The 57671-nt window shown below is 32.9% G+C and carries 51 protein-coding genes (1 of these 51 running past the window's edge); 46 read left to right on the top strand and 5 right to left on the bottom strand.

Going from position 1 to position 57671, the window contains the following annotated elements; translation table 11 throughout:
* The 5 genes in view from Q0U74_RS02230 to ppsA are tightly spaced (at most 54 nt apart) and all read left to right on the top strand, a layout consistent with a single transcriptional unit that may run on beyond the window.
* On the top strand, window positions 1-195 hold the 3' portion of the coding sequence (locus tag Q0U74_RS02230; protein ID WP_297392480.1) for a DNA repair exonuclease. 828 nt of this gene lie to the left of the window's left edge; only the last 195 of its 1023 coding nucleotides appear in the window; its start codon lies beyond the left edge, outside the window; the stop codon is at window positions 193-195.
* On the top strand, window positions 185-2434 hold the full coding sequence (locus tag Q0U74_RS02225; RefSeq protein WP_297392479.1) for an ATP-binding protein: 2250 nt from the start codon (window positions 185-187) through the stop codon (window positions 2432-2434). Before Q0U74_RS02230 ends, Q0U74_RS02225 begins: the two co-directional genes overlap by 11 nt.
* A gap of 7 nt (window positions 2435-2441) precedes the next feature.
* Window positions 2442-3125 carry a metallophosphoesterase gene (locus Q0U74_RS02220; protein WP_297392478.1) on the top strand — a complete coding sequence of 228 codons (684 nt, stop codon included), beginning with the start codon at window positions 2442-2444 and terminating at the stop codon, window positions 3123-3125.
* Window positions 3125-3658 (top strand): class IV adenylate cyclase, encoded by a 534-nt coding sequence (locus Q0U74_RS02215; protein WP_297392477.1) that lies wholly within the window; start codon window positions 3125-3127, stop codon window positions 3656-3658. Before Q0U74_RS02220 ends, Q0U74_RS02215 begins: the two co-directional genes overlap by 1 nt.
* 54 nt (window positions 3659-3712) lie before the next feature.
* On the top strand, window positions 3713-6061 hold the full coding sequence (ppsA, locus tag Q0U74_RS02210) for a phosphoenolpyruvate synthase (RefSeq protein ID WP_297392476.1): 2349 nt from the start codon (window positions 3713-3715) through the stop codon (window positions 6059-6061).
* Window positions 6062-6163: 102 nt separating this feature from the next.
* Here the strand turns inward: ppsA and Q0U74_RS02205 are convergent, their stop codons facing one another.
* The 3 genes from Q0U74_RS02205 to Q0U74_RS02195 are packed head-to-tail and all read right to left on the bottom strand — an operon-like array spanning window position 6164 to window position 7577.
* A complete protein-coding gene (locus tag Q0U74_RS02205; protein ID WP_297392475.1) occupies window positions 6164-6475 on the bottom strand; it encodes a CC/Se motif family (seleno)protein in 312 nt (103 codons plus the stop codon).
* Entirely contained in the window at window positions 6468-6755 is a 288-nt protein-coding gene (locus Q0U74_RS02200) for a DUF1637 domain-containing protein (protein ID WP_297392474.1), read from the bottom strand. The genes Q0U74_RS02205 and Q0U74_RS02200 overlap by 8 nt, the downstream gene beginning before the upstream one ends.
* Before the next feature lie 9 nt (window positions 6756-6764).
* Complete coding sequence (locus tag Q0U74_RS02195) at window positions 6765-7577, bottom strand: bifunctional precorrin-2 dehydrogenase/sirohydrochlorin ferrochelatase (RefSeq protein ID WP_297392473.1); 813 nt, start codon at window positions 7575-7577, stop codon at window positions 6765-6767.
* Between the two features lie 209 nt (window positions 7578-7786).
* Here Q0U74_RS02195 and Q0U74_RS02190 point away from each other — a divergent pair, with 209 nt between their 5' ends.
* The 40 genes from Q0U74_RS02190 to Q0U74_RS01995 all read left to right on the top strand — a co-directional run bounded on the left by Q0U74_RS02190 (window position 7787) and on the right by Q0U74_RS01995 (window position 54761).
* Window positions 7787-9826 carry an S-layer homology domain-containing protein gene (locus tag Q0U74_RS02190; protein WP_297392472.1) on the top strand — a complete coding sequence of 680 codons (2040 nt, stop codon included), beginning with the start codon at window positions 7787-7789 and terminating at the stop codon, window positions 9824-9826.
* A gap of 114 nt (window positions 9827-9940) precedes the next feature.
* Window positions 9941-11002 carry an S-layer homology domain-containing protein gene (locus Q0U74_RS02185; protein ID WP_297392471.1) on the top strand — a complete coding sequence of 354 codons (1062 nt, stop codon included), beginning with the start codon at window positions 9941-9943 and terminating at the stop codon, window positions 11000-11002.
* Between the two features lie 44 nt (window positions 11003-11046).
* A complete protein-coding gene (locus Q0U74_RS02180) occupies window positions 11047-11727 on the top strand; it encodes a tRNA threonylcarbamoyladenosine dehydratase (RefSeq protein WP_297392470.1) in 681 nt (226 codons plus the stop codon).
* 46 nt (window positions 11728-11773) lie between these two features.
* Window positions 11774-13969, top strand: a complete 2196-nt coding sequence (locus tag Q0U74_RS02175; RefSeq protein WP_297392469.1) for an ATP-dependent helicase — start codon at window positions 11774-11776, stop codon at window positions 13967-13969.
* 10 nt (window positions 13970-13979) lie between these two features.
* Complete coding sequence (ligA, locus tag Q0U74_RS02170) at window positions 13980-15977, top strand: NAD-dependent DNA ligase LigA (RefSeq protein ID WP_297392468.1); 1998 nt, start codon at window positions 13980-13982, stop codon at window positions 15975-15977.
* Window positions 15970-16251 carry an Asp-tRNA(Asn)/Glu-tRNA(Gln) amidotransferase subunit GatC gene (gene gatC, locus Q0U74_RS02165; RefSeq protein WP_019124290.1) on the top strand — a complete coding sequence of 94 codons (282 nt, stop codon included), beginning with the start codon at window positions 15970-15972 and terminating at the stop codon, window positions 16249-16251. Before ligA ends, gatC begins: the two co-directional genes overlap by 8 nt.
* Before the next feature lie 9 nt (window positions 16252-16260).
* A complete protein-coding gene (gatA, locus tag Q0U74_RS02160; protein ID WP_297392467.1) occupies window positions 16261-17712 on the top strand; it encodes an Asp-tRNA(Asn)/Glu-tRNA(Gln) amidotransferase subunit GatA in 1452 nt (483 codons plus the stop codon).
* The gene (gene gatB, locus Q0U74_RS02155; protein ID WP_297392466.1) at window positions 17709-19139 is read left to right on the top strand and encodes an Asp-tRNA(Asn)/Glu-tRNA(Gln) amidotransferase subunit GatB; all 1431 of its coding nucleotides are present in this window, start codon (window positions 17709-17711) and stop codon (window positions 19137-19139) included. The genes gatA and gatB overlap by 4 nt, the downstream gene beginning before the upstream one ends.
* Before the next feature lie 197 nt (window positions 19140-19336).
* On the top strand, window positions 19337-20008 hold the full coding sequence (locus tag Q0U74_RS02150) for a response regulator transcription factor (RefSeq protein ID WP_288166412.1): 672 nt from the start codon (window positions 19337-19339) through the stop codon (window positions 20006-20008).
* Entirely contained in the window at window positions 19992-21428 is a 1437-nt protein-coding gene (locus tag Q0U74_RS02145) for a cell wall metabolism sensor histidine kinase WalK (protein ID WP_297392465.1), read from the top strand. The genes Q0U74_RS02150 and Q0U74_RS02145 overlap by 17 nt, the downstream gene beginning before the upstream one ends.
* Before the next feature lie 392 nt (window positions 21429-21820).
* Window positions 21821-22249 (top strand): division/cell wall cluster transcriptional repressor MraZ, encoded by a 429-nt coding sequence (gene mraZ / locus Q0U74_RS02140; RefSeq protein WP_297392464.1) that lies wholly within the window; start codon window positions 21821-21823, stop codon window positions 22247-22249.
* Window positions 22249-23187: a 16S rRNA (cytosine(1402)-N(4))-methyltransferase RsmH gene (rsmH, locus tag Q0U74_RS02135; RefSeq protein WP_297392463.1), complete on the top strand. Its 939-nt coding sequence runs from the start codon at window positions 22249-22251 to the stop codon at window positions 23185-23187. Before mraZ ends, rsmH begins: the two co-directional genes overlap by 1 nt.
* A gap of 1 nt (window position 23188) precedes the next feature.
* Window positions 23189-23596 carry a septum formation initiator family protein gene (locus tag Q0U74_RS02130; protein ID WP_297392462.1) on the top strand — a complete coding sequence of 136 codons (408 nt, stop codon included), beginning with the start codon at window positions 23189-23191 and terminating at the stop codon, window positions 23594-23596.
* A 10-nt stretch (window positions 23597-23606) separates the two neighbouring features.
* Window positions 23607-26069: a penicillin-binding transpeptidase domain-containing protein gene (locus Q0U74_RS02125; RefSeq protein WP_297392461.1), complete on the top strand. Its 2463-nt coding sequence runs from the start codon at window positions 23607-23609 to the stop codon at window positions 26067-26069.
* Between the two features lie 12 nt (window positions 26070-26081).
* On the top strand, window positions 26082-27032 hold the full coding sequence (gene mraY / locus Q0U74_RS02120; protein ID WP_297392460.1) for a phospho-N-acetylmuramoyl-pentapeptide-transferase: 951 nt from the start codon (window positions 26082-26084) through the stop codon (window positions 27030-27032).
* 9 nt (window positions 27033-27041) lie between these two features.
* The gene (gene murD, locus Q0U74_RS02115) at window positions 27042-28361 is read left to right on the top strand and encodes a UDP-N-acetylmuramoyl-L-alanine--D-glutamate ligase (protein WP_297392459.1); all 1320 of its coding nucleotides are present in this window, start codon (window positions 27042-27044) and stop codon (window positions 28359-28361) included.
* On the top strand, window positions 28362-29474 hold the full coding sequence (locus Q0U74_RS02110) for an FtsW/RodA/SpoVE family cell cycle protein (RefSeq protein ID WP_297392458.1): 1113 nt from the start codon (window positions 28362-28364) through the stop codon (window positions 29472-29474).
* Window positions 29471-30550 carry an undecaprenyldiphospho-muramoylpentapeptide beta-N-acetylglucosaminyltransferase gene (gene murG / locus Q0U74_RS02105; RefSeq protein WP_297392457.1) on the top strand — a complete coding sequence of 360 codons (1080 nt, stop codon included), beginning with the start codon at window positions 29471-29473 and terminating at the stop codon, window positions 30548-30550. Before Q0U74_RS02110 ends, murG begins: the two co-directional genes overlap by 4 nt.
* Window positions 30551-30554: 4 nt before the next feature.
* Window positions 30555-31409, top strand: a complete 855-nt coding sequence (locus Q0U74_RS02100; protein ID WP_297392456.1) for a cell division protein FtsQ/DivIB — start codon at window positions 30555-30557, stop codon at window positions 31407-31409.
* Window positions 31410-31526: 117 nt separating this feature from the next.
* Window positions 31527-32618 (top strand): cell division protein FtsZ, encoded by a 1092-nt coding sequence (gene ftsZ, locus Q0U74_RS02095; protein WP_297392455.1) that lies wholly within the window; start codon window positions 31527-31529, stop codon window positions 32616-32618.
* A gap of 350 nt (window positions 32619-32968) precedes the next feature.
* Window positions 32969-34219 carry a sodium/glutamate symporter gene (gene gltS, locus Q0U74_RS02090; RefSeq protein WP_297392454.1) on the top strand — a complete coding sequence of 417 codons (1251 nt, stop codon included), beginning with the start codon at window positions 32969-32971 and terminating at the stop codon, window positions 34217-34219.
* A gap of 138 nt (window positions 34220-34357) precedes the next feature.
* Entirely contained in the window at window positions 34358-34816 is a 459-nt protein-coding gene (gene nrdR / locus Q0U74_RS02085) for a transcriptional regulator NrdR (RefSeq protein WP_297392453.1), read from the top strand.
* Window position 34817: 1 nt separating this feature from the next.
* Complete coding sequence (locus Q0U74_RS02080; protein ID WP_297392452.1) at window positions 34818-36119, top strand: replication-associated recombination protein A; 1302 nt, start codon at window positions 34818-34820, stop codon at window positions 36117-36119.
* Between the two features lie 71 nt (window positions 36120-36190).
* Window positions 36191-37579 carry an asparagine--tRNA ligase gene (asnS, locus tag Q0U74_RS02075; RefSeq protein WP_297392451.1) on the top strand — a complete coding sequence of 463 codons (1389 nt, stop codon included), beginning with the start codon at window positions 36191-36193 and terminating at the stop codon, window positions 37577-37579.
* Window positions 37580-37587: 8 nt separating this feature from the next.
* Entirely contained in the window at window positions 37588-39999 is a 2412-nt protein-coding gene (gene leuS, locus Q0U74_RS02070; RefSeq protein ID WP_297392450.1) for a leucine--tRNA ligase, read from the top strand.
* 47 nt (window positions 40000-40046) lie between these two features.
* Window positions 40047-40922, top strand: coding sequence for a YicC/YloC family endoribonuclease (locus tag Q0U74_RS02065; protein WP_297392449.1), 876 nt, complete (start codon window positions 40047-40049; stop codon window positions 40920-40922).
* Between the two features lie 19 nt (window positions 40923-40941).
* Complete coding sequence (gene gmk / locus Q0U74_RS02060; protein ID WP_297392448.1) at window positions 40942-41562, top strand: guanylate kinase; 621 nt, start codon at window positions 40942-40944, stop codon at window positions 41560-41562.
* The gene (rpoZ, locus tag Q0U74_RS02055; protein ID WP_297392447.1) at window positions 41559-41861 is read left to right on the top strand and encodes a DNA-directed RNA polymerase subunit omega; all 303 of its coding nucleotides are present in this window, start codon (window positions 41559-41561) and stop codon (window positions 41859-41861) included. Before gmk ends, rpoZ begins: the two co-directional genes overlap by 4 nt.
* A 1-nt stretch (window position 41862) precedes the next feature.
* The gene (coaBC, locus tag Q0U74_RS02050; RefSeq protein WP_297392446.1) at window positions 41863-43056 is read left to right on the top strand and encodes a bifunctional phosphopantothenoylcysteine decarboxylase/phosphopantothenate--cysteine ligase CoaBC; all 1194 of its coding nucleotides are present in this window, start codon (window positions 41863-41865) and stop codon (window positions 43054-43056) included.
* A gap of 28 nt (window positions 43057-43084) precedes the next feature.
* The gene (gene priA, locus Q0U74_RS02045; RefSeq protein WP_297392445.1) at window positions 43085-45427 is read left to right on the top strand and encodes a primosomal protein N'; all 2343 of its coding nucleotides are present in this window, start codon (window positions 43085-43087) and stop codon (window positions 45425-45427) included.
* 4 nt (window positions 45428-45431) lie between these two features.
* Entirely contained in the window at window positions 45432-45905 is a 474-nt protein-coding gene (def, locus tag Q0U74_RS02040) for a peptide deformylase (RefSeq protein WP_288167068.1), read from the top strand.
* A gap of 2 nt (window positions 45906-45907) precedes the next feature.
* The gene (gene fmt, locus Q0U74_RS02035; protein WP_297392444.1) at window positions 45908-46834 is read left to right on the top strand and encodes a methionyl-tRNA formyltransferase; all 927 of its coding nucleotides are present in this window, start codon (window positions 45908-45910) and stop codon (window positions 46832-46834) included.
* Window positions 46834-47523: a zinc metallopeptidase gene (locus Q0U74_RS02030; protein ID WP_297392443.1), complete on the top strand. Its 690-nt coding sequence runs from the start codon at window positions 46834-46836 to the stop codon at window positions 47521-47523. Before fmt ends, Q0U74_RS02030 begins: the two co-directional genes overlap by 1 nt.
* Window positions 47523-48815 (top strand): 16S rRNA (cytosine(967)-C(5))-methyltransferase RsmB, encoded by a 1293-nt coding sequence (gene rsmB / locus Q0U74_RS02025; RefSeq protein WP_297392442.1) that lies wholly within the window; start codon window positions 47523-47525, stop codon window positions 48813-48815. The genes Q0U74_RS02030 and rsmB overlap by 1 nt, the downstream gene beginning before the upstream one ends.
* Window positions 48816-48913: 98 nt before the next feature.
* A complete protein-coding gene (rlmN, locus tag Q0U74_RS02020; RefSeq protein WP_297392441.1) occupies window positions 48914-49933 on the top strand; it encodes a 23S rRNA (adenine(2503)-C(2))-methyltransferase RlmN in 1020 nt (339 codons plus the stop codon).
* Window positions 49934-50650: a Stp1/IreP family PP2C-type Ser/Thr phosphatase gene (locus Q0U74_RS02015; protein WP_297392440.1), complete on the top strand. Its 717-nt coding sequence runs from the start codon at window positions 49934-49936 to the stop codon at window positions 50648-50650.
* Window positions 50651-50657: 7 nt separating this feature from the next.
* On the top strand, window positions 50658-52634 hold the full coding sequence (pknB, locus tag Q0U74_RS02010) for a Stk1 family PASTA domain-containing Ser/Thr kinase (protein ID WP_297392439.1): 1977 nt from the start codon (window positions 50658-50660) through the stop codon (window positions 52632-52634).
* On the top strand, window positions 52634-53485 hold the full coding sequence (gene rsgA, locus Q0U74_RS02005) for a ribosome small subunit-dependent GTPase A (protein ID WP_297392438.1): 852 nt from the start codon (window positions 52634-52636) through the stop codon (window positions 53483-53485). The genes pknB and rsgA overlap by 1 nt, the downstream gene beginning before the upstream one ends.
* Window positions 53485-54129 (top strand): ribulose-phosphate 3-epimerase, encoded by a 645-nt coding sequence (gene rpe / locus Q0U74_RS02000; protein WP_297392437.1) that lies wholly within the window; start codon window positions 53485-53487, stop codon window positions 54127-54129. The genes rsgA and rpe overlap by 1 nt, the downstream gene beginning before the upstream one ends.
* A complete protein-coding gene (locus Q0U74_RS01995) occupies window positions 54126-54761 on the top strand; it encodes a thiamine diphosphokinase (RefSeq protein ID WP_297392436.1) in 636 nt (211 codons plus the stop codon). Before rpe ends, Q0U74_RS01995 begins: the two co-directional genes overlap by 4 nt.
* 68 nt (window positions 54762-54829) lie before the next feature.
* On the opposite strand, the gene Q0U74_RS01990 is transcribed toward Q0U74_RS01995, so the two are convergent.
* Both Q0U74_RS01990 and Q0U74_RS01985 read right to left on the bottom strand, forming a co-directional pair.
* Complete coding sequence (locus Q0U74_RS01990; RefSeq protein WP_297392435.1) at window positions 54830-56068, bottom strand: carboxylate--amine ligase; 1239 nt, start codon at window positions 56066-56068, stop codon at window positions 54830-54832.
* Between the two features lie 61 nt (window positions 56069-56129).
* On the bottom strand, window positions 56130-57095 hold the full coding sequence (locus tag Q0U74_RS01985) for a TIGR01212 family radical SAM protein (RefSeq protein ID WP_297392434.1): 966 nt from the start codon (window positions 57093-57095) through the stop codon (window positions 56130-56132).
* A gap of 102 nt (window positions 57096-57197) precedes the next feature.
* Here Q0U74_RS01985 and Q0U74_RS01980 point away from each other — a divergent pair.
* Window positions 57198-57671, top strand: a 474-nt coding sequence (locus tag Q0U74_RS01980; RefSeq protein WP_297392433.1) for a lipopolysaccharide assembly protein LapB, incomplete at its 3' end; no start/stop codon positions are given.

The raw sequence follows: 57671 nt of genomic DNA, 5'->3' as shown, positions 1-57671 counted from the left end.
AGTTTTTTGAGAGAAAATCTTTCAGCCTTTTATTTTGAAATAAATAATGAACTGACACAAGCCCTTGAAGGTGACTTTGAAATTAAAGACAAGTATATTCTAGATCTCCTTGACACTTTTTCTAATGAAGAAATAGAAAGAGATGCCAGGGACCTTTCTAGGGAGTACATTTTGGAGCAATATTATGATATTTAAGGAACTTGGGATTTTAAATTTTGGAAAATTTGAAAATAAAATAATAGAGCTTAATAGAGGTCTTAATTTAATTTCAGGAGAAAATGAGGGCGGCAAGTCCACTATCGTTAATTTTATAGATGGAATTTTTTACGGCTTTAGCAGAGACTCTCTAGCAAGAAAAGTTCGCGACGATATTTTTGAAAAATCAAGGCCATGGTCCTCCAATTTATATAGGGGCTATGTGCTTTTAAGTGACCAGGGCGAAAATTATAGGGTGAGTCGAGATTTTGATGCCGACGAGATTTCTATATTAAATATAGAAAATGGCGAAGATCTTTCCAAGGATGAGAGAAATTATTTAAACTCACGAATTCCACAGCCTGGTCTCATATTTTTTGACATGAGCAGAAAGCTTTACAGGTCTAGTTTTTTTATTTCACAGAGATTTTCTCAAGTGGAAGAAGATGCTGCAGGAGATATAAAAAATAAAATCGACAACTTTTCTGTGTCTCAAGATGAAAATCTTGATCTGACGAAGGTTTTGGACAAGATGAATAAAGATTTAAATGACTTGGGTACTAAGAGGAGAAAGGCCTCTGAAATTGGAAGGACCTATGGAGAGCTAGAAAAAATTACAGCTGAAAAAATAAATTTTGCAAGTATAAGGGAAAATTATGAAAAAACTGCTCAAGCTCATAAGGATGCTGAGGAAAAATTAAAGGCTCTTGAAGATAAGATGAGGGGCAGAAAGCTTTTTGAACTCCAAGAATTAAAGAAGAAGTTGAAGAAAAGCCAAGAAGAAAAGATTAGGCAGGATGAAAATTTTGATTTTTCTGACCTTGAAAGGGCCATTGAAATAAATAGGTCTTCTGGACTTTATTCAAGTAAACTTGACGATTTACTTTCCCAAGAAGGCCATATTTTTGAAATTGACGACGACGCAGACCTTGACTACAAGAGATTTAAGGGAATTAAAGAAGAAATTGCACTTTTAAATGAAAATAATTTTTCAAAAGAAATAGAAATAATTTCTGCAGACATAAAAAACATAGAAAAAGTTACCTTTAAATACTTTTTAAAAATATTTTTATCATGTCTTGCAGGTGGAGCCATAGCCTTTCTTTCAATTTACTTTAAAAAATATTTTCTCATAATTTTTTCTATTTTATTTTTCACTTATTCCTACTTTAGAATTGTAAAATATAGAGAAAACAAGGACCTCTTGCATCGCCTAAAAAACAAACTCATAGATTTTAAGAAAAAGTCCATGGATAAAACTATAAAGAAAAAAGAATTTGACAAGGATTTTGCTGAACTTCTTGAAAAATATCAGGCAAGAGATATAAAAACTCTTTCAGAAATTTTAGATGAAAAAAAGGAAGAAAACTTAAAAAATATTTCTAAAAATGAGTACAATGAGAGCTGGAAGGAAAAAAATCATCTTGAAATAAAAGATACTAAAGAAAAAATAAAAAATCTTGAAGCTGAGCTCCTAAAAATTTTTGAAAAATATGGCGTAAAAAACATTAAAGACTTAAAAAATTTATTTTATGAACTTAAGGACTCCAAGAGGGATAAGACAAGTGAATACGAATATAGAATTGAAGCTCTTGAAAGAGAAAATTTAAGTGGCGAAATTTATAATGAAGAGTCCCTAGAATCAATTTCAGATAAAATTAAAGAAGTCACAAGAGAAATTTCAAACTTAGAGGGAATTTTAAAAACTCAGGAAGAATCCTTGGAAAAAATGAGAAGCTTAGAAGAAAAATCCTTTGAGCTTGAGGATAAATTAAAAATATTAGAATACAGGAGAGACCTTCTAGAGCTTTCTATTGATAAATTTGAGGCATTTATAAAGCTAAGAAGAAGGGATACTCTTCCTATTTTAAAAAATAATATTTCAAATTATTTGGACAAGATGACCTCATCTAAGTACAGCGAAATTTTAATTGATGACAGATTTGACATAAAGGTATATGATAAAAATGTTGGCGATTATGTTGCTTTAGATAGGTTAAGCCTAGGCACCATGGATCAAATTTATCTTGCCTTTAGGCTTTCTATTTCAAAAATAATTACTGACAAGAAAATCCCCCTTGTACTTGACAGTCATTTCGACTCATACGATGATGAAAGGCTAAAAAATACTCTTGAAGTCTTAAAAGACGAAGAGCAAGTTTTAATTTTTTCAAGTTCAAATAGGGAAAGAGAAATTTTAGATAAATACAATTTGACATATAATTTAATTAAACTTTGAGGTGTATATGATATTCGCAATAGGAGATCTTCACTTCGATTATACAGAAGAAAAACCTATGGATATTTTTGGAGATAATTGGGAAAATCACGAAAAAAAAATCATTGAAAACTGGAAAGAAGTGGTCAGTGATGACGATTTAGTTCTTCTGCCAGGAGATATTTCTTGGGCTTTAAAGCTAAATACAGCAGCCCTAGACTTAAAGAGAATTGATGAGCTGCCTGGCACTAAAATAATTTCCAAGGGCAATCATGATTACTGGTGGTCTTCTCTAAACAAGATGAACAATTTAGACTTGAAGACTATTCACTTTTTGCACAACAACTCCTTTGAATACAAAGATTATTCCATTTGTGGTACGAGAGGTTGGGCTTCTCGTGATTCTTTTGAATTTTCGGAAGATGATGAAAAAATATATTTAAGAGAAGTCCAGAGACTTAAAAACTCCCTGGATTCCTGTGTAAACAAAAAAATAATTGCCATGATTCACTATCCCCCCTTTAACCAAGATTTAGGTCCCAATGAATTTTCCGAGACTCTCTCAGATTACAAGGTAGAAAAATGTATCTACGGTCACCTTCATGGCAAGGGTCACAAGTATTCCTATGAGGGAAATTTGTTAGGCGTGGAATATGAATTTGTTGCAAGTGACTACTTAGATTTTAAGTTAAAAAAAATTTTGGAGGACTAATGGAAAGAGAAATTGAAGTCAAACTTCTTGATATTGACATAAAAGAGTTTGAAGAAAAAATAAAAGCCTTGGGTGCTGAATTTGTCAAGGAAGAAGACCAAATTAATATTACAGTTAATTCAACGGCACATAAAATTTATAAGAAGCAAGGCTATCTTAGAATTAGGATTGCAAAATCTGAGGGCCAAGAGAAAAAATATTTTACCTTTAAAGAAAATATCTCTGACATAAAGGTTAGGGACAATATAGAACACACTACTGAAATAAATAGTGTGGAAGATTTAATAAATATTTTAAAATGTCTTGGCTACGATAAATTTCACAAGGGCTACAAGAACAGAAAAAAATACAGTTTAAATTCCCTTGTAATTGACATTGACACTTGGGATGAAGACACTTATCCAAAGCCTTATGTGGAAATCGAAGCGCCAAGCATGGAAGAAATTTATAGCCTTGTAGATGAACTTAAAATAGATAGAGAACATGTATCCACAATGTCTATTGATGAACTTAGAAAATCTTTAAAAAAATAGTGTGACATATATAATTAATGTGTTATAATATTTTTAGCAAATAAGGAGGAGCTTATGTCTAAGTATAATTATATTAAATGGTTTGATGAAATTGGTAAAGAAGATGTAGGAATTGTCGGAGGAAAGGGTGCAAACCTTGGGGAACTAACTAGTTTTGGACTACCTGTGCCTCCAGGATTTTGTGTCACTGCAAGTGGATACACTAAATTTATTAAATACGCAGAACTTGACGAAGTTGTAAAATTTTTAATGGAAGCTGTAGATGTTGAAAATGTTGATGAACTTACTAATGCTTCAAAGGAAATCCAAAAGAAAATAAAAGAAAAAGAATTTGACCCAGAACTAAAAGATGAAATTTTATCTGCTTACAGAGAATTTTCTGAAAATATTGGAGTTAAAGACCCAGAAGTTGCAGTTAGATCTTCAGCTACTGCAGAAGATTTGCCTGACGCATCCTTCGCAGGACAACAAGATACTTACTTACACATCTCTGGCGAAGAAGAACTTTTAAACCACATAAGAGATTGCTTCGCATCACTTTGGACTTCAAGGGCAATTTATTACAGAGAAAAACAAAATTACGACCACTTTGATGTTGCTCTTTCAGTAGTTATTCAAAAAATGGTTAACTCTGAAAAATCTGGAGTAATGTTTACAGCAAACCCTATTAACAACAGCAAGGATGAAATGATGATCAACGCAAGCTACGGACTTGGAGAAGCTGTTGTTTCTGGAATTGTAACTCCTGATGAATATATTATCGACAAAAAAACTAAAAAAGTTATCGAAAAAAATATTGCCGAAAAAGAATACATGGTAATAAAAAATGAAAATGGTGTTGGAACTAGAGTAGTTAATGTAAAAGATATCTTAGGAGCTGATGCAGTAAAGGCTGAAGCACTTTCTCCTAAGGAATTAGACACTCTTGTTGAAAGAGGACTTAAGGTAGAAAAACTTTACGGCTCAGTACAAGATACTGAATGGGGCTTTGACAGAGACACTAAGGAATTTTATTTCCTACAATCAAGACCTATTACAACTCTTGGCGACAAGGAAGAAAAGGAAGAAAAATTAATCACTCTTGTTAAGGGTCTTCCTGCTTCTCCAGGAATAGGCAGAGGTAAAGTTAAACTTATAAAGGACATTTCAGAAATCAACCTTGTTGAAGAAGGTGATGTACTTGTAACTGCCATGACTAACCCAGACATGGTTCCTGCAATGAGAAAATGTGCTGGAGTTGTTACTGACGAAGGCGGAAGAACTTGTCACGCAGCTATTGTTTCAAGAGAACTACAAATTCCATGTATAGTTGGAGCAAAAACTGCAACAAAAACACTAAAGACAGGGGACACTGTAACAGTTGATGCAGTAAGAGGCATTGTCTATGAAGGTGAAGTTCTAAAGGAAAAAGAAGAAAAGAAATCTCCTGACTCTCCAAATGTATCAAGTATTGCAAACCTAGATGAACTTAGAAATCTATTTGCACCAACAACTGCAACTAAGATTTACATGAACCTTGGCGAACCAGAATTAATTGAAAAATATAAAAACTTGCCAATGGACGGCATTGGACTTATGAGAACTGAATTTATTTTCACAAATATGATTGGTGCTCACCCAATGTATTTAGTAAAGACTGGTCAAGGCGACTTAATGATAGATAAACTTGCTGAAGGAATTTCTAAAGTTGCACAAGCAATTTATCCAAAGAATTTAGTTGTGAGAACTTCTGACTTTAGGACAAATGAATTTAGAGGTCTTAAGGGTGGAGACGAAGTTGAGCCTATTGAAGCTAACCCAATGATTGGTTGGAGAGGCGTTTCAAGATATATTTCTCCTGAATACGAAGAAGGCTTTAGACTTGAATGTCGTGCTATTAAAAAAGTTAGAGAAGAATATGGACTTACAAATGTAATTGTAATGCTTCCTTTCGTAAGAACTCCTGAAGAACTTAGAGTTGTAAAGGGAATTATGGCTGAAGAAGGTCTAGTTCAATCTAAAAACTTTAAGATTTGGATTATGGCAGAAGTGCCAGCAGTAGTTCTTCAAGCAGAAGAATTTGCAGAATTAGTTGACGGATTCTCCATTGGCTCAAATGACTTGACACAACTTGTAATGGGAGCAGACAGAGACTCTGGCGTTCTTAACAACATGGGCTACTTTGACGAAAGAAATGACGCAGTTAAAATTGCTCTAAAGACAATTATTGACGCAGCTAACAAAAAGGGAATCACTTGCTCAATTTGTGGACAAGGACCAAGCCAATATCCAGAACTTGCAGAATTTTTAGTTGAATGTGGAATCACTTCAATGTCAGTAAACCCTGACACAGTTGAATACACAAGAAGACTTGTTGCAAGTGTTGAACAAAAAATTATTTTAAAGAAACTTAGACAAATGTAAGCATAAATAAAGAAGGGCCTCATGGTGACATGGGGCCTTTTTTATATGCCTTAAATCATAATAAAAATAAAAAAATCTGCTGAAATAATCAGCAGATAAAATTTAAATTATTTTTTTGTAGTCCAAAAAATTTGACACAAGAGATTTTGTAAAGATAAGGTTCACTAAGTCTATAGTACACAAGTCATCTTGAAACTTTAGGGACTTGTCAATATTTATTTTAAGACCATCTTCTTCAAAAACATTGTGATCTCTTTCTCTCCTTCTAGGGCTACCAATATAGGTGTCAGAAGTAGGCATGCCACTTCCACAACATTGTTTTGATGTAATTAAGTCCACAGTAATTTCTCTTGCCTTTTTTTCAGATAAAAAATTAAGAGCATCATCTGTAATTTTAATTCTCAAATTACTCATCCTTTTTTATGAGAGTTACAAAAAATTCGCTTGGCTTAATAGCTTCAATGGCAATATAATTTTCACCATCAAATTTTAGAACTTTACCTGGTTCAAACTCTCTGTCTTCTTCATCATTTAATATAACTTTAATTTGACCCTTAACAATAGTTACAAGTACAGTAAAACCAGGGTGATTGTGCTTGTCAATAGTTTCGCCAGAGGCTAAAACTTTTTTCACTAGAGTAAATTCTTTTTCACTAAAAACTTTTCCGGCCATACTTCCTACATAACCAATCATTTTATTACCTCATTTCTTAAATTTATCTAAATCGTGAAAACTTTCCAAATTTAAATCGCTTCTATCAAGATCTTTGTCTCTTGAAAAGTTTTTTGCATCATCTAAATTCTTTTTTATAATTTGATCATCTTCTAAGCTGCTTTCTTTTTCGAGGCTTATTTCGCTGCCCTTTTCAATGTGATTAATTAAATCTTCAGAAGATTTTAAGTCCTCAATTTTATATTCAGGCATCTCTTCTAAGAAAGTTGAAAGATTTATAGTTTCAGATTCATAGAGCTTGCTGATGATTTCGTCAATGTTTTGTGAATTTTTGCGGACAAGTTCAGACCTTATTTCACTTAAAATATTTAATTTTTCCAAATTGTATTTTTGAGAGAATTTCTTTAAATCTTCAAAAATTATATCTGTAATAGTTGGATTGAGCCTTGAAGAATTTAGTGAAAAAGTAAGTGGTCCTCTTTCTACTGATTTATTTATGGACATAAGTGATTTTGAAAAGATGTCAAATCTTTGGTAAATCATATTTCTTGCACTTGCTCTTTTTTCCAGTGCTTCGTTAAGCTCAAAGTCCTCTGTGGCAATGAGCACATAGTCAAATCCCATAAACTTAAAATCCTTTTCAAGTTCATGTTCCTTTAACTTAATTTTGCCATCAGACTCTTCAGATTTTTTTACTATGTCTTTAGTAAAGCTGTCTGCAATCATATATATTTCCGCTTCAGTATCTATTACCGATTTAAGTGCAGATAGGGCAAGGAAGCCTCCACCTAAAATTAAAATCTTTTTCTCAAAGGTGTCAAGACTTACTGGTAGGTAACGCATAATATCACTCCTTTATAAAATTAAATTTATTTACAATAATATGTAAGCTTAGCTTAATTATACCAAATATTAGGACTTTTTAAGCAAATTATTACATTTATTATAACTTTTCACTACTAATTTAATAAAATTTTAATATTTCTAAAATATAATGGGTATATTATGTGTTATAATAAACTAAACAGGCTATAGAAAATGGAGGTTTTATAATGAAATCTAATAATTTAAAAAGAGCAGCTGTTCTTGGTTTTGCAACAATTATGCTAGTACCAAGCGCAACTTTTGCAAAAGAGTTTAAGGATGTAAGAAAAGACAATAAATATGCTTGGGCTTACAATGCAATTGATGTATTAAGCGACAAGAATGTTATCAGTGGACATCCAGATGGAGAATTTAAACCAGGAGATTCAGTTTCACTTGAAGAACTTTTACAACTTATTAAACAAGTTCTAAATCCAAGTGCTGATGAAATAAAAACTGCTAAAGAAAAATATTCAAAAACTGCTAAGGACAATGGCGTAAATTCTTGGGCTGAAGATGCTATTTGTTTGGCACTTCACAGAGGTTACTTAAATGAAAGTGCCTTAAAGAAAGCTTATGAAAGAGGATTCTTTAAAATTAATGGAAGAGAATATCCAAGCAGAAGCGATATTGCAATTTTCTTTGCAAGAGCACTTAACTTAAATGCAAATGGCAACACTACACTTTTGAGACATAAAGATCAAAGCACTATGAGCGACAGCTTGAGAGGATACTTAGCTTCCCTTATAGAAGCAGGCATCTTCACATCAACTGGTTCTGACGGAAAATTCGAAGGAGATAGACCTATTACACGTGCAGAAACTGCAATAATCACTAAGGCATCCTTTGATTATGCAGCTAGAAACACAGTAAGCTCAAAAGTTGAAAAGAAAAAAGGAACTGTAATTCTTTCTTCTAAGCTTAACAATGTCAATGTAATTATCATTGAAGCAGATAAACAAAAATATTCCTTTGACCTTGACAACAATACTAAATTTAAGTTAAAGGACAAAGACATCAAGCTTGAAGACATTAGAGCTGGTCAAGAAGTAGAAATTGAATATACAAAGAGTAATTCTGTTGACAGAGAAGGCACTGCAAAGACAGTTACTGTTACAAATGCAATGCTTGACATGGTTGGATATGTAAACTCTAAGGGAACAAATGAAATCACTCTTAGATATAGAGACAATTCAACATCAATTGACTTCAGAACAACTTCAAAAGTTTCAACTTCTGACACTAAGACTTTCACTCTTGATTCCAATGTTAAGATTAAAGCTTATGGTAAGGATTTAAAACTTGCAGATGTTAATGTTGATGACCTTGTTGAATTTAAGACAAATTCCGACAATAAAATAACTGAAATGACAGTATTTCCTAAGGAAGCTCAATTAAAGGGAAAGATCACTTCTCTTGACACTTCAAATAAGGATAAGGCTTCTTTAAAAATTAGACTAAAGGACAATAAGGATTACGAATTCTATATTACTAAGGAAACTAAGGATTTAGATAGAATTACTTTAAATGACGAAGTAAATATTTTTGTAAATTACAAAGTTGTAAAGGGACTTGCTGATAGTGAGAGAAATGGATATGTTATGGGAACAGTTAGAAGAGTTGCTTTAGACGAGACACCTTTTGATTTTGACAGAAGAACATCAGACCCATATATTGATCTAGATTTGATTAATGGAGGAACTAAAACTTTCTATTTAATTAGACGACCTATCATTAGAGAGGGTAATAATATACTGGAAAATACAACTAATAATGAAAAATATTTAAGAGATAAAGATGTAAACCTTAAACTAAATGAAAGAGGAATGGTTGAAGAAATTATAATTGTAAATAGAGATTTACAATTTAATGCAATGTTCCAAGTAATTAGATGTCAGAGAGCTATAAATCAATTAAACACTTATGATGTTAAATTGAAAGTTTTACAATCTGATAATTCAAAGTTAAAACCTGGTGCTACATTTGATCAACGATTTGAAGGTTCTGTTTCAGTATATGATGTTTTTTTAGCAAATGGTTATTTGTATGATAATTCTCAAATAAATAGTTTAAGTATTGAAAAAATAGTGGGCAACACAAGTTATGAATTAGATGAGTATAAGGGAATATCTTATAAAAGAGACTTTTTATCTTTTGATCAAATTAAAAATAGATCCACAGGATATTATAATGGATATTCAAACAGTGGTGTAGTTCAATATAGATAATTAAGACTTTTAGAAGCCTCAAATGGGGCTTCTTTTTTTAATGCAATCATTGAATTGATATAAAAGATTTTTTAAAAATACAAATTATGATATAATTTAGGGCGGAGTGATAAAATGAAAAAGAAATTTATAGCTATAGCTTTAAGTGCCCTACTTTTATTTGCACCAGCAAGTATTTTTGCAAAGTCTTTTAAAGATTTGAGCAAAAATGGCAAAAGTGCTTGGGCATATGAATATGTAGAAGAGCTATCTAAGAAAAATATTTTAAAGGGTTACGAAGACGGAAGCTTTAAACCAAATAATCCTGTTAGCTTTTTGGAAATTATGCAAATTTTAAAGACTGTTTTAAATCCTAGCCAAGATGAAATAAATTCAGCTAGGGATGCTTATTTTGAATTTGTTAATGCCAATGGAATAATAGACTGGGCAAAGGATGCAGTTTGCTACAATCTTTACCAAGGCACAATTACTGAAAAGACAATAACAAGCGCTCGTGAAAAGGGATTTTTGGAAAATAAAGTTTATCCAAATAGAAATACAATTGCAGTTTATTATGCAAGAGCTTTTAAGCTTGAAAAAAATACAGACACATCGAATTTAAAATACAAGGACATCAATAATATTAATGCCCTAACTATGAAGTATCTTCCAAATCTTATTAGTGCAAATATTTTTACTAGTACAGGTTCTGATGGCAACTTCAATGGAAATTTTGCCATAAGAAGAAGTGAAATTGCAGTTATTACTTCAAGAGGTCTTGCCTATGTATCTGCCAACCTTGATAAGGTTAAAAACAGTGGAAATGCCCCTGCTGGCGAAGATTTGCTGGTAAATAATAGTGAAAATAAAGTTCCTGAAGAAAAGAAAAATAATGAGGCTAATAATGCCGGAAATAATAATTCAATTTTAAATAATGAAGAAGTTAAAAATAATACAGAAGATTTAAAGGCTGCTGAAGTGGGCACTATGGTCAACTTCAAGGGTGAAGTCGTTGAATTAATTGATGGCGGAAGTGTAAAATATATTAGGGTAAAGGTTACTGAAAGCGACTCAGATAAATTTGGACCAGGCAATATTATAACTATCAACACTTTTAAGGCTCATAAGCTAAATGACCTTGTAGAAGGTTCTGGAATTTTTGGCGAAAATTCTTTGACAAATATTAAATTAAAGTAATAAGAAGGGCTGTTTTATGACGGCCCTTTCAAATTGGAGGAAAATTGGAATTTTTAAGTAGAAGTGAGAGAATGCTCTCAGCTGATGATATAAAAAAAATTAATTCAAAATCAGTTCTAGTCTTTGGGCTAGGTGGCGTTGGCGGCTCCTCAGTTGAAGCCCTTGTCCGTGCTGGCATAGGAAAAGTTGGCATTGTGGATGGCGATGAATATGAAATCACAAATGTAAATAGACAAATTTTTGCAACTACAAAGACTCTTGGCATGAGAAAAGTAGATGCCTGCCAAGAAAGACTTTTGGAGATAAATCCTGAAGTAAAGATAAAAAAATATGATTTATTTGTAACAGAAGAAAATATAGGGGAAATTGATTTTGAATCCTACGATTATGTTATAGATGCCATTGACACAATTACTTCTAAACTTTTAATAATAAAGGCAGCACATGAAAAAAATATAAAAATAATTTCTGCCATGGGTGCAGGCAATCGCCTTGATCCTACAAAATTTGAAGTCCTAGACATTGAAAAGACAAAGAATGACCCAGTGGCAAGAATTATGAGAAAAAAATTAAAAGAGATGAATATAAAAAAATTAAAGGTAGTTTGCTCCAAAGAAATCCCAATAAAGACAGGAGACAGAACTCCCGGTTCAATTTCTTTTGTGCCGCCTGTTTGCGGTATGGTTTTGGCTTCCTATGTGGTCTCTGATATCTTAAAAAGTTGAAATGATAGCGAAAAAAACATATAATAATTAGCAGTAAGGAGAAGTCATGGATATAAATACTTTAAATGATAAACAAAGAGAAGCACTTTTGGCGACAGAAGGTCCCCTACTTATTTTAGCAGGGGCTGGCTCTGGTAAGACCAAGGTTGTAACTTCAAAAATCGCATACTTAATCGAAGAATTAAAGGTGCCTTCATGGAAAATTTTGGCAATAACTTTTACTAATAAGGCTGCCAAGGAGATGAAGGACAGGGTTCAAAAGCTAATTGACAGAGACATCTCCTCAATGTGGATAGGAACTTTTCACTCAATTTGTGTGAGAATTTTAAGAAGAAATATTGAAAGAATTGGCTATAATGGAAATTTTACTATTTACAATAGGGATGATCAGATAACAGTTATAAAGGAAGCTATTGCTGAACTTGCTATTGATAAGGATATGTATAAGCCAAGGTCAATTGTAAATGATATTTCAAATATCAAGGGCGAAGGCCTTAGTCCAATTGAATACATAGAAGCTAACAAGGACAATTTTTTTAAGGAAAATCTTGGCAAAATTTATGAGATCTACGAGAAAAAACTTAGAAAAAATAATGCCCTAGACTTTGACGATCTTTTAATAAAAACTGTAGATATTTTAAGGTCTGAAGAAGATGTTAGAGATTTTTATAGGGACAAGTTTGAATATATTTTTGTTGACGAGTACCAAGACACCAATAAGATTCAGTACGAGCTAATAAAATTAATTGCAGGTAAAAATCCTAACCTCACTGTAGTTGGCGATAATGATCAATCCATTTACAAGTGGCGTGGTGCCGATATCAACAATATTTTAAACTTTCACAAGGACTTTCCTGGTGCAAAAATTGTAAAGCTTGAGCAAAATTATCGTTCAACACAAAAAATTCTTGATGTGGCAAATGAGGTCATTGGATACAACACTACGAGAATTGACAAAAATCTTTGGACTGCAAGAGATGAAGGGAAAAATGTAGTTTACCGAGAGTTTCCTCACTCAAATGAAGAGGAATATGGCGTTATCAATAAAATTATTGCCCTAAATTATAAGGGCGAAGAATTTAAGGACATGGCAATCCTTTATAGGACAAATGCTCAGTCAAGAGGTTTCGAAGAAGCCCTTGTGAGAGAGAGGATCCCCTATAAAATCGTTGGCGGACTAAAATTCTACGACAGAATGGAAGTAAAGGATGTTCTTGCCTACCTTCGCGTCTTAAATAACACTGATGATAATGTAAGCCTTTCTAGGATTATAAATAGACCTAAGAGGGGAATTGGAGATACATCTCTAGCTGATTTATTAGACTATGCAGATAATAAGGGACTTTCACTTTATGATGTAGTGACAAATATTGACAAATTTGAAGACTTAAATCTTAGGGCGAGAAAAAATATTAAAGATTTTGGCAGTATTTTGAAAATTTTAAAGGAGAGGGCGGGGAATCTTTCTATTGGAAAACTTTTTGAAGAGGTTTTATATGAAAGTGGCTACGCTCTTGACTTAAAGAATCAAAATACAATTGAAGCAAAGACAAGACTTGAAAACATAGAAGAACTCCACTCAAACATAATGGAATACGACAGAGAGGGAGTGGAGCTTGCGGAATATTTAAATACACTTTCTCTTTTATCAGATGTTGATAAAACTTCAGAAGACAGCGGAGTTAACCTCATGACAATGCACGCTGCCAAGGGACTGGAATTTGGCACAGTATTTTTAGTTGGACTTGAGGAAGGACTTTTCCCAACAAGCAGGGCTCTTGAAAGTGATGAAGAAGTTGAAGAGGAAAGAAGACTTTGTTATGTAGGTGTAACCCGTGCCCGCAACAATTTATTTATTTCATCTTCAAGGACTCGTTCCATGTATGGCAAGCTCACTCCTGCAAAGAGGAGCAGGTTTATTGGAGAAATGGGCGACAAAATAGAAATTATTGAAGATAAAAGTAGAGAATTACTTGAAATTCGCGATTACAACGAAGGCAATACTTCAGTCACTAGACCTAAAAAATTCTTTGGCATGGACAAAAAAGTTGAGACAAGTAAAAAATCAAGTGATGGAAAAAATATAAATGTTGGCGACAAGGTTAAGCACAAAATTTTTGGCAAGGGAATGGTAGTACAAAAGAAGGAAAAAAATGGCGACTACGAAGTTGTTATTTCCTTTGATAAAAAGGGCTTAAAGAGGCTAATGCTTTCTGTTGCCCCTATAGAATTAGTTGATTAGTTGGTGAAATATGGATGATAAAATAAAAGAAATGGATAATCTAATTGCTGAAATCGACAAATTAAATTACCATTACTATACCTTAGATGAGCCACTGCTTTCTGATGCAGAGTACGACAAATTATACAACAGGCTCGTAAATCTTGAAAATGAAACAGGGACAGTTTTGCCCTATTCTCCAACAACAAGAGTTGGCGGTGCAATTTTAGATAAATTTGTAAAGCACACTCATCTTGCTAGGCTTTACTCCATGGATAAGGCTCAGGGAGACGAGGCACTTCTCGCTTGGTACAATAGAATAGAAAAGTTTGTGAAAGATTATAATTTAGATCATGTAAACAAACTTCCAGAGCCAGAATTTATTGTGGAATTAAAGTTTGATGGTCTCACAATTAATTTAACTTACGAAAACAAAAATCTCGTAATGGCATCTACTAGGGGAAATGGAATAATTGGCGAAGAGATTTTAGAGCAAGTTAAGACAATTTATTCTGTGCCTCTTAGAATTTCTTATCCAGGTAAAATTGAAGTTCAGGGAGAAGGCTTGATGCCTCTTTCTGAGCTTAATAAGTACAACAAAAACAATGAAGAAAAATTAAAAAATGCTAGAAACGCAGCAGCAGGTGCTCTTAGAAATTTAGACCCAAAGGTGACAAAAGAAAGACACCTAACAGCCTTTTTCTATAATGTTGGCTACACTGAAGAGGACTTATTTAAATCTGACGACGACATAAAAAATTTTTTGAGAGAAAATAATTTTAAAGTTTCCAAATATAATTTTAAGCTAAAAAAATACCAAGAAATCATAGATAAGATCCGCGAAATAGGAGATAATAGAAACAAGCTTGATATTTTAATTGACGGAGTTACCATTAAGGTCAATGATATTGAGACTAGAAAAGCCTTGGGCTACACAAATAAATTTCCTCGCTGGGCAGTTGCCTATAAATTTGAGGCAGAAGAAATTTCCACAACTCTACTTGATGTTGTGTGGAATGTTGGAAGGACTGCCAAGGTAACCCCATCTGCAATACTTGAGCCAGTGGACATTGGCGGCGTAACAGTAAAGAGGGCAACCTTAAATAATTATGACGACATCCTAAAGAAAAAAGTTAAAATTGGTTCGAGAGTTTTAATTAGAAGGTCAAATGATGTAATTCCAGAGATACTTGGAACTTTACCATCAGACAATAAAACTCGTGAAATTGGAAAACCAAAGACTTGCCCATATTGTGGGTCACATTTATATCAAGATGGAGTCCACATCTTCTGTCCTAATACACTTTCTTGCGTGCCACAACTTGTGTCAAGGCTTACACATTTTGCATCGAGAGATGCCATGAATATTGATGGCTTTAGCGAAAAGACAATTGAAAAATTAATGGAGACAGTTGACTTAAAAGAAATTCCTGACATTTATAAATTAAAGTACGAGGACATCATAAAAATTGAAGGCTTTAAGGAAAAGAGGACTAATAATCTTTTAAGGGCAATTGAATCATCAAAGAGTCCTCATCTCTCAAATTTTATTTACGCACTGGGCATACCCAATGTTGGAATAAAGACGGCGAGAGATTTGGCAAATCACTTTAAAGATTTTGATAAATTAAAAAATTCTAAGGAAGAAGAATTAATTACCATTGGCGACATTGGAAATATTACAGCAAAGGAAATTGTAGAATTTTTTAATGATGATAGAATTGTTGGCGCTGTTGATGAACTTTTTGAACTTGGTGTAAAGCCAGTTTATGAAGATGATGGTGATAAGCCTAAGCCACTTCTTGATAAGACAATGGTAATTACTGGTACACTTGATCTTCCTAGAAAGGAACTTGAAGAGAAATTAATTTCTCTTGGAGCAAAGGTTACCGGGTCTGTCAGCAAAAAGACAGACTATGTAATAGCTGGCGAAAATCCTGGCTCAAAGTATGACAAGGCTCAGTCCTTAGATATAAAAATCTTAAGTTTAGAAGAACTTGATAAATTAGTAGGAGGTTTAAATGAATAAAGAAGATATAAGGCATATTGCAGATATTGCTCAAATTGATTTTTCGGAAGAAGAACTTGACAAATTTGCGCCAAGCTTTGATGAAAATATTGAACTTGTAAACAAAATTAAGGAAATTGACACTGAAGGTGTTGAAAAAGTTTTTCAAGTTAATGGAACAGAAAATAATATTCGTGAAGATAAAACTGGAGAGTCTCTTTCCCAAGAAGAGGCACTTGAAAATGCCGCTACTAAAAAATACGGTTATTTTAAACTTATTAAGTTTGTAGATTAGGAGGGACTCATGACTTTTAGCAATTTAAGAGCCTGGGAAATCGCCCAAGGATATAGAAATAAAGATTTTTCTTGCCAAGAAGTTACAAGAGAATTTTTAGATAATATAAAAGAAAAAGATGGCGAAATTAATGCCTACATCACAGTTACAGAAGACATGGCTATGAAGAAAGCAAAGGAAGTTGATGAAAAATTTCACAACAGAGAAGAGGTATCTCCTCTTGCTGGCGTGCCAATTTCTATTAAGGACAATATTTCTGTAAAGGATGTAAAGATGACTTGTGCATCAAGGATGCTAGAAAATTACACAGCGCCTTATGATGCAACTCTTGTTAAAAAAATAAAAAATAATGATGGAGTGATTCTTGGCAAGGTAAACATGGACGAATTTGCCATGGGAGCTTCAACTAGAACTTCTTATTTTGGAGTTACAAAAAATCCACTTGACACTACAAGAGTTTCTGGTGGATCATCAGGTGGCTCAGCTGCCTCTGTCAGTGCAGATATGGCAGCAATTTCTATTGGTTCAGACACAGGTGGTTCTGTTAGACAACCTTCAAGTTTTTGTAAAACTGTGGGCATGAAGCCAACTTATGGCTCTATTTCAAGATTTGGAATGGCATCAATGGCTAACACCTTTGACCAACCAGGTGTCATTGCCAAGGATGTAAGAGACCTTACAATGATGTTTAATGTAATTGAAGGTCGCGACGAAAGAGATGCAACTTCTGTGGGAAACCCTGGACTTAAATACGACTTTGACTTTTCTGATGACGCTATAAAAAATCTTGAAGGCAAAAAATTTGCCATACCAAAAACTTATTTGGACATGGATTTAAATAAGAGAGTAAGGGGAGAACTTGATAAAGCCATTGAAGTTTTAAGAGAAAATGGCGCAAAGGTAGAAGCCTACGACATAGATTCTCTTAATCACACTATAGAAACTTATAATATTTTAGTAAATGGTGAAATTGCATCAAATTTGGCTCGTTTTGATTCCATTCGCTATGGTCACAGAACTGACAAAAAATTTGACACAATTGAAGAAATGTATCGTGCATCAAGACAAGAAGGCTTTGGCGAAGAAGTTAAGAGAAGAATAATGATTGGAACTCATATTCTTTCCATGGAAAATGCCGATGAATTTTATTACAAGGCTTTAAAGGTAAGGGGACTTATAAAGAGAGATATGGACAGGATGTTTAAGGATTACGACTTTATGATTTGTCCAACTTTCCCAGTTCTTCCTTTTAAAATTGATGACGACATGAGCCCAATTGAAATGTATCAAGCAGACTTATTTACAATTCCTGCAAACATGGTTGGCTCTCCATCAATTTCACTTCCAATGCCAGCAGGTGAAGATGGCCTTTCTGTTGGAATTGAATTTACAGCAAAAAGATTTAAGGATAAAGATTTACTTCAAGCATCCCTTGTTTTCGAAAGGAGTTTAAATAAATGAAATATAAAACAATTGTAGGTTTGGAAATTCACGTCGAACTTTCCACAGAGACAAAGGCTTTTTGTTCATGCAAGAACTCCTTTGGAGATGAACCAAATACAAATGTGTGCCCAGTTTGCTTGGCACTGCCTGGTGGTATGCCAGTTTTAAATAAAAATGTTGTAAACTATACAGTAATGGCTGGTACTGCCTTTAACTGCAAAATTAACAACAAATCAAAATTTGACAGAAAAAATTATTTCTATCCAGACTTAACTAAGGGATTTCAAATAACACAAAATGACAATGCAATTTGCACTGAGGGCTATCTTGAAATTGAAAGTGATGAGGGAAAGAAAAAAATAGGACTTTTCCAAATTCAAATGGAAGAGGATACTGCCAAGAGCCTTCACACTGAAGATAACGAAACTCTTATGGACTACAACAGATGCGGCGTGCCCCTAATTGAAATTGTAACTAAGCCAGACATATCAAGTGGTAAAGAAGCTCGTGTATTCCTTGAAAAATTAAAATCAACTTTAAGATTTTTAAATATTTCTGACTGCAAAATGGAAGAAGGCTCCCTAAGATGTGATGTCAATGTAAACATTAAGGACATGGAGACTGGTGAGAAAACTGCCATAACTGAAGTTAAAAACCTTAACTCCTTTAGGGGTGTTGAGAAGGCAATAGACTTTGAAGTTGAAAGGCACATTAAACTTCTTGAAAATCATGAAAAAGAAATTAGAACTACAAGAAGATGGGACGATGCAAAAAATGAAACTGTCCTTATGAGGGTGAAATACACTGCCAGCGACTACAGATTTGCACCTGAAGGAGATCTTCCAATAGTTCACATTACTGACGAAGAGATAAAAGAAATTGTAGATAAAATGCCAGAGCTTCCAGGTCAAATGATTGAAAGATTTGTAAGAGATTATGGCATTACAAGAGAAGATGCAGGAGTCCTTGCATCATCAAGAGAACTTGCAAAATTCTTTGAAACAGTGGCAAGTGACTTTAAGGACTACACACTTCTTTCAAATTGGATTCAAACAGAAATTTTAAGAAGAGTTGAAATTTCTGATGATGAAGAATTTAAACTTCCTTTTGCCAATGAAGAATTTATTGAACTTTTAAATTCAATTAAGACCGAAAAAATCAGCAATAATGCTGGCAAGAAAGTTCTTCGTCAAATGTTTGAAACAGGAGAGGGCGCAAAGGAAATCATTGATAAGCTTGGACTTGTTCAAATGACAGATACTTCTGCAATTGAAAAATTTGTAGATGAAGTCCTTGACGAAAATGAGCAGTCAATCATTGACTTCAAAGAAGGAAAGGACAGAGCTCTTGGATTTTTAGTTGGACAAGTAATGAAAAAATCAAGAGGAAAGGCAAATCCAAAAATTGCCAATGAAATGCTCGTAAAAAAATTAAAGGAAAGATAATTTAGATTAAGGTGTCAACTTGGCACCTTTTTTTATTTGTCTGTAAATTTTATGACTTATAAAAAGATTTTTACAAATTTTTAAAAGTATTGATATAATTATGTCATGTAAGTATAAATTTAATTTGTGATTATTAGCCTTAACAAAGCTGTCATTAAATATTCACAAACCTTTATTATAATAAAGCAGGTGATTAAATGTTTAAAATATTAGTTGTTGATGATGAAAAGAGCATAAGAGAAGTTATTAGAACTTATGCTGAATTTGAAGGTCATGAAGTTGTCGAGGCTAGAGATGGCCTTGAAGCAATAGATAAAGTTCGCGAAGAAGATTTTGATGTAATAGTCATGGATATTATGATGCCAAAGCTTGACGGATTTTCTTCTTACAAGGAAATAAAAAAGATTAAGGATATTCCAGTTTTAATGCTTTCAGCTAGAGGAGAAGAGTACGACAAATTATTTGGCTTTGAAATTGGAATTGATGATTATGTCACTAAGCCCTTTTCTCCAAAGGAGCTTATGGCTAGGTTAAATGTAATTGTAAATAGAAATAATAAAGTTGAAGAAAATAATACAATGGAATTTGAAGGTCTAAAAATAGATTTAGACGGAAGAGTTGTCTTTGTTGACGACGAAATTGTGGAGCTTACTCCTAAGGAATACGACCTTTTAGTCTACATGGTGAAAAATAAAAACATAGCCCTTTCAAGGGACAAGCTTTTAAATCAAGTTTGGGGTTATGATTTTTATGGCGAAGATAGAACAGTTGACACTCACATAAAAATGCTAAGAAATTCAATTAAAGAATACAGAAAATTTATTATTACTGTAAGAGGAGTGGGATATAAATTTGATACAAGAAATTAAAGAAATAAGAAGAGTGAAAATTGATAAAAACAGCATCCTATTTAAGTTGTGGAAGTATTTTGTCTTTTTTGCTGGACTAATTTTAATTTCTATTTGGCTTTTTCAAACAGTTTTTTTGTCAAGCTTTTACGAAACAATGAAAATTCGTGAAGTCACAAAGGTTGGCAACGAATTAAGAAGTGATTACAATTCCGAGGATTTTGAGACAAAACTTTCCAATTACGCCAACACAAAGGGTCTTGAGATAAAAGTTCTTGACGAAAAGGGAGCTTGGGTCTTTCCTCTAAGGTTATTTGACGAATTTGTTGAAAGGCCGAGAATGATTTGGGAAAATTTTGACAAATTTTTTGGATCATTAAAAAGGGACAACAGGACTTATAAAATTTATACAGTTAGGTATGAAAACTTAAAGGACCCATCAATTATTTATGCAGGCTACCTTGGAAACACTGATGGAGAAGATTATTATCTCTACATAAATTCAGTTTTAAAGCCGGTGGACGCAACAGTTGATGTAATAAGAAGAATTTTAATAATTATTTCTTTCTTGGCTCTTATTTTTGCATCTATCACTGCATATTTTGTTTCAAGAAGACTTTCAAGACCCCTTGTTAGGATGTCAAACACTGCCAAAGAACTTGCCAAGGGAGATTATAAGGTTCAGTTTAGGAAGGGTGAATACACAGAAATCGATGACCTTTCCAACACTCTTAACTATGCAAAAAATGAACTTACAAAGACAATTGAAATGAGAAAGGACTTAGTGGCAAATGTAAGTCACGATTTAAAGACTCCACTTACTGTTATAAAATCCTATGGCGAAATGATTAGGGACATATCTGGTCCAAATGAAGCTTTGAGGAACAAACACCTTGAGACAATTATCAGTGAGGCTGACAATTTAACTGCCTTAGTAAATGATTTGCTGGATCTTTCAAAAATTGAATCTAATCTTGAAGAGATTAAAAAGGAAGAATTTGACTTAGAGGATTCTGTCCATGAAGTCTTAGATAGGTTTAAAATCAATAAAAATTATTCTGACTACAGTTTTGAAATTGATTCACAAGGCGATACGAGAATTTTAGGCGACAGGTCAAAAATAAATCAAGTCATTTATAACTTAATCAACAATGCCATAAATTATTCGCCAGTAAATAAGGAAATCAAGTTAGTAATTAGAGGCGATGAAGAAAAAACTGAATTTCACTGCATCGACAGGGGAATAGGCATCGAGGAAGAGGACATCAAGGGCATTTGGGAGAGATTTTACAGGGTGAGAAACAACCACACGAGGCCAGAGATTGGAACAGGTCTTGGCTTATATATTGTTAAGACCATAATGGAACTTCACGGCTACGAATATGGCGTTCACTCAAAAATAAAAGAAGGCTCAGACTTTTATTTTATTGGAAGTAAATAGTAATAAAAATAAATAAATTTTTTTAATCGACTAGAGATAGTCGATTTTTTTATGCTCATTTTTATAATTATTTTTACGAAAAAAAAGGAGAATTTTTTTAAAAATATTTTTAAAAAATATTTTTGTGATTATTTTATTTTCTAATTATAAAAAGTTAATCATAAAAATTTTTTTATTTTTAAATTATTAAATTCTAAAAATTTTTTAAAGCAGAAGAAAAATGTTTTCAAAAGAAAACAATTTTCTATTCAAAATAAAAAATAATGCCGTTGGTCCTAATTTTTAAAAACTAATTAAAAGAGTAGTAAATGGCGACTTTATGTAGTAAAATTAACTTAAGTGGAGCGAAGTGGAATAAAAATACATATAAATGGAATAAAGTGGAGAATAAAATGTTAATAGGCGAATTTAGACACAATCTTGACCCAAAGGGCAGAATTACAATTCCATCAAAATTTAGAGATGACCTTTCTGTATTTGTAATGACGAAGGGTTTAGACGACTGTCTATTTTTATATCCAAAGGACCAATGGGAGAAGATTGAAAACAAATTAAAAGAGCTCCCAATGACTAATAAAGCTGTTCGTTCCTTTGTGAGAACATTTTTTTCTGGCGCAGTAGATTGCGTATTAGACAAGCAGGGAAGAGTTCTTATAGCAGAAAACCTAAGAGATTATGCAAATCTTGATGATAAATGCGTAATAATAGGACTTTCCAATCGTGCAGAAGTTTGGTCTGAAGAAAATTGGAATAAATACAATGAAGAAGAAGCCCTTTCTTATGAAGAGCTTGCTGAAAAGATGTCGGAGTTGGGAATATAATGGATTTTTCACATAAAAGTGTCCTTTTAAATGAAACAATTGAAGGATTAAATGTTAGAAAGGGAAAAATTTATCTCGACGGCACTCTTGGTGGAGCAGGTCACAGTTACGAAATTCTAAAAAAACTTGATGGAAGGGGACTTTTAATTGGCATAGACCAAGACGAAGAGGCACTTAATGCTGCAAGAGAAAGACTTTCTGAATTTAAAAACGTAGAATATTTTAATTTAAATTACATAGACTTTGAAAAAGCACTAGATGAGCTTGGAATAGAAAAGATTGACGGAGTCCTACTTGATATAGGCGTTTCATCCTATCAATTTGACAATCCAGAAAGAGGGTTTTCTTATAGGTTTGATGCACCACTTGATATGAGAATGGATAAGAGTCTAGAAATTTCTGCCAAAGATATTGTAAATACATATAGTGAAGATAAAATCACAGAAATTATTAAGGAATACGGCGAAGAAAAATGGGCTTCAAGAATTTCTAAATTTATTGTTCAAGAGAGAAAAAATAAAAAAATAGATACAACTTTTGAGCTTGTTGAAATAATAAAAAATGCTATTCCTGCTGGAGCAAGAAGAAATGGTCCTCATCCTGCCAAGAGAACTTTTCAAGCTTTAAGGATTGAAGTAAATAAGGAACTTGATGTTCTTAAGAATTCAATTGATAAATTTGTTCACAGATTAAATCCTGGCGGACGAATTGCAATTATTACTTTCCATTCTCTTGAAGATAGAATTGTAAAAAATTCCTTTAAATATTTGGAAAAGGACTGTATATGTCCACCTACTTCTCCAATATGCACCTGCAATAAGAAGAGGGAAATAAAAATTATCACGAGAAAACCAATTACTGCAAGTGAAGAGGAATTAAAAGAAAATAATAGATCACACTCAGCAAAACTGCGAATTGCCGAAAAATTAGAGGTGTAAAATGGTAAAAAGATTAACTAAAATTTCAAATAAAAGTTATAATAGATATAAGAATCAACTTTTAAAAAATAAGCCTTTTATTTTTACTTTGGCAATTGTTATAATAATATTTGCTGCGATTTTGATTTTGTATTCACAAATAGCAGGACTTGATAGAGAAATTTTAAAGCAAAAGGCTGAAATTGATGAATTAAATAAAACTAAGATAACTCTTGTAGGTGAGATAAAAGCTGTAAAATCTTCAGCACAAATTGCTGAAGAAGCTATGTATAAACTTGGCATGGTCTATCCTTCTGAAGACCAAATAGTTTATATTGATTCTGGGGAAGAGAAAAACCTTGGAGATATTAATTACAATGTTTTCTTGAGTCCAATTGTCTCAGTCCTCAGATCCTTTACAAGAGATTAGGAGGATATAATTGAAAAATAATAAATTTAAAGCTAGAGATAATAAAAAGAAAGGTGGGTTTATAAGGCACGCTGACCATGCCAACAGATTCACATTTATATTTTTTATCTTTCTAGCTTTTTTATTTGTAACACTAATAGCTAAACTTTTGTACATACAAATTGTCCAATCAGAAGAATTAACTATTGCTGCCTTAAACCAACTTACTAGGACTGAAGTAATAAATTCTAATCGTGGAATAATTTATGATAGAAACAACAAAGAGATGGCTGTAAACATTACTAAATGCAATGTTTTTTACAACATGGATTATTTTAAACAAGGCAGAGAAGAAAGTGATAAGGACTTTAAAGATAGAAAAGAAAAAATTTATGATGAAGATGCAGAGACTATATCTGATATAACTGGCATAGAATTTGATGAAATAAGAGACCTTATGAAGGGCGACAAGGTTGTAAGAGTTGCAACTAATATTGACAGGACAAAGGCTATGCAGTTAAAGGACATGAGAGCAGAAATCTTAAAAGGAAATCAAGGGAAAAAAAAGAATTTAAAATATAACTTGTTGCCAATTTCTATTGATGATGTGACAAGAAGACTCTATCCCTTTAACAACCTTGCCTCTTACATTATTGGTTTTACAAATGATGAGAATATTGGGCAATATGGAATAGAAGCAAGTTACGATGAAGAACTTGCTGGAATTTCAGGCAAAAATGTTTCCTTAAAGGACAATGCACAAAATAAAATTCCTTTAACTGATGAGGAAACTTATGCGCCCAAGGAAGGTTACTCTGTAGTTTTGTCCATAGATTCAAATATTCAACAGTTTGCAGAAACGGCTGCAGAAAATGCAAAAAAAGAGAACAATGCAGATAAGGTATCAGTAATAGTACAAGATACAATGACTGGTGAAATTTTGGCAATGACAACTAAGGATGACTACAATCTAAATGATCCAAGAGCTCCCATTAACGAAAAGCAGGAGAAGGAGTGGAAAAATTTAGATGAGGATGAGAAGATGGAAATCCTATATGACAACTGGAGAGACTTCAATGTAAATGATCAGTATGAGCCAGGTTCTACCTTTAAACTTATAACTGCAGCAGCTGCTATTGAAGAAAATACTTCTCAACCTGATTCACAATATTCTTGCCAAGGCAGCATGAAGGTAGGGGACAGAAGACTATCCTGTACAAGTCATACTAGAGGAATGAAAAGTCTTGCCAAGGCAATAGAAGAGTCCTGTAACATGACTATGATTCAAGTTGGTCAAAATTTAGGAGCAGAGAAATTTTTAAAATACATTAAAGCCTTTGGCTTTGGAAGAAAAACTGGCATAGAACTTTATGGTGAGTCCGTAGGTCTTATACCAGCATCTGCTGATGACATAGGAAAGGTAAAGCTTGCCACAATGTCATATGGACACTCAATTGCAGTTTCTCCACTTCAACTAATAAATGCAGTAAGTGCAATTTCCAATGGTGGATTTTTAAATAAACCAACACTGGTAAAAGAATTAGTTGATGCCAATGGAAATGTTATTGAAAAGAAGAGAACTGAACTTAGAAGAAGGGTAATTTCTGAAGAAACTTCTGAAAAGATGAAATACATGATGAAAAGAGTTGTAGATAATGGAACAGGAAAACTTGCTCAAGTTCCTGGTTATCAAATAGGCGGTAAGTCTGGTACTGCAAATATTGCCACAACTACTGGCTATTTAGATGCCTACAATTCATCCTTTGTCGCTGTTGCACCACTTAATGACCCAAGGCTAACTGTACTTGTAGTTATAAATAATCCTAAGGGCGGAATACTTGGTAGTGTTGTTGCAGCACCAGTTGTTCAAGAAATTTTAAGCAAATCTTTAAATTACATGAAAATTCAAAAAACTGAGGAAGTTGATGAAAAGGAAGACTTTGTAACAGTTCCCGATGTGGAAGGATTGCTCTTAGAAGATGCAGGAAAGATTTTACTCAAATCTGGACTTAGATTTGATACCAATGCTAAGGGAGTGGAAAATTATTCTGTTGTCTTAAATCAAAATCCATCACCAGCTTCTTATGTATTAAAAGACTCCATAGTGGATCTTGCTATTAATGATAAGGACAGCGGTATTTTAGTAATGCCTGATCTATCGAGAAAGACTAGAAAAGAAGCTATATCTATTTTAAATTCTATGAATATAGAGTATAATATCAGAGGAAATGGCGACTTTATATCACAAAGCCCTAGAGCTGGCAAAAAAATAAGTGGCGATGCTACTATTACTATTAATTACACAAAATTAAAGGATGAAGATCTTCTGGATGAAGAAAATTCTAAAGCTAATAACAACATCGAAACAAACAATAAAAATTTAAAGGAAGAAAGCTCTAGTAAAAAGAAAAAATCTTTAAAGAATAATAAAGATACAAAGAATAAATCAAATAATAATGAAAATTCAAATGAAGGAAAAAGAAAAAAGGACTAGGACGGAAGTAATATGAATTATATATTAAATGTATTGTTGGGATTAATTTTCTCACTAATTTTTGGAAGAATTTTTATTCCCATGTTAAAAAGATTGCACGCAGGTCAAAGTATAAGAGAAGATGGACCTCAAAGCCACATGAAAAAAAGCGGCACGCCAACTATTGGTGGACTTATATTTTTAGCTTCTGCAATAGTTACTACTTTAGTCACTGGAAACTTTAAGGTATCTGTCCTAATGATACTTTTCTCCACACTTGCCTTTGGAGCAGTGGGCTTCATTGACGATTATATAAAGGTTGTTAAGAAGAGAAATCTTGGTCTTCGCGCCTATCAAAAACTTCTTTTGCAAATTATTACTGCTGTAATCTTAATAATTTATCAATATAATTCTAAAAATATGGGGACAGACCTATACATTCCTTTCTTAAAAGATTACAAATCTATTGGGATTTTTTATGTTCCCTTTATAATTTTTGTAATTGTAGGCACTGTAAATTCAGTTAACTTAACTGATGGTTTAGATGGACTTTCTACCAGTGTTACAATTATTTGTCTATTATTTTTTAATGTAGTTGCTGTAAAGTTTCAAAGATACGAAATAGCAGCATTCTCATTGGCACTTGCAGGTGCCTTAATTGGATTTTTGGTCTTCAACAAATATCCAGCCAAAGTATTTATGGGAGACACGGGTTCTCTGGCACTTGGTGGAGCAATTTCTGCCATTGCCCTTCTTTTAAATGTGCCCTTAATTCTTCCTATAGCAGGCGGAATATATTTTATAGAGACTCTCTCAGTAATTATCCAAGTTGTAAGCTTTAAAACTAGAGGAAAGAGGGTATTTCTAATGTCACCACTTCATCATCATTTTGAGCAAAAGGGTTGGCATGAGAAAAAAATTGTGGCAGTATTTTCCTTAGTTGAACTTATACTTTGTATAATTTCATATTTAATTTTATTTTAGGTGATAGAAATGTTAGAAAACAAAAATATTCTTATAATGGGTTTTGGCGTAACTGGAAAGGCAACTTTAAAATTTTTAAAGGAATTTCCTTGCAAAATTTATATTTACGACAGCAATTTAGATCTTCAAAAGTTAAATGTTGATGAAGATTTTATAATTTTTAAGGAAGAAGATTTAGATAAAATTGATTTAATAGTAAAAAGTCCAGGAATTTATCCCTTCCATGAACTTTTAGTAAAGGCTAGAGAAAAAAATATAGAAGTTATTTCTGATATTGAGCTTAGCTACAGAAATTTAAAAACAAACAATGTAGTTGCTGTAACTGGTACAAATGGAAAAACAACAACTACTACAATTATTGGCGATATTTTAAGAAGAAAGTCAAAAACCTTTGTTGTTGGCAATATTGGTAGGGGGATCTTAGAAATAACTGAAGATGCAAAAAGTGATGACTATGTAGTCATTGAAGCTTCATCCTTCCAATTGGAGCACACAAAATTATTTAAACCACATATTGCACTTTTAACTTATGTAACAAGTGACCACCTAGATTGGCACAAGACTACTCAAAATTATGTTGATGCAAAATTTAAAATTTTTGCAAATCAAGATGAAGATGACTTTGCAATTTTAAATTACGAAAATAAAGAACTTGCTGAAAATTACAATTTAAAGGGCAAAAAATATTATTTTTCAATGCACAAGATTTCTGAAAGAGGAGCCTTCCTTGATAAGGGAAAAATTTATTTTAATGACGGCGAAAAGGCAGAAGAAATTTTAGATGTTAAGGAAATAAAAATTCCTGGAGATCACAACATTAAAAATATTATGGCTGCCATTATTGCAAGTAAACTTTTAAATATTGATACTGATACTATAAGAAAGAGCATAATATCCTTTACAGGCGTTGAACACAGAATTGAATTTGTAAGAGAATTAGATGGAGTAAAATACTATAATGACTCTAAGGGAACTAATCCAGATTCAACTGAAGTTGCAGTTGCAGCCATGGATGGTCCTGCAATCCTTATAGCAGGTGGCTATGATAAAGGCGCAAGCTTTGATGATTTAATTGAAAAATCTAAAAATAAATTGAAGACTGTAATTTTATTTGGCGAAACTGCAGAAAAAATTTCAAATTCTTGCAAAAAATCTAAGGTTGAGTTTTATATTGTAAAGGATTTAAATAAAGCAGTAGAACTTGCAAAGAAGTTATCTTCTAGTGGAGATGATGTACTTCTATCTCCAGCTTGTGCATCCTGGGATATGTACAGTGATTATGAAGTGAGAGGAAGACACTTTAAAGATTTAGTTAGAGAGTTGGTATAGATGAAACTAAAAAGGGATATGAAAGATGTGGATTTAATGCTTTTAGTGACTATGATACTTTTAGTAATAATAGGACTAATTGCAGTAACTTCAGCATCTTTTCCCACTGCAAAAAAATACAATTTAAATAGTTTTCACTATCTAATTAGGCAGGGAGTATTTCTCATCCTGGGAATTATTGCCATGGTATTTGTAATTAGAGTTCCAAGATCTGTAATTTATAAAAATATTACTTGGCTATTTATATTAAGTGTTATATTAGTTTTATTACTTTGGACTCCACTGGGTTCAGACAAAAATGGACAAGCTAGGTGGATTGACCTTAAAGTTATCCCTTTAAAGTTTCAACCTTCAGACCTACTTAAATTAACTTCAATTATATTTTTGTCAAAATATCTTTCAAAAAATATTTACACACTTAAGGAAGCTAGAACTTTTATCACTGCAGTTGTTATAATGGGTGTATCAGTAGGCCCAATTATGATCAAGGACTTTTCTACTGCAGTAGTAATTGGAGTGTCCCTATTTGCCATCCTATTAGCTGCCGGAATAGACAAGAAGCAGTTTTTGTTTCTGGCGGTCTTGGGTATTATCTTTATATATTTAATTTTAAAGGACCCAGAAAATGAATTTAGAATAAAGAGAATTTTAGGTTTTGTATCTGATTCAACAGATTATCAGTCCCGAGACTTATACCAAGCTAGACAATCACTTTATGCCTTTGCTCTTGGAGGATATTCAGGCGTTGGGCTTTTTAGGTCCCGTCAAAAATACACTAACCTTCCTGAAGCATACACTGACTTTATTTTTTCAGTTTTGGCAGAAGAATTTGGTTTTATTGGAACTTTTATAATTATCTTACTTTTTATAATTTACATTTATAGAGGTTATATGATTGCCTTTAAGGCAACAAATTATTTTGACAAATTAACGGCAATTGGCATGACAACCTACATTGGCATACAGGCATTTTTCAACATGGGCGTATGTGCAAAACTCCTTCCTGTTACGGGAATTACGCTGCCCTTTATATCCTATGGGGGAACTGCACTGGTAATGGCAATTGCATCTACGGCAATTTTACTTAAAATTTCGAAAGAAGGCACTATATGAAATATATTTTATCTGGTGGCGGAACTGGAGGGCACATTTATCCTGCCCTTGCCATTGGAGAAGAAATAAAAAAACAAGACAAAGAGGCAAAAATTTTATATGTTGGCAAAAAAAATTCCCTAGAGGAAGAACTTGCAAAGAAATATAATTTTGATTTTCAAGGGATTGATATTTCAGGACTTCCTAGGAAAAAATTAAATAAGGATACTGTTATAACTTTTTACAATTTGATGAAGGGTTTGAAACAGTGCACAAAAATATTAAATGATTTTAAGCCAGATATTGTAATTGGAACTGGGGGCTATGTATGTGCTCCAATTGTCTTTAAGGCACAACAAAAAAAGATTAAGACGGCAATCCAAGAACAAAATGCTTATCCAGGAAAGACTAATAAAATTTTGGCAAAAAAGGCAGACTATGTCTTTATAAATTTTATGGAAGCTAAAAAATATTTAAATAACGAAAACATTACTTTTACAGGAAATCCAATTAGAGATGTTTTTTCTCATCTTGACAGAAAAAAATCAAGAGATGAATTAAAGATAGGTGACGATGAAAAATTTGTATTTTCCTTTGGCGGCAGTGGTGGACAAGAATCCACTAATGATGCAATTTTAGAAATTTTAAATAAAAAGGAAAAACTTCCCTTTAAGCTTACTCATGTAACTGGAAGAGACCACTATGATTACTTTATGGAAAAACTTGGTGAAGTTCCTGAAGGTGTAGAAATTTTAGATTACACCCATAAAGTTTATGATTATCTCTCTAGTGCAGACCTTGTAATCGCATCTTCATCAGCCATGACCTTGGCAGAGATTTCTGCAATTGGTATAGCATCAATTCTAATACCAAAGGCATACACTGCAGGAAATCATCAATACTACAATGCCATGAGCTATAGTAATATGGGTGCAAGTTCAGTTATTGAAGAAGAAAATCTAAAGGGAGAAAGTCTATTAAAGGCAATAGAAAAAATATTAGATAACGATGAGGAAAGAAAATTAATGGCAGAAAATGCCAAGAAGTTGGCAAGTCCAGATGCCGTTAAAAAAATAGTTGATATAATTTTAAAGTGATTTTATGAAAAAGTTGGAAAAGAAAAAAAGAAAACTGAATAAGAAAAGAAAATATTTTAGAATTTTTATTAGGTTTTTTATATTTTTTTCCTTCATTTTTTTATTAATTTTTGCACTAAAAAATTCTAATCTATTTAAAATAAAAAATGTTACAATTGATGGAAATAAAAATGTATCCAGTGCAGCAATAAAAAAAGTTTCAGGTCTTAATAGGGGGGGCAAGTATTTTGTCATTTCAAAAAAGGATAGGCTAAAAAAAATAAAGTCCATTCCTTACATAAATGATGCCAAAATATCCTATAGCATCACTGGAAATGTGAAAGTAAGTGTTACTGAGAGAACGCCCTACTATCAAATTGAGTCCAATGATTATCTAATTGTAGATGAGGATTTTAGAATTATAAAAAATTCCAAGAAAAAATCTGACAATTTGGTTAATTTATCAGGCTTTAATGTAGATGACTCCAAGGCTGGAAATTATATTTTGACTAACAAAGAAGATGAAGAGAAGAGGGATCTTCTCCTTGAATTAAAAAAAGATGAATATTCTCTTCGTGGAAACATAAGAGATATTGAACTTTTAGACTCAATAGCTACCTTTACCACAGTTGGTGGAATAAAAATTGAGTTTGGATCCTATAGCAATACTTCCTACAAGTTAAAGATGTTATCCTTAATTTTAGATGACATAAAGAAAACTAACAAAAATGCCATTATTATTCAAATGGAAAAGGGTGAAAGCCCAATTTTAATAACAGATGGCGAAGAAAAAAAGGATAAAAACAATAATAAAAACAAAAAAGATGATAATAATTCTGAAAATAAGGAAAAAAGTTATAAGGAAAATGAAAAAAATTAGTAAAAAGGCAAATAAAAGTCAGCAAATGACCTTTATATATTGACTATTTACAAGTATTTCTATAAAATAATAGTAATGAATATAAAAACAATCAAATAGTATATGAGGAGGATGTTTATGTTGGAATTCGATATGGACCAAGACGAATTTGCCAAAATTAAAGTAGTTGGCGTTGGTGGCGGCGGAAATAATGCTGTCAATAGAATGATTAGCGCTGGTGTAAAGGGTGTAGAATTTTTAGTATTTAACACTGACAAGCAAGCACTTAAAAATTCACTTGCAGAAAATAAAATTCAACTTGGTGAAAAAATTACTAAGGGTCTTGGAGCAGGTGCAAATCCTGAAGTAGGAGAACAAGCAGCAGAAGAATCAATTGATGAAATTAGAGAATCTCTTGAAGGTGCCGATATGGTATTTATCACTGCAGGAATGGGTGGAGGTACTGGTACTGGTGCAGCTCCTGTTATTGCTGATGTTGCTAAAGAATTAGGTCTACTTACAGTTGGCGTTGTTACAAAACCATTTACATTTGAAGGTAGAAAAAGAGCAAAATCTGCCGAATTAGGAATAAATTCTCTAAAGGGAAAAGTTGATACTCTAGTTATAATTCCAAATGACAGACTTCTAAGTATTTCAGACAAGAAGACTAGCTTCTCACAAGCTTTTGAAATGGCAGACGACATTTTAAAACAAGGTATTCAAGGTATTTCAGATTTAATTTCTGTACCAAACTTAATTAACCTTGACTTTGCCGATGTTAAGACAATTATGTATGATAAGGGCATTGCTCACATGGGTATTGGTCGTGCATCAGGTGATGAAAGAGCTACAGAAGCAGCTAAACTTGCAATTAATTCTCCTCTACTAGAAACTTCTATTGAAGGAGCAAAATCTGTTCTATTAAATATCACTGCAGGCTCAGATCTTGGTATATTTGAAGTTAATGAAGCAGCAGATTTAATTAGAGACTGTGTATCTGAAGATGCAAATATTATCTTCGGTGCAGGAATTGACGAATCACTTAAGGATGAAGTTAAGATCACAGTTATCGCAACTGAATTTGATCAATACAAAGACGAAAAGAAAGATAAAAAAGAAAGTAAAACAGAAGTTACAGGTAAAAGTCCCCTTGCATCTCTTGAAGAAGACAATGAAGAAGATAATGGAGAACTTAAAATCCCTTCTTTCTTAAGAATAAATAGAAAATAATTTTGTAATTTCATAATATAACTAATTGGACATTGGAAACAATGTCCTTTTTTAATTTAAACCTTTAAAAGTTTACAGTGATGATTGTAAGAAAATCGTTTTTATAAAATTTTTTAAAAAATAAAAGATAAATTTTATTGAAAACTTTAATATAGGAAGATAAATATTTTATTAATTTATAAGGGTAAATTACTTACTTATTGATACTTATAATAATACTTTTTTCTTTAAACTCTAAAATTTTAAAGAAAAAGTTAGACAAGTAGTAAAAGTTTTCTCAAGTACTTTTTATTTAAAGAATTTTTGTTATAATAAAGTCTGCGATTAAAAAAAGGAGGTAGTTATAAACTATGAACATTTCATTTAATTTAATGCAAACGGTAGGATTTGCAATAATAGTTTATTACATAGGGAAGTTTTTAAGACAAAAGATTAGTTTCTTTCAAAAGTTTTGTGTGCCAGCACCAGTAATTGGCGGATTTTTATTTGCAATAATAAGATTTTTATTACAAGTTGGTGGCATAGCAACTTTTGAATTTGATCAAGCTCTACAAAACCCATTTATGATGGTATTCTTTACAGCAATAGGTGTTGGGGCAGACCTTGACACTTTGAAAAAGGGTGGAAAGGGATTCTTAATTTTCTGGTTAATATCAGCAATTTTAGTTTTAGGACAAAATACAATTGGTATTGTACTTGCTAAGGCTCTTTCAGAAAACCCATTACTTGGACTAGTATGTGGTTCAGTTACAATGGTAGGTGGACATGGTTCAGCAGGTGCTTGGGGAGGTACTTTTGCTAAGCTAGGTTTAGATAATGCAAAGACTTTTGCTCTTGCAGCTGCAACATTTGGAGTAATTATGGGCTCTTTAATTGGTGGACCTATAGGTTCAACACTAATAAGAAAACATAATCTTTCTGGTGACAAAAAGGACGCATCAAATCTTGACGATGTGCTAGAACATCTTGAAGAAAACAATGCAGGAGAAGGCTATGAAAGAGTTGTTCCACTTCAAGCAGGAGACTTTATAAAAGTTCTTGGTTTAATTTTTGTATCTGTAGGCTTAGGAGCAATACTACAAGAATTTATTAGAACTCATGTATCAATTATGGGAAAAGAATTAAACTTACCTGCTTATGTAACTTCAATGATTATTGCAGGTATTTTCGTAAACACTATTGGTAAAAAGGGTCCTTTAATGGTTAACCAAAGAGCCAATTCAATTTGCGGCGATGTTGGACTAAATGTATTCTTAGTAATGGCATTAATTGACATCAACTTACTTGACTTAAAAGATGTTGCAGGACACATGCTCATAATTTTATTTGCACAAACTATATTTATGGCACTATTTGCTTACTTTGTAACTTATTGGGCTATGGGTAAAAATTATGACGCAGCAGTACTTTCTGGTGGTATTTGTGGTTTTGGTATGGGTGCAACTTATAACGCCCTTGCTAACATGGACTCAATCACTGAAAGATTTGGTCCATCACCAAGAGCATACTTCATTCTTCCAATGGTAGGTGCCTTTGCAATTGATATTACAAATTCAATTTTTATCACAATATTCTTAAATATTGCACAAAGTATTTCATAAAATATTTTTAAAGACCGAGCACCTTGTGTTCGGTTTTTTTATTGCTCAGCTTATCTATGATTAATTGATTAAAAGATTTTTAAGTGATATTATTAATTCAAAGGGTCCAAGGGACCTTATTTAAATGAGGTGAAGACTATGAAATGTCCCTTCTGTGGATATGATGATTCGAAAGTTTTAGACACTAGACCTACTGATGAAGGTTATACAATAAGAAGAAGGCGTGAGTGTTTAAAATGTCAAAAAAGATTTACAACTTATGAAAAAATTGAGCAATCTCCAGTTATGGTTATAAAAAAAGATGGCAACAGGCAAGCCTTTGACCGCGACAAAATCATTAGAGGAATGATAAAGTCCTGCGAGAAGAGACCTGTGTCTGCTGATGAGATTGAAGAAGCAGTTAATAACATTGAAAAGAAAATAGAAAACTCCATGAGAAGAGAAATAACTTCTCTTGAAATTGGGGAAATGGTAATGGACGAGTTAAAGGACTTAGATGAAGTTTCCTATGTTAGATTTGCATCAGTTTATAGGGAATTTAAAGACCTTCAATCCTTTGTAGACGAGCTTGAAAATTTTGTAAAAAAGAAGAATTAAAATGGATTTATTCGAACTTAGCATGCAAAAAAACCTAATGAGAGAGGCGCCTCTTGCCGACAAGATGAGGCCGAGAAATTTAGATGAATTTGTTGGTCAAGATCATGTAATTGGTGAGGGTAAATACCTGTCAAGGCTAATAAAGAGCGACAGACTTTCTTCTATTTTATTTTATGGACCGCCTGGAGTTGGCAAGACAACTTTGGCAGAAATAATTGCAAAGACTACAAATAAAAATTTTATAAAACTTTCTGCTGTCACTTCAAACTTAAAAGAGCTTCGTGAAGTTTTAAAAAAAGCTGAAGACTCAATGAAGTTTCACAATGTCTCTACCATTGTTTTTATTGACGAAATTCATAGGTTTAACAAGACTCAACAAGATGCCCTTTTGCCCTTTGTGGAAAGGGGAGTCATAACTTTAATTGGAGCCACAACAGAAAATCCCTACTTTGAAGTCAATAGGGCCCTCTTATCTAGGATGCAAATTATAAATTTACTTCCACTTGAGGATAAGGACCTATACAAAATGCTTGATAGGGCATTAAGTGACAAGGAAAGAGGCTTTGGAAATAAAAGTGTTGAAATTACAGAACTTGCCAAAAAAATTCTAGTAAAAAATTCCAATGGAGATGGCAGATTTTTATTAAATAGTTTAGAAATTGCAATTTTATCTACTGACGAAGTTGATGGAAAAATTTTTGTAGACGAAAATGTAATTGGAAATTCACTTTTGATTAAAAATATAAAGTATGACAAGGATAATAACGAGCATTATGACACAATCTCTGCCTTTATAAAGTCTATGAGAGGGTCTGATCCCGATGCAGCCTTAATTTATCTTGCCAAGATGCTAGAAGGCGGAGAGGACATAAAGTTTATAGCAAGAAGGCTTATGATTTTTGCATCAGAAGATGTAGGAAACGCAAATCCTCAGGCAATGGTCATGGCATCAGCTTGTTTTAACAGCATTAATGCAGTTGGAATGCCTGAAGCGAGAATTATTTTGGCACAAATGGTAACTTACCTTGCATCTTCAGAAAAATCAAATGCATCCTACCTTGGAATAAATAAGGCTCTGGAAGATGTAAAAAATGAAAATAATATAAATATACCAAAGAACATTAGGGATAAGCATAACCCGCAAAATGAAACTGATGAAAAATATTTATATCCCCACAATTATGAAGGCTCTTATGTAGATCAAAAGTACATGCCAGATAATTTTCTTGGCAAAAAATATTATGAGCCAAAGGATATTGGTTACGAAAAAATTATTAAGACCTACCTTGACACTTTGAAGTGAGTAAAATTGACAAATGTGGGATTTAATTATATACTTAAACATTATGTAAGGAATACAAATTAGGAGGAATTATGTCAATTAGCATTAGAGATATTTTTAAAAATCCAGAAGATTTTTTAGATAAAGAAATAGTATTAAGTGGTTGGATAAAGACAAGTAGAGCTTCAAAAAACTTTGGTTTTATTGAGCTCACAGATGGAACTGTTTTTAAGCCAATTCAAGTAGTTTATGGTAAGGAACTTTCAAATTTTGATGAAATTGAAAAATATCCAATTTCTTCATCTCTAGAAGTTACTGGAAAGATTGTTAAGTCACCAGGGAAAAATCAATCCTTTGAACTACAAGCAAATAAGATTGTTGCCATTTGTTCATCTGACCCATCTTATCCTCTTCAAAAGAAGAGACATACAATGGAATATTTGAGGACAATTGCCCATCTTCGTCCTAGAGCAAACACCTTTAATGCTGTTTTTAGAGTTAGGTCACTAATTGCCTATGCAATTCACAAATTTTTCCAAGAAAAGGGATTTGTATATGTTCACGCTCCAATAATTACAACATCTGATGCTGAAGGCGCAGGAGAAATGTTCCAAGTTACAACTCTTGATATAGCTAGCATAGCAAAAGCAAATCCAACAGAAGTTGATTATTCTAAGGACTTCTTCAACAAAATGACTCACCTAACTGTATCAGGTCAACTTGAAGCTGAAGCTTTTGCAGAAGCCTTCAAAAATGTTTACACTTTTGGACCTACTTTTAGGGCAGAAAATTCAAACACACAAAGACACGCTGCTGAATTTTGGATGATTGAACCAGAAATGGCCTTTGCAGACTTAAATGTAAATATGGATGTTTCAGAAGAAATGTTAAAGTACATCATTTCTTATGTCCTTGAAAATGCACCACAAGAAATGGAATTCTTCAACAGCTTCATCGACAAGGGTCTATTAGAAAGACTTCACAATGTAGTTGAAAATGAATTTGCAAGAATAACTTATACAGAAGCTATTGAAATTCTTGAAAAAGCTGATAGAGAATTTAACTATCCAGTTAGCTGGGGGATTGACCTTCAAACTGAACACGAAAGATATATAACAGAAGAAGTTTTCAAAAAACCAGTTTTCGTAACAGATTATCCTAAGGAAATCAAAGCCTTCTATATGTATGAAAATGAAGACAAAAAAACTGTTGCAGCAATGGACCTTCTAGTACCTGGAGTCGGCGAAATCATTGGAGGAAGCCAAAGGGAACACAGACTAGATTTTCTTGAAGAAAAAATGAAAAACATTGGCATGAATATGGATACTTACGATTGGTATCTTGATCTTAGAAGATATGGATCTGTAGTTCACTCTGGTTATGGCCTAGGCTTTGAAAGAGCTGTAATGTATATAACTGGAATGAAAAACATTAGAGATGTCATTCCATTCCCAAGAACTGTTGGAAACGCTGAATTTTAGGAGATAATATGAATAAATATACACCAAGTGAAATAGAAAAAAAGTGGCAAGACTTTTGGGATGAACATGAATCCTTTGTCTGCAAAAATAATTCTGACAAAGAAAAATTCTACGCCCTTGTAGAGTTTCCTTATCCATCTGGACAAGGACTTCATGTAGGACATCCAAGACCTTATACTGCTCTTGATATTGTTTCAAGAATGAAGAGAATGCAAGGATATAATGTACTTTTTCCAATGGGCTGGGATGCCTTTGGTCTTCCAACTGAAAACTATGCAATAAAAAATAAAATTCATCCAGCTATAGTTACAAAAAATAACATTGCCCACTTTAAGGAACAGTTAAAATCAATTGGATTTTCCTTTGATTGGTCAAGGGAAATTAACACAACTGACCCAGAATATTATAAGTGGACACAATGGATTTTCTTACAATTATATAAACATGGACTTGCCTACAAAAAGGAAATGCCAATAAACTGGTGCCCTTCTTGTAAAGTAGGACTTTCTAACGAAGAAGTTGTAGGTGGCAAATGTGAAAGATGTGGCGAAGAAGTTGTAAGAAGAGTTAAGAGCCAATGGATGTTAAAAATCACTGAATATGCAGATAGACTTATTAATGACCTTGACGATTTAGACTTCATCGAAAGAGTTGTCACACAACAAAAAAATTGGATTGGACGAAGTGAAGGGGCAAGCATAAATTTCTCACTTAAAGATTATGATGAAAAGCTTGAAGTTTTCACTACTAGACCAGATACAATTTACGGTGCAACTTATATGGTAATTGCACCTGAACACCCACTAATTGAAAATCACGCAGATAAAATTGAAAACTTAGATGAAATAAATGCCTATAAAGAAGAATGCGCTAAGAAAAGTGAATTCGAAAGAACTGAACTTGAAAAAGACAAAACTGGTGTTGAAATTAAGGGAATTAAGGCAATAAATCCTCTTACAAATAAAGAAATACCTATTTGGATTTCAGATTATGTTCTTATGACTTACGGAACTGGTGCAATTATGGCAGTTCCTGCTCATGATGACCGTGACTACGACTTTGCAAAGAAGTTTGGTCTAGAAATTATTCCAGTAATTGAAGGTTCAGATGTTAGTGAACATGCAAACACTGAAACTGCAACAGGTAAAATGATAAACTCAGGAATTTTAAATGGTCTTGAAGTTAAAGATGCCATTGCTAAGATGATTGATTATCTTGAAGAAAATAAGCTAGGCGATAGAAAGATAAATTATAAATTAAGGGACTGGGTTTTCTCAAGACAAAGATATTGGGGAGAACCAATACCTATAGTTCACTGCGATAAATGTGGTTATGTTGCTCTTCCAGAAGAAGAACTTCCACTTTTACTTCCAGAAGTTGAAAACTATGAGCCAACTGATTCAGGTGAATCACCACTTGCAAAGATGACTGATTGGGTTAATACAACTTGTCCAAAATGTGGTGGCCCTGCAAAAAGAGAAACTGATACAATGCCACAATGGGCTGGCTCATCTTGGTACTTCTTGAGATACACTGATCCCCACAATGATAAAGAGCTTGCAAGTAAAGATGCCCTTGATTATTGGATGCCAGTAGACTGGTACAATGGAGGAATGGAACACACTACACTTCACTTATTATATTCAAGATTTTGGCACAAATTCTTGTATGACATTGGAGTAGTTCCAACTAAAGAACCTTATCAAAAGAGAACTTCTCACGGCATGATCCTTGGTGGCAACAATGAAAAAATGTCTAAATCAAGAGGAAATGTTGTAAATCCAGACGACATTGTAAGAGACTATGGTGCCGATACACTAAGATGCTATGAAATGTTTATTGGAGATTTTGAAAAGCCAGTTCCATGGTCAGAAAATGGCGTTAAGGGCTGTAGAAGATTTTTGGAAAGAGTTTGGAATTTACAAAGCTTAGTTGTTGATGGCGATAAATATTCAGAAGATTTAGCATCTGAAATTCACAAGACTATTAAAAAAGTTACTGAAGATTATATAAACTTAAAGGCAAATACAGCCATTGCACAACTTATGACACTTTCAAATGAATTTAGTTCAGCTGGAAAAATCACAAAAGAAGATTTTAGAACTTTCTTAATTTTATTAAATCCAGTTGCTCCACATATAACTGAAGAATTGTGGCAAGTTTGTAACTTAGATGGAGTTCTTTCTGAGCAAGTTTGGCCTAAGTATGACGAAAAAATGACTATTGACGATGAAATTGAAATCCCAGTTCAATTTAATGGCAAGGTTAGATACACAATTAAAATTGCTAGAGATGAATCACAAGATAAGGTATTTGAAGTTGCAGAAAAGGATGAACTTTTTGCAAAAAATACTGAAGGAAAGAAAGTTGTAAAGAAAATTTATATTCCAAATAAGATTGTAAATATAGTTGTAAAATAAAATGAAAAGCACTTTATAGTGCTTTTCGTTCTTTATGAGGAGTTTTTATGAATAGTATGACTGGCTACGGCCTTTTTGAAAAGAGAAGCCATGATTTTTATATAAAGGTGGAGATGAAATCAGTTAACAATAGATACCTTGACATAAATGTTAGGATGCCATCATCTATTATGTATGCTGAAGAATCTGTAAAATCTTTTATAAAAAGTAAGATTAAAAGAGGCAAGGTAGATGTCTTTATAAATTTTGAATATTTAGACTCTAGCGATGTTAAAATTGATGTTGACTATGAGCTTCTAAATAAGTATATTAGTATAAGTAAAGATTTACAGGAAAAGTTTGGAGTGATAGAAGATCTTTCTTTTTCTAAATTAATGGAAGACCCCAATATTTTTAAACCACAAAAGGCTGAATTTGATGGCGACTACATTAAAGATGAGCTATTAAAGGTAGTTGAACTTGCTGCCAAGGATTTTGTTGAAGCTAGAAATATTGAAGGGGAAAAAATTAAGGAAGATTTTCTAGTAAAATTAGAAGAAATAAAAAATATTACTAATTTTATAGAAAGTAGAGCTCCAATTACTCTTAAAGAAAATGAAGAGAGACTTAGAGAAAGAGTTAGTGAATACTTGGACTCTAGCGAGATAGATGAAGATAGAATTTTGACTGAAATTGCAATTATGTTAGACAAGCTTTCCATTGACGAAGAAATTACTAGATTGAAAATACATATAGATAATTTTAATGATATAATAAGGTCAGAGGGAGCCCTAGGCAGAAAGTTAGATTTTCTCATCCAAGAGATGAATAGGGAATCCAACACAATTGGTTCAAAATCAAATGATATTGAAATTACAAGCAAGGTTGTACTGCTTAAATCTGAAATTGAAAAATTGCGTGAGCAAGCGCAAAATGTTGAATAATAAATAGGATGGTGATAATTTGGACGGCGGATTTTTATTAGTTTTATCAGGTCCTTCAGGTTCTGGAAAGGGAACTGTCAGTGAGGCTCTCATGAAAAACAACGACGATATAATTTTTTCTACTTCCGTAACTACAAGAACGCCCAGACCAGGTGAAGTTAATGGCGAGAATTACTTTTTTGCCACAAGAGAAGAATTTGAAAAAATGGTAGAAAATGATGAGCTTTTGGAACATGCCTTTGTTCACACAAATTATTATGGTACTCCCAAAAAGTTTGTCTTTGATGAAATTGCTAAGGGCGAAATTGTACTTCTTGAAATTGATGTACAGGGAGCTTTACAAGTAAAAGAGAAATACAAAGAAGCAGTCTTCATATTTTTAATTCCTCCAACTATGGATGAACTTAAATCTCGTCTTGTTAAGAGAGATACGGAAACTGAAGATGAAATAGAAACAAGGTATAGAAATGCCTTTAGAGAACTTGACTTTGTTGGTGAATATGATTACTTTGTTATAAATGATGTAATAGATAATGCCGTTAAGGATATCGAAACTATTATAGCAGCAGAAAAACTAAGAGTTAAAAGACATAAAAATATCAAAAAGGAAGTTCAAGCAGAAGAGGAGAGAAATAAATGATTATACCATCTTTTAAAGAATTAAGTGAAGTTGCAAATTCTAGATATGAACTTGCAATCCTAGTTTCCAAGAGAGCAAGAAAATTAATTGACGGAAACCCAAAACTTATTGATACAGATAGTGAAAAGCCAGTAACAATTGCATTAGAAGAAATAATGGCTGGAAAGATTAAATTTGGTGAAAAGTTATCTGATTCTCAATATGAAAAGAAAATTGCAGAAGAAAAAGAAGAATTAATTGCAAAAATTAAACAAGAAAAAATAGAAGAATTAAACTCAGAAGACTTAGAAGAGGAATAAAATGTTAAAGGGTAAAAAAATTCTTCTTGGAGTTACAGGTGGAATTGCAGCCTATAAATCTCCAGGTATTTGCAGTTTGCTGAGAAAATTAGGAGCAGAAGTTAAGGTTGTAATGACAAAAAATGCAAGTGAATTTGTCACGCCTCTAACTTTTCAAACTATGTCAAATAATATAGTCCATTTAGAAATGTTCAATCAATTATTTAACATGGATGTGGAGCATATTTCTCTTGCCAAGTGGGCTGATATAATTGTAATTGCACCAGCTAGTGCCAATTTAATTGGCAAGTTTGCAAATGGCATTGCCGATGATATGCTAACTACAGTTTTAATGGCATCTCGCTCAAAGGTTATGCTTGCGCCTGGCATGAATACTGTCATGTTAAATTCTGAAGCTAATCAAAAAAATATGAAGACTCTAAGAGATAGAGGAGTTATTATTTTAGATACTAAAGAAGATATATTGGCTTGCAATGACTATGGCAGTGGAAAAATGCTTGAGCCAAGTGAAATTGTGGACGAGATAGATAGGGCTCTAATGGAAAAGGACTTGGAAGGCAAACATGTTGTTATAACGGCAGGTCCAACTGTAGAACCCCTTGATCCAGTTAGATTTATTTCAAATTATTCTTCAGGTAAAATGGGCTATGCCTTGGCAGATAATGCAAAGAAGAGAGGAGCCAAGGTCACTCTAATTTCTGGGCCAACAAAAATAGATATTCCAAAGGTTGATAACTTTGTGAGAGTTAAAACTACAAGAGACATGTTTGAAGCTGTTGGAAAATATTTTGATGATTGCCATGTATTAATTAAAGCTGCGGCACCAAGTGATTATAGACCTAAATCTTATAGCGAAGAAAAGATTAAAAAGGGTAACGACAGTCAAATGAATTTAATCGAAATGGAAAAGAATCCAGACATTGCCGCTCACTATGGAAGCATGAAGAAAAATCAAATTATAGTGGGATTTGCAGCTGAGTCCACAAATATTTACGAGTATGCCAAAGAAAAACTTGTAAAAAAGAATTTTGATATGATTGTTGTAAATAATATTAAGAAAAAGGGAGCAGGTTTTGGAAGTGACACCAATATAGTTTCTATTATCAGCAAAAATAACACTGATGACTTAGAAATTATGAGTAAACAAGAACTTGCCAAGGAAATTTTAGATAGAGTAAAAAAACTTATGAGCTAGAGAAATCTAGCTCTTTTGTAGGTGAAGAATGTTTGCAGATATTTTTATAGAAAATAATTTTCAAAAAATCGATAAACTTTATACATATTTAGTAAAAGATGACCTTAAGCCAGGTATGCGTGTTCTTGTTAATTTCGGCAAGTCTTACCGAGTTGGTATCGTCCTGTTTTTGCATGCAAATTATTCTGGTAAACATTTAGACAAGCTAAAGGAAATTCATTCAGTCCTAGACGATGAGCCAATTATTTCAGAGGACTTAATTGAACTTGGTCTTTGGATGAAAGATAGATATTTAATTGGTTACTCAAGAGCCTTTGCGCCAATTTTGCCGCCAGGAAATTTGCAAAAAATAAAAAAGAAAATTATTGTGGAAAAATATCCTCAGGGAAAAGAACTTGAAGAATTAAATTCAATTGACTTAAATAAGTATTTTGAAAATTTAAGGGAAGATGAAAAGAAAATCATAAAAAAATTAAGGGCAAAGGGCTTTGTAAAATATAAGTATGATTCACTTGTTCTTCTTAAACCAAAGCTTGTAAATTATCTTAAGCTTTCAGAAAAATTTGACCCAAAAAATTTAGAAAATTTAAGTGAAAAGCAGGCCCAAGTTTTTAATTTTATCAAAGAGAAAAAAGATGTCTCTCGTGTTGAAGTCATGTCTCTTCTTGGAATTTCTTATTCGCCAATAAAAACTCTAATAAAGAAAGATTTAATTTGCGAATACAAAAAAGAAGTTAATAGGGAGCCAGTGGAAAAGAATTTTGTGACAGAGAAATTAGCTTTAAACGAGGAACAACAAAGGACACTTGCTAGTATTTTAAGAACAGATAAAGTAGTTTCTCTTATACATGGTCTTACTGGTAGCGGCAAGACTGAGGTCTACTTAAATCTTGCATCGAAGGTAATAGAAGAGGGCGGAGAGGTTATTGTCCTTGTGCCCGAAATTGGTCTCACTCCACAAATGATTGAAAGGTTTAAGGGAAGGTTTGGCGACAGGGTTGCAATTATTCACTCAAAACTTTCTTCGGGAGAGAGATATGATGAGTACAGAAAAGTTTTAAATGGCGAAGTAAAAATTGTGGTGGGCGTAAGAAGTGCAGTTTTTGTTCCCTTTAAAAATTTAAAAATGATTATTGTAGACGAATCTCACGACTCATCCTATGAATTTCACGACAACTTAAAGTACGATACTATAGAAGTTGCCATTAATAGAATGAAAAATAGAGGTAAAGTTGTCCTTGGTTCTGCAACTCCATCAATTGAATCCTATTTTTATGCCAAGAGAGATTTTTACAATCTATGTGAGTTAAAGAATAGGGCAAAAAAGGGAGCCTTTCTTCCAGATACAAAAATTATTGACATGAGAGACGAGCTAATAAGGGGAAATATTTCTATTTTTAGCAGAGATTTGAAAAATGCAATGGAAGAAAAGCTAAAAAAGAAGGAACAAATAATTTTATTTTTAAATCGTCGTGGCTTTTCAAATTTTATATCCTGTAGATCTTGTGGTGAAGTCATTAAGTGTCATGAATGTGACATATCAATGACTTATCACAAGGCAAAGAATAGGCTAATCTGCCACTACTGCGGAAGCACAAAGCCACTACCAAAGGTATGTCCAAGCTGTGGCTCAAAATTCATCAAGCAATTTGGAGTTGGCACGCAAAAGGTTGAAGAGGAAGTAAAAAAATTATTTCCAGATGCGAGAGTTCTTCGCATGGATAGGGATACGACGACAAAGAAGGATTCCTATGATAAATTTTATGAAATTGTAAAAAATAGGGAAGCTGATGTAATTATTGGGACGCAAATGGTCTCCAAGGGTTTTGACTTTGAAAATGTAACTCTAGTTGGCATTGTGGCAGCAGATATGTCACTATATATTTCTGATTACAAGGCAAAGGAAAGGACCTTCCAACTTATAACCCAAGTCTCTGGTAGAGCTGGTAGAGCATCAAAAAAGGGTCAAGTTATTATTCAAACCTATAGTCCTGACTCTGAAATTATAAAATATTCTGCCAGCGGAGATTATGAAGATTTTTATAATTATGAAATTGAAGAGAGAAAATTATTTTTATACCCACCCTACACAAAGTTAGTTGAGCTTGAATTTTCTTCCTACGATGAAAGTTTGACTGAAGCTTGGGCAGAAAAATTTTTAAGGCAAATGTCCATGGACATAAAAAATTTAGATTTAATGGTGACAAAATTTATTAAGTTGCCAAAGATAAAAAATATAAATAGGACCAAATTTTCAGTAAAAGTTAAGCCAAAAGATTTAGCTTTGTTAATATATGGTCTTAAAAGGGTAATTATTAATAGCAAGATAGAAGAAGATAATAAAGTATTTTTAAATATAGATTTTAGGTGATTAAATGGCAACAAGAAAAATTAGAGAGGATGGAGATCCAATACTAAGAAAACAATCAAAGCAGGTAACAAATTTCAACGATAGATTAAAACTTTTAATTGACGACATGTTTGAAACTATGGATGTGGCTTATGGCGTTGGGCTTGCTGCACCTCAAGTTGGAATTTTGAAGAGGCTTATTGTAGTAGATAATAGAGAGGAAGAAGAGGGCAAGAGATTTTACATGATTAACCCTGAAATTTTTGAAAAAGAAGGGGAAGAAGTGTCTATGGAAGGCTGCCTATCTGTTCCTGGAAAACAGGGAACTGTTAAGAGAGCAAAAGATATAAAAGTTAGATACAATGACTTAGCGGGCGAAGAAAAAATCATGGAAGCTGAAGACTTTTTGGCGAGAATTATTCAACACGAAGTTGATCACTTAGATGGAATTTTATACACAGACAAGGCAATTGAAATGTATGAAGCGGAGAGTGAATAGTGATGAAATTTATCTTTATGGGGACTCCAGAATTTTCCGTTCCTATTTTAGAAAGGCTCCATAAATTAGGTCAAGTTGCCCTTGTAGTTTCTCAAGAAGATAAGAGAAAGGGAAGGGGCAAAAAATTCACGAAGACTCCAGTAAAAGTTAAGGCTGAAGAACTTGGTCTTGAAGTTTATCAGCCTCATGATGTAAATTCTGAGGAGTCCATAGAAAAACTTAGAGAAATCCAGGCAGACATAATTGTTGTCGTTGCCTATGGACAAATTTTAAAGAGGGAAATTCTTGACCTTCCAAAAAAATATATTGTTAATGTTCACGCATCACTACTGCCAGAATTAAGAGGAGCTGCCCCAATTAATAGGGCAATAATGGAAGGCAAAGAAAAAACTGGCGTGAGTCTCATGAGAGTGGAAGAAGGACTTGATTCTGGTGCAGTTTCTGCTGTAAAAGAAATTGACATAAAAGACATGAATGCCGGAGAGCTTGAAGATAAACTTTCTCTTATGGGAGCTGATCTCTTAGAAGAATTTATAAGAGAAGTGGAAGAAGATAAAGTTAATTTCACTCCCCAAGATGAAGGCAAAAAAACTTATGCAGATAAAATTTTAAAGGATGACTTGCTATTAAATTTCAATGACAAGTCAAAAAATCTTGTAAATAAAATTAGGGGACTTAGCCCACATTACGGGGCAAAATTTTCCTATGAGGACAAGCTTTATAAAATTTTTGCTGCAGAAGAAATAGAAAATTCATCAGATAAAAAAGTTGGAACAATAATAAAATCTGATAAGGAACTAATTATTAAAACATTAGATGGCGCCATTTCTGTAAAGGAAATTCAAGCACCGGGAAAGCGCGCCATGAGAATTGATGATTTTCTTCGTGGAAATAAATTTGAAGAAAATTATGTCATAGGAGGGAAATAATGTATCCATATTATTACGGTTTTGATTACACTTATTTTATTTATATACTTCCAGGTCTAATTCTCGCATTTTATGCACAGGCAAAGATAAGTTCAGCCTACGAAAAATACAAGAAAATAGGCTCTTCCACTAATTTAAGTGGGGCAGAAGTTGCAAGAGAAATTTTAGATAGAAATGGATTAAATTATGTAAAAATAAATTTAGTTGATGGAAATCTTTCAGACCACTATGACCCAAGAGATAAAACTTTAAATTTATCTCGCGATGTCTATTACAAAAATTCCATTGCATCAGTTTCTATTGCTGCTCATGAAGTTGGTCATGCAATTCAAGATTCAGTGGAATACGTACCACTAAAAGTTAGGGCTGCCCTAGTTCCCCTTGCAAATTTAGGAACTCAACTTTCCTTCTTTTTAATAATACTTGGATTTTTCTTCTCAGTATTTTTTACAAAACTTGGCATTGCACTATTTTTCTTTGCAGTTTTATTTCAAATTGTTACCCTCCCAGTTGAGTTTAACGCCTCAAATAGAGCAAAAATAGAACTTGCCAATGGAATTATTAGTGATGAAGACTTAAGAGGCACCAAAGAAGTTTTAAACGCAGCAGCACTTACTTATGTAGCATCAACAATAGTTGCAATTGGACAATTTTTGAGATTACTTAGCATTTTTGGAAGAAGAGATTAATGAAAAACCCAAGAGAAAAAGCACTACAGATTATTAACGATGTCCTCTACAAGGGGGCATTTTTAGAAGAAAGTCTTGAAATTTTAAAAAAATCTAATATTGATGAGAGAGATTACAATTTTATAAAAGAAATCACTACAGGCGTAATTCGCAATAGAACTTACCTGGATTATGTAATAAAAATAAATTCAAGAGTAAAAATAAAAAGAATTCACAAAATTATTCTAAGTATTTTAGAGATGGCAATTTACCAAATGTATTTTTTGGACAAGGTGCCAGATTATTCAATTGTAGATGAATCAGTTAATCTTGCAAAAATTTACGGAAATAGAGGTTCAATTTCCTTTACAAATGGAATTCTTAGAAGCATTTCCAAAAAGGATGCTCCACAAGTAAAGATTGAGGACAGCATAGATAATCTCTCAACTTTTTATTCTCATCCAAAATTTTATACAGAATACTTTTATAAAAATTATGGGGAAGAATTTACAAAAAAACTTTTAAAGGCAAATAACGAAATGCCACCCTTTACAATTAGGGTGAATACTTTAAAGACAAGTAAAAGCGACTTGATGAGTAATCTAAAAGAACTGGGTTTTGAAATAGAGGAGACAGTTTATGACAATGCCCTAAATATTTTAAATCCCAAGGGAATAATTGACACAAAATATTTTGATGAGGGACATTTTTATGTGCAAGACCTGGGATCAATTTTAGTCGCAAGCTTTTTAAATCCAAGGGAAAATAGCAGCCTGTTAGATTTATGCGCAGCACCAGGCGGAAAGAGCACTCATCTCGCAGAACTTATGAATAACACTGGTGAAATTATTGCCTGCGACAAATCTCAAGGTAAGATAAAGCTAATCCAAGAAAATGCAAAGAGACTTGGTGTAAAAAATATTGAGACAAGGGTAAATGATGCAAGAATTTTAAATAAAGACTTTATAGATAAGTTTGACTATGTCTTAGTTGACGCCCCTTGTTCAGGAACTGGACTTTACAGAAAAAAACCTGACATAAAATGGAATAAGGACCTAGAAGATATAAAGTCACTTGCTGAAATTCAACTTGAAATATTAGATAAGGCAAAGGATTATGTAAAAGATGGGGGAGAACTTTTATATTCAACTTGCTCTCTTTCAAAAATTGAAAACGAAGATGTAGTAAATAAATTTTTAGAAAATAATAAAAATTTCAAAATAAAAAAATTAAGAGATAGAGATGTTTTAAAATTATTTCCATCGACAGATGGAAGTGATGGATTTTCTATTACTCTTATGGAAAAAAATTGACTGTGAGCTTTCGCAGTCTTTTTATTTGATTAAATTTTCAAATCTATTTCTATTTGCCCATATCTAATGGTATAATGTTTAGATGAATAGGTGGTTTAATGGAATTAAATTCTATGTATGAAGATGAGCTGCGTGAATTTTTTGAAAATAAGGGTGAGAAAGCTTTTAGAGGCTCTCAACTTTTTACTTTTTTTCACGACAAGAAGAGATTTGATATAGAAAATTCAAATCTTTCAGAAAAGGCAATCTCCATAATTAAAGATGAAGAAATAAATAAGGTAGAAATTTTTAAGATTTTTGATTCAAAATTAGATGAAACGAAAAAATTTCTATTTAAGTTAAAGGACGAAAACTTAATAGAGGGTGTCCTCATGGACTACAAGCATGGCTATTCTCAGTGCATCTCAACACAAGTTGGATGTAGAATGGGCTGCGATTTTTGTGCGTCAACAAAGTCTGGTCTTGTGAGAAATTTAAGTTCAGCAGAAATGTTGGGTCAGGTCTATGAAATAGAGAAGGCTTTAAATATTAAGGTTTCTAATTTTATTTTAATGGGAAGTGGCGAGCCCCTAGATAATTTTTCTGAGGTTCTTAGATTTATAAAGCTTCTTCACAATGAAAAGGGACACAATACAAGTTATAGGAATATTACAATTTCCACTTGCGGCGTGGCAGATAAGATTTATGAACTTGCAGATATAAATATTCCAATTAATCTGGCTGTAAGTCTTCACCAAACTAATGACAGTGATAGGTCGGCACTTATGCCAATTAACAGAAAATTTAATTTAGCTGACTTAAAGAAAGCCTTGAAATATTATGGTGACAAGACAAATAATAGGATTACCTTTGAATACACTTTAATTAAAAATCAAAATGATGGCAAAAAAAATATTGAAGAGCTTTATAATTTTGCTAAAAATATGAAATGCCATATTAATTTAATACCTTTAAATCCAATTGATGAATTTGATGAAAAAAGACCTTCCAAATCTGAAATCATTGAATTTAAAGATAAACTTGAGAAAAAAGGATTTAATGTAACTATAAGAAGAGAACTTGGAAGGGACATCAGCGCTTCGTGTGGACAACTAAGGCGCAAAGTTGAGGTGAAATAAATGAAAGTAGTATCAGCAACTAATGTAGGCAACTACAGAAAAAATAACGAGGATTGTTATTTTGTAAATGAGTCAAAAAATTTATATATATTAGCTGATGGCATGGGTGGACATCTTGCCGGTGAAAGGGCTTCAAAGATGGCAACAGAAATTATTGCGTCGGATTTTGAAAAGGCTAAGGAAATTAAGACTATTGAAGATGCAATTGAAATCTTGTCTTCTTCTATTAGAGATGCCAACCGAGAAATCTTCAATAGCTCTGAAGAAAATGAAGATTATAGGGGCATGGGCACCACAGTATCTGCTGGCATAATTTTAGGAAGTGTTTTAATTTATTCCAATGTAGGCGATTCAAGAATTTACAGGATAAATAAAGATATGGAGCAAATCACAAGAGATGATTCCTTTGTAAATTACTTGATGGAGATTGGAGAAATTACTGAGGAAGAGGCAAGGGTTCATCCAAAGAAAAATGTGCTAACAAAAGCCATGGGAACGACAGCGGACTTAGATGTCTCAGTAAACACTTTAAAGATTGAAGAAAATGACATATTTTTATTTTGTTCAGACGGACTTACTAATATGATTCCTGATGAAGAAATTTTCAAAATAATAAAAGAAAATATTCCAGAAGTTGCCAAAGACAAACTTTTGGATCTCGCCCTTAAAAATGGCGGCATGGATAATATTACATTTATTTTAGTAGTTAATAAGTAGGTGGGCAATGATAAATAAAATTTTAGCAAATAGATATGAAATATTAGAAAAAATTGGCACAGGCGGCATGGGTAATGTTTTTAAGGCTCATGATAGAAAGCTTGATAGAATTGTTGCCATTAAGGTTTTAAAATTAGAATACAACGAAGACAATAATTTTATTAGAAAATTTAAGAGGGAGTCCCTAGCAGCTGCAAGCATTTCTCATCCAAATATTGTAAGTATTTATGATGTTGGAACAGAAAAAGTGGAAGACAAAGAAGTTCACTACATTGTAATGGAATATATCGATGGGAAAACTCTTAAAGATTTAATAAATGATGAGGGCAGACTTTCTGAAAAGAGGGCTTTAAATTACTGCATTCAAATTGCAGAGGCTTTAAAGGTTGCTCACTCAAAGCATATTGTTCACAGAGACATTAAATCTCAAAATATAATGGTTACTCGTGACGACAGAATTAAGGTTACAGATTTCGGAATTGCAAGAGTTGCTGACAACACAACTGTCACTGCAACTAATGCTGTCATGGGTTCAGTCCACTATTTTTCACCAGAGCAAGCTAGAGGTGCCAAGGTAGATAATAGGTCTGACATATATTCTCTAGGAATTGTGCTTTTTGAAATGCTCACTGGAAGACTTCCTTTTGACGCAGACAATCCAGTTTCTGTTGCCCTTATGCAAGTTCAGTCACAAATGCCAAAGCCATCTGATTTTATCAAGAGCATAGATCCTTCTGTTGACGCATTGGTTTTAAAGATGACTGAAAAGAACCCAGATGACAGATATAGAGATGTCTTTGATTTAATTAAGGATATAAAGGACTACACAATTGGAGCAAAGACTTTTTCTGTCAAAAGGGATTATGAAGATGATGACAGAACTGTTGTCACTCCAAATATAAATAGAAGACCTAATAGAAATCATTCCAGCAACATGGACATGGACACGAGAAAACCTAAGAAGGTTGTAAAGAAGAAAAAATCTGCAGCTCCTGCCATACTTGGAATCTTCTCTGCCATAGTTATAATTGCTCTACTTATTTATGTAGTGCCAAAGGCTATTAAGGGAATGAAGAGCGGCGATGTAGTAGAAAAAATTGCCGTTGAAAATTATATTGGTAAGACTAGAGAGGAAGCTAAAGAGTTAATTGAAGCTCAAGGTCTTGTCCTCGATGTAAATACAGTGGAAAATGAAAATGAACCTGACGGAGTTGTTCTTGGTCAAAAACCTGAAGAAGGAATTTCAGTAGACAAGGGCTCAACTATTACTCTTGAAATAAATGAACTTCCTGATTCTGTTCCAGTTCCACCTCTTAAGGGACTAACTAAAGAAGAAGCACAAAAAACTCTTGAGGATAATTCCTTAAAACTTGGTTCTGTGGAAGAAGAATTCAACGAAGAAGTTGAAGAAGGTAAAGTAATTTATTCTAACCCAGATGGCGGCTATTCTGTAAAGAGAGGTACAGCTGTCAAGGTTATAGTTTCTAAGGGCGTTGACAAAACTCCTGTTGTTTTAAGCGACTACAAGGGCATGGACCAAGATGTAGTTGTAAATCAATTAAAGAGCTTAGGTTTTACAGTTGTAATTGAAAATGGAAGAAGCAACAAAGTTGCTGAAGGTCAAGTATATGACATGGATCCAAAGCCAAATCAAAGCGTTGAAAAGGGCTCAACTGTTACTCTATATATTTCAAAGGGAGCAAAAATTAAAGAAGAGGAAGAAACTGAAGGCAATGAAGAAAATCAAAATGAAGAAAACTACAATAAAGTAAATCATGTCAAGGTTAAAGTTCCTGACGATGGCACTACTCACAATGTTTCTGCCGAAAGAGTAAAAGATGGCAATGGAAATAAAATTAGTGCTACTTCAGTTTGGAATTACAATATTGAAGGCGGAGAAGTCAGCAATGTTGAACTAATTGGTCCTGGCGAATACAATATCTATGTTGATGGCAATATTGTAAAGACTGAGAAGATAAAGTAATGATAGGAAAAATTATTAAACTGACAGGTGGCTTTTACTATATAAAGTCTGGCGACGAAGTTTTTGAAAGTAGAGCTAGAGGAAATTTTAGACACTGCAAAGTAGAGCCTATTGTTGGTGATGATGTAGAATTTAAATACGAAGAAAAAACTCTGGGATATATTGAAAAAGTATATCCCAGAAAAAATATGCTCACAAGACCAAGGGTTAGCAATGTTGACTTAGCTCTCATTGTTATACCAGTTTTGGACCCCAAATATAATCTTGTGATTATAGATAAGACTATTATTCAAGCAGAGTATGAAGGCATTGACCTTTCTGTAGTTATAAACAAGGCAGACCTTGATAGAAAAAATGCAGAAGAGCTTGCAAGGATTTATCAAAATTCTGGCTTTGAAACTTTTGTAATTTCAGATAAGGATGACAATATAGAAAATCTTAGAGCTTATCTTCATGGAAAGACTGTTGCCCTTTGCGGAGTATCTGGGGCAGGAAAATCTACTATCACATCAAGAATTTTAAATAAAGAAGTTGAAGTGGGTAAGGTTTCTGAAAAGACTAAGCGTGGTAAACACACCACTAGACACACAGAAATACTCTATAATGAGGATATTTATATTTTTGATACTCCTGGCTTCTCTTCACTATCTTTAAAGATAGATGAAGAGGATTTAAAAAATTATTTCAGAGAATTTAAAAATTTTAATAATTGCAAATTTAACAATTGCAATCACATAAAGGAGCCCAAGTGCGCCGTAAAGGATGCAGTTGATAGGGGTCAAATAGAAAAGTCAAGATATGAAAATTATTTGTACATTTTCAATGAATTAAAAGAAAAAGGAGAATACTAATGATTTCACCTTCATTACTTTCAGCAGATTTCACAAATTTAGAAAAAGAATTTAAAATTATGAATGAAGAAAAAGTGGACTTTGTTCACTTGGACATTATGGATGGAAATTATGTGCCAAATATTTCCTATGGTCCAGGGGTGGTAAAAAAGCTTAGACCTCTAACTGAGATTCCCTTTGACACTCATCTTATGATTGAGAGACCAGAAAACTTTATTGAAGAATTTGTAAAAGCTGGCTCAGATATAATTACAATTCATCCTAGCACAACTAAGCATCTTGATAGAACTCTTTCTCTTATTAAGTCCTATGGCAAAAAGGCAGGGCTTGCCCTAAACCCTGGAGATGGTCTTGACCTTCTTGACTACAATTTAGAAAATGTTGACTTAGTCTTAATTATGAGCGTCAATCCTGGCTTTGGCGGACAAAAATTTATCCCATCTGCACTTAGAAAAATTAAAGAGGTAAAAAAATTAATCAAAGAGAGAAATCTAAATACACTGATAGAAGTTGACGGTGGCGTTAAACTTGACAATGCAAGGGAAGTCCTTGAGGCTGGGGCTGACATCTTAGTTGCAGGTTCAGCAATATTTGAAAAAGATAAGACGAGAGAAAATATTAAGGCCTTTAAGGAATTACTATGAAAAAAGCACTTTTAATTTCTGGCGGGAGACAAGTTTCCAAGCAATTATTAGAAAAATATGGAGACAGATTTATCTTAGTCGCTGATGGAGGCGCAAGACTTTTAAAAAAATATGATCTTGTTGCAGACCTTCTTCTTGGAGACTTAGATTCCATTGGCGATGAAACTCTTTCCTATGTAAAAGAACATAATATTAAAATAAAAAAATTTCCTACAAAAAAAGATTTAACTGACACTGCCCTTTGCATTGACTATCTCTTAGAAGAGGGCTACAAGGACCTTGTAATACTTGGAGCCTTGGGAACAAGACTTGACCACGAGCTTGCCAATCTTTACAATCTTAAAATGCTTTATAAGTTGGGAGTTTCTGCAAAAATTGTTGACGACTACAATGAAGTAATTTATGTAGAAGAGGGCGAATATGAATTTGAAAGGTCTGACAAAAAATATTTTTCCCTAATAAATGCAGGCGACAAAATGAGCTTCACAACTAAGGGACTTTACTACGAAGTGGAAGACCTTGAAATAAATGCCATGAATCCAAGTAGGGCTGTGAGTAATGTTATGCTTGGCGACAAGGCGAAAATAATTATAAATTACGGCTCAGCCTTTATAATTCAGTCGAGAGATTAATCACAATTTAAGTTTAAATAGCAAAAACCAGTTCTGTGAAAAACTGGTTTTTTTAATACTCTTATATTTTATTTTTCTAATTTATAATACATCTTGTAGTGTTTTATTGAGCCGTACTTTCTCTTTAGATAAGTTATCATTCTACTAATGCTAAAGTCCTTCTTGTTGTTAATTGTAAACTCGTAGCCATTTTTTAAAAGCTCATCAATGGTTTTATGGTACTTTTCATTTGTGTACTCTTTTAAAAGTTTTGGATGGGCATTCATCCAAATTTTTGATGTTTCTTTATGGTAGTAGACTTCTTCTTCAAAGCCTAAATCTAAAAGGTCTCTGATGTAGAAGTCTAATACATTAACGCCACCAGCAGCCATAAAGTAATGACTTTGTGGAAGTCTCAAGTTCATTTCAAAGGCCTTGTAAGCCTTATCTCTTGCGTCATATTTTAAATCTATATTTGAGTAGCCTGTGTAGCCAATGGATTCAAGTTTTTCCTTGTAAAATTTAAAAAGCTCTGGCATGTACTTTGTATAAATTGCGTCGTTATTTCCAATTCTAAGTGGGAGTGGATCAGCAAGAAGAATTTGTCCATAAACCATCATTCGAACCTTGCCAGTTTTGTCACAGTAGACATTAAAGGAAGCTTGGTTAGATGCAGGACCAGGAATATATTCTTGCACAAGCATTGTGCCCTCGTAGTGATTGTCGTCGTAAATAGTTTTTACAACGGATTCAAGCTCCTCATAACTGTAAATTGTGTAGACCTTGTACTTATTTGGAAAAGACAATTTTACATAAGAGATGGAGTCATTAGGTTTAAGTATAAGTGGAAACTGTAAATCAAGTCCTTCAATTTCTTTTGAACTATTTATAATAGCATATTTTGGATAGGGGATTCCCAACTCTTGGCAAGATTTATAAAAGTCAATTTTATTTTCAAGCCTTGCGTTTAAATCACTTGAAGGCGTGTTGAACTTGTAATATTCTTTTATCTTTTCCTTGTTGTTGGAAAGAAGTTTTGAATATTCGTCGCCGCAAGGAATTGTTATTAAAGTTGCATCCTTATTTTCTTCAGCAAATTTTACCATTTCAGATAAAAAAACTTTGTCATCAGAAAAATTTTCGATGATTTTTCTATCTAAGATGCGAGACTTGTCAGTGGCAGGTAGTGCCTTTTGACAAAAAACTGTGGAAATTAAGTCGTAATTGTCATTTAAGATGCGGGCAATTCCATAGGCATTTTCGTCAGAACCGAGAATTACAAATTTTACATTTAATTTTTTTATTATATCTTTAGAAATATTTTTCATGTTTCTCCTTTATAATCTATTTTTACATTACCTAACATTATACACTAGAGATAAGTATTTTTTAAGCCTTCTGAGAAAAAGCCATATCTTTACTTTTCCAATATTCTGCAATTTCTTTTATTTTTTCTTCAGTGACAATATCTTTATTCTTTTCCTTTAAAATTTTATCAATTTCGGAAATGACAGAAAGCTTGTCGGCACACCAAAGAGGCTCAAAAAGTTTTTTCTTTGGTGGATCGCCAGTTATTCTGTGGACTACAGTTTTCTCGTCAATATTTTTAAGGGCATAAAGGATTGTGTCAATATATTCTTCTCTTGATAAAATTTTAAATTTTTTATTATTGTAGAGTTCATGTATTGGCGAGTCCTTTAAGATATATAAGTTGTGAAATTTTACTCCAAAGGGTGCCACTTCTTTTATGTATTTAATTGTATTTTCAAAGTCCTCTTTCTCTTCAAAGGGAAGTCCAAAAATTGCGTGAATTAAAAATAATAAGTTTGCTTCCTTTAATTTATTTAAAGTTTCATCAAAAACTTGGTGAGAGTAACCGCGATTTATAAGCTTAATTGTATCTTCCTTTACACTTTGCATGCCAAGTTCTAGCCAAAGTGTCTTCTTGTGGGAAAGGTCCTTTAAATATTTTATCTTTTCATCATCTAGGCAGTCGCAGCGAGTTGCAATTGAAATTCCAACTATGTCATCTCTATTACAAACTTTATCGTAAATATTTTTTAAAGACTGGAGAGAGCCGTAAGTGTTGGTAAAATTTTGAAAGTAGGCAATATAATTTTTTGCCTTCCATTTTTTCTCAAGAAATATTTTTTGAGAATCAATTTGCTTAGCTAGGGTAAAATTTTTTGAAGCTGCAAATTCTCCGCTGCCCTCATCAGAGCAAAAGATGCAGCCATTCTTAGATAAAGTCCCATCTCTATTGGGACAGGAAAAGCCGCCGTCCAGAGAAAGTTTTACGCTTTTGCCAGAAAAATACTGGCGAAAAAAATCATTAAAGGATAAAAATCGTCTCATTACAATAAATCACCTAATACATTATATATTTTTTTAAAAATTATTTCCATGACTTTGAATTTATAAAAAATACTATATAATATAATAAGAATTGAGGTTTTTATGGACTTAAAATTTAAAAATTATTTAATTTTAGCAGAAGAATTTTTGTTAGAAGGCGACTGGGACAAGGCAGAGGATTTGTTACTTAAATCTTTGAAGTTTACAAAAGAAGAAGATGTTGATGAAAAAATTTCTGTCTATTTTGAGTTATCTGACATATATCTTAAAAAAGAAAATTATAGGGAGGCAAAAATTTATTTTGAAAAAATTTTGAGCCTAAGGGAAATGGCTGGAGCCTACTATGGTCTTGCCATCACCAATGATTTTTCCAAGGGAGATATATCTTATTCAATAAAAAATTATAAAAGGGCAATTGAGCTTGACGAAAACTATGACAGAGCTCATTATTATCTGGCTCATGCCTATGACAAGATTGGTGAAACTGAACTTGCCATAGAAGAATTTAAAAAGGTTCTCGCCATAGACCAATATGACTTTGTAACTTATAATGATTTAGGCTCAATTTATGAAATA

The organism is uncultured Peptoniphilus sp. (assembly GCF_946998875.1).
In the GTDB taxonomy this organism is placed as follows: domain Bacteria; phylum Bacillota; class Clostridia; order Tissierellales; family Peptoniphilaceae; genus Peptoniphilus_A.
Note: the sequence above shows the minus strand (reverse complement) of the source record. Positions and strands in the feature narration are given on the sequence as shown.

What these genes read in the sequence shown, in the direction of transcription:
- Q0U74_RS02225 (WP_297392479.1), top strand. Translation starts at nt 185, where the DNA reads ATGATATTTAAGGAACTTGGGATTTTAAATTTTGGAAAATTTGAAAAT.
- Q0U74_RS02220 (WP_297392478.1), top strand. Translation starts at nt 2,442, where the DNA reads ATGATATTCGCAATAGGAGATCTTCACTTCGATTATACAGAAGAAAAA.
- Q0U74_RS02215 (WP_297392477.1), top strand. Translation starts at nt 3,125, where the DNA reads ATGGAAAGAGAAATTGAAGTCAAACTTCTTGATATTGACATAAAAGAG.
- ppsA (WP_297392476.1), top strand. Translation starts at nt 3,713, where the DNA reads ATGTCTAAGTATAATTATATTAAATGGTTTGATGAAATTGGTAAAGAA.
- Q0U74_RS02205 (WP_297392475.1), bottom strand. Translation starts at nt 6,475, where the DNA reads ATGAGTAATTTGAGAATTAAAATTACAGATGATGCTCTTAATTTTTTA.
- Q0U74_RS02200 (WP_297392474.1), bottom strand. Translation starts at nt 6,755, where the DNA reads ATGATTGGTTATGTAGGAAGTATGGCCGGAAAAGTTTTTAGTGAAAAA.
- Q0U74_RS02195 (WP_297392473.1), bottom strand. Translation starts at nt 7,577, where the DNA reads ATGCGTTACCTACCAGTAAGTCTTGACACCTTTGAGAAAAAGATTTTA.
- Q0U74_RS02190 (WP_297392472.1), top strand. Translation starts at nt 7,787, where the DNA reads ATGAAATCTAATAATTTAAAAAGAGCAGCTGTTCTTGGTTTTGCAACA.
- Q0U74_RS02185 (WP_297392471.1), top strand. Translation starts at nt 9,941, where the DNA reads ATGAAAAAGAAATTTATAGCTATAGCTTTAAGTGCCCTACTTTTATTT.
- Q0U74_RS02175 (WP_297392469.1), top strand. Translation starts at nt 11,774, where the DNA reads ATGGATATAAATACTTTAAATGATAAACAAAGAGAAGCACTTTTGGCG.
- ligA (WP_297392468.1), top strand. Translation starts at nt 13,980, where the DNA reads ATGGATGATAAAATAAAAGAAATGGATAATCTAATTGCTGAAATCGAC.
- gatC (WP_019124290.1), top strand. Translation starts at nt 15,970, where the DNA reads ATGAATAAAGAAGATATAAGGCATATTGCAGATATTGCTCAAATTGAT.
- gatA (WP_297392467.1), top strand. Translation starts at nt 16,261, where the DNA reads ATGACTTTTAGCAATTTAAGAGCCTGGGAAATCGCCCAAGGATATAGA.
- gatB (WP_297392466.1), top strand. Translation starts at nt 17,709, where the DNA reads ATGAAATATAAAACAATTGTAGGTTTGGAAATTCACGTCGAACTTTCC.
- Q0U74_RS02150 (WP_288166412.1), top strand. Translation starts at nt 19,337, where the DNA reads ATGTTTAAAATATTAGTTGTTGATGATGAAAAGAGCATAAGAGAAGTT.
- mraZ (WP_297392464.1), top strand. Translation starts at nt 21,821, where the DNA reads ATGTTAATAGGCGAATTTAGACACAATCTTGACCCAAAGGGCAGAATT.
- rsmH (WP_297392463.1), top strand. Translation starts at nt 22,249, where the DNA reads ATGGATTTTTCACATAAAAGTGTCCTTTTAAATGAAACAATTGAAGGA.
- Q0U74_RS02130 (WP_297392462.1), top strand. Translation starts at nt 23,189, where the DNA reads ATGGTAAAAAGATTAACTAAAATTTCAAATAAAAGTTATAATAGATAT.
- mraY (WP_297392460.1), top strand. Translation starts at nt 26,082, where the DNA reads ATGAATTATATATTAAATGTATTGTTGGGATTAATTTTCTCACTAATT.
- murD (WP_297392459.1), top strand. Translation starts at nt 27,042, where the DNA reads ATGTTAGAAAACAAAAATATTCTTATAATGGGTTTTGGCGTAACTGGA.
- Q0U74_RS02110 (WP_297392458.1), top strand. Translation starts at nt 28,362, where the DNA reads ATGAAACTAAAAAGGGATATGAAAGATGTGGATTTAATGCTTTTAGTG.
- murG (WP_297392457.1), top strand. Translation starts at nt 29,471, where the DNA reads ATGAAATATATTTTATCTGGTGGCGGAACTGGAGGGCACATTTATCCT.
- Q0U74_RS02100 (WP_297392456.1), top strand. Translation starts at nt 30,555, where the DNA reads ATGAAAAAGTTGGAAAAGAAAAAAAGAAAACTGAATAAGAAAAGAAAA.
- ftsZ (WP_297392455.1), top strand. Translation starts at nt 31,527, where the DNA reads ATGTTGGAATTCGATATGGACCAAGACGAATTTGCCAAAATTAAAGTA.
- gltS (WP_297392454.1), top strand. Translation starts at nt 32,969, where the DNA reads ATGAACATTTCATTTAATTTAATGCAAACGGTAGGATTTGCAATAATA.
- nrdR (WP_297392453.1), top strand. Translation starts at nt 34,358, where the DNA reads ATGAAATGTCCCTTCTGTGGATATGATGATTCGAAAGTTTTAGACACT.
- Q0U74_RS02080 (WP_297392452.1), top strand. Translation starts at nt 34,818, where the DNA reads ATGGATTTATTCGAACTTAGCATGCAAAAAAACCTAATGAGAGAGGCG.
- asnS (WP_297392451.1), top strand. Translation starts at nt 36,191, where the DNA reads ATGTCAATTAGCATTAGAGATATTTTTAAAAATCCAGAAGATTTTTTA.
- leuS (WP_297392450.1), top strand. Translation starts at nt 37,588, where the DNA reads ATGAATAAATATACACCAAGTGAAATAGAAAAAAAGTGGCAAGACTTT.
- Q0U74_RS02065 (WP_297392449.1), top strand. Translation starts at nt 40,047, where the DNA reads ATGAATAGTATGACTGGCTACGGCCTTTTTGAAAAGAGAAGCCATGAT.
- rpoZ (WP_297392447.1), top strand. Translation starts at nt 41,559, where the DNA reads ATGATTATACCATCTTTTAAAGAATTAAGTGAAGTTGCAAATTCTAGA.
- coaBC (WP_297392446.1), top strand. Translation starts at nt 41,863, where the DNA reads ATGTTAAAGGGTAAAAAAATTCTTCTTGGAGTTACAGGTGGAATTGCA.
- priA (WP_297392445.1), top strand. Translation starts at nt 43,085, where the DNA reads ATGTTTGCAGATATTTTTATAGAAAATAATTTTCAAAAAATCGATAAA.
- def (WP_288167068.1), top strand. Translation starts at nt 45,432, where the DNA reads ATGGCAACAAGAAAAATTAGAGAGGATGGAGATCCAATACTAAGAAAA.
- fmt (WP_297392444.1), top strand. Translation starts at nt 45,908, where the DNA reads ATGAAATTTATCTTTATGGGGACTCCAGAATTTTCCGTTCCTATTTTA.
- Q0U74_RS02030 (WP_297392443.1), top strand. Translation starts at nt 46,834, where the DNA reads ATGTATCCATATTATTACGGTTTTGATTACACTTATTTTATTTATATA.
- rsmB (WP_297392442.1), top strand. Translation starts at nt 47,523, where the DNA reads ATGAAAAACCCAAGAGAAAAAGCACTACAGATTATTAACGATGTCCTC.
- rlmN (WP_297392441.1), top strand. Translation starts at nt 48,914, where the DNA reads ATGGAATTAAATTCTATGTATGAAGATGAGCTGCGTGAATTTTTTGAA.
- Q0U74_RS02015 (WP_297392440.1), top strand. Translation starts at nt 49,934, where the DNA reads ATGAAAGTAGTATCAGCAACTAATGTAGGCAACTACAGAAAAAATAAC.
- pknB (WP_297392439.1), top strand. Translation starts at nt 50,658, where the DNA reads ATGATAAATAAAATTTTAGCAAATAGATATGAAATATTAGAAAAAATT.
- rsgA (WP_297392438.1), top strand. Translation starts at nt 52,634, where the DNA reads ATGATAGGAAAAATTATTAAACTGACAGGTGGCTTTTACTATATAAAG.
- rpe (WP_297392437.1), top strand. Translation starts at nt 53,485, where the DNA reads ATGATTTCACCTTCATTACTTTCAGCAGATTTCACAAATTTAGAAAAA.
- Q0U74_RS01995 (WP_297392436.1), top strand. Translation starts at nt 54,126, where the DNA reads ATGAAAAAAGCACTTTTAATTTCTGGCGGGAGACAAGTTTCCAAGCAA.
- Q0U74_RS01990 (WP_297392435.1), bottom strand. Translation starts at nt 56,068, where the DNA reads ATGAAAAATATTTCTAAAGATATAATAAAAAAATTAAATGTAAAATTT.
- Q0U74_RS01985 (WP_297392434.1), bottom strand. Translation starts at nt 57,095, where the DNA reads ATGAGACGATTTTTATCCTTTAATGATTTTTTTCGCCAGTATTTTTCT.